Here is a 57671-nt window from a genome sequence, read left to right as displayed (position 1 = left end):
CAGTATTTTTATTTACAGTTGCAGCCTGAGCCACTTTATAAAACCTAAACCTCCCCAGCTGATGACCATGCTGTTGAATAGGTTTTCTTTTTCTGCCGTCACCACCATCCATTGCTCACTGAATAGCTCGATAGCGTTGTCAGGTAAATCTTTTTGGGTCTATGCGATCGTACTGTGATTGCCATGCAGAGCCATGCGTAATGGTTTGCGTCTTCTTGACCTGCGGCTTTGGATCTTTACCGCAACCTGACAATACCAAAATTAATGGTAAAAAGGTCGACAGCCATCTTATTTTTTTTGTTATCATATTGTTATGGGCTCAGCCCGTTTATTAGTAGATAGCATTACTTATTTTATTTATAAATGCTGTATGCCAAATCATCGGCTTATGTTATTTCTGTATATACCTTTAATACTTTTATGTGGAATTTGAGAATTTCATCCATAGTCTTTGAGCAAACAATGAACTTCCTATAAGAACAATAATTACAAATCAAGTCGCCATTGATTCCATGTAGTCTGTGAAAAAATGAATAGCAGAATGCCGGGATTGAGAAAATATATTAAACATTCCCTCCCACTGAAAACTCAATATATTATTGAAATTCTAAAAATTCACCAACTTTCAAAAGCAGCAATTCTTTTCCCCTATCTGCAAATTTTTTGACTGATTCTTGATGATCGATGGTAATGTAAGGGTTACTATCATAATGATATCCCAGAATTTTATTGCACTCCACAAAATCTGACGCAATTATTGCATCTTCTACATCCATCGTAAAGTTGCCCCCGATTGGAAAAATGGCTAGATCCAGTTTGGTACGGAGGGGGATCAATTTCATATCGTAACTTAATGCAGTATCTCCTGCAATGTAAATATTTATGGTATCTGTCTCTATCACGAAACCTCCAGGATTCCCCCCCATAGCTACCATCTGAAAAACTACTTGAATGACTGGCGTTAACGTATTTTACTTTTCCAAAATCAAATTTCCAGCTGCCCCCATGATTCATAAAGTGAGATTTAAAACCTTTCTTCTCATAATAAGTGGTGATTTCAGCGTTTGAAACGATAACCGAATCATTCTTTTCTGCAATGGTTTCAACATCTAAAACGTGATCGTAATGAGAATGGGTAATCAAGATATAATCTGCTTTTAGCGAATCAATATTGATTGATTATGTGATGGGTATATATAAAAACGTTTGTTGTAAGTTTTTTTTCTGAAGTTCAAGATTATGCAATAATACAATACATATTCAGAAATTTAAACTTCCATTTGTAGTTCTCTACCTTGGCTATTATAAGTCAACAATACTAATTAAATAAAGCTCGTGGTTCAATCATTGTCAAAGATTGCCTTCCTCAGGAAAAACTAAATTATAAAAATTCAGTACAAAAAATTCTTATCTATAACTAACTTCTTTGATGGAATAATGAAGTAACATTTCGATAGTATATCCAAGCTCATTAAACAATCAATAAATAACAGTTACGTTTGTTTTGACATTTCTTAATTATAAGATATTTATTGTGTTAAGGAACTGAACTCAGAATTATGATATCAAGAATTTCTTGATAAATTTTCTTTAAAACCTTAGATTTTCATATTTAATCTTTCTTCCTGAAGATCCAATAACCTAAGATGTTTTCTGATAATTTCTTCATCTAACAAAAGTTCTTCTCGGTTTTTATTTATAAGCCAGTATCTTTGGGCATCAAGAATATCAACATAAATCTTTTTATATTCTTCGTAATTAACAATTATCTCAGAACTCATTGCCTGAGTTTCATACCGCTGCAATTGATCATTCAACGTCGGAAAGCTTTTTATTTTATCACTATAATCATTACGAATTTTATCAATTGCCACTTTTGCCAAACTGTTCTTGATGTCCTGATCGATCTCCTTTTCAGTTCTTATAAAGTCCCGGTCGACCGGTGGAAATTTTCTAAGAAAAACAGGAAGTGTCAAACCCTGTATCAATAGGGTTGAAAGAATTACAATAAATGTGATGAAAAGTATCATATCTCTTTGCGGAAAAGGAGTTCCGTCATCCAGAGTCATGGGAATCGAAAGTGCCGCAGCTAATGAAACGACCCCTCTCATCCCTGTCCAGCCAATAATTAAAGGGGTTTTCCAACCGGGAGGTTCCGGATCGGCAACACTGATGAAATTCTTCATAATTAATGTTGTTATCACCGCTCCATAACTTGCGAAGATTCTTACAATAACAAGTACAGCTGAGACAGCGATACCATAGCCAATTGAAGTGTAAATATCTGCTTTGCCTAAGCCTGAAACAATTTCAGGTAAATCCAAACCTATTAACATGAAAACAATCCCATTCAATAGAAAACAAAAACTTTCCCCAACTGTTAAGGTCCTTATTCGCGATGCACCACTTAAGAAATCATGGCTGTGGTATGAAAGAAATAAACCTCCTGCAACTACTGCCAGTACTCCTGAAGCATTCAATTGTTCTGTCGCCAAATACATTGAGAATGGCGCAATGAAAGTCATTAGAATATCGATGTTCGAATCAGTCGGTAAGATTTTGTGCATATTCATAAAGATGTACGCTATTGCCAGTCCGATTCCGACACCGCCTATACACATCCAGACAAGACTGACTGCAGCTTCATGCCAAACAAACTGCCCTGTTGCAGCTGCAATCATTGCAAATCTTAAAATGATCAAAGACGATGCATCATTCAATAAACTCTCTCCCTCAAGAATTGAAGACAGTCGTTTCGGGACTTTTACAAATTTCAAAATAGCACCGGCACTAACAGCATCAGGCGGAGATACAATTCCACCAAGCAAAAAACCCAGGGCTAAGGAAAAACCCGGTATAAAATAGTTGGCAAAAATTGCAACCGATAATGCTGTAAAAAACACAACCACAAAAGCAAAACTAAGGATAATCCGACGCCAGCGCCAAAGCTCTTTCCAGGAGGTTGACCACGCTGCCTCAAACAGCAAGGGAGGTAAAAAGATTATAAAAATTAATTCTGGCTCTACTTTAGTTTGTGGTATACCGTTTCCCCTACGAACCTACAGCGGACCAGTGGTTTCCTGATCGAAAAAATAGTTACCCCGCTGATTTCACAACCGGCCGATAAAGCCGCTTTACCTACACTTCTTGCGGCAACAGATCCAATCGTGAAGAATGGTTCCTACTGGGGACCTTCCGGATTTATGCATGTTAAGGGTTCACCGGGACCTGCATCCATTCCCAAACAGGCGAAAGATGTAACCACAGGAAACAGGCTATGGCAGGTAGGCGAACAGATGACAGGCGTGAAATTCAATTTACAGCCCTGATTAGTACTCACAACCGAAAACTTAGAATAAATTTTAATAATGATCCTGATAATTTCGTGAGAAAATACCAACTTATTTTAGGATACAGAGCCGGTGTACGATTGAACGTGGATCAAACATTTAATTTTAAAGAGCGAACAGATACAACCTGCGCAAGACAATCGGCAGAGCAATACATTCAATGGAAGGAGTTTAAAATTTATTTGCCAAAACATTAAATTTACAACTGAACCTGATTCAATCTTAAAGGGATGAATCAGGTTCAACTATTGATAGCTAAAATTATGATTACTGATTAAAAAAATAGCTCCTGCCCTTCGAGGCTTTTTAAAAAATCACCGGAATTTCACCATCAGCATATCGGGACAAAATTTTGCACGATTTATCCTAATATTTGCCATCTTTATACTACTCTGCGACTATTGTCTGTTCTAATTTTGCGCTATAATTTTCTCATGTTAAAACTGGCATATTAACACTAAACCTTGGGAAATAAATGTATAAGATTATGAAAGAGCAAAAATCAGTAAGAATTGGCGTAGCTTTATTTTTTATCAGTCTTACAACAGCCTTCCAGGCTCAGACAATTGCAGAAAAACAACCCGATCTCAAAAGCACACCTATCAACATGGAGATGATGCTGGGTAGCAGGGGTATCTATTATCAGGTTATGGTTAATAAAAAGTTTAAAAGTATACCAAAACTTGGCTTTTTCAGTATTACCAATGGAAATGCTCCTTGGGAAAAAGAGATGACACCTGACATCATGACACAATCGCATATTACTTATACATTGTTAAGGGGTTTAGAAGTCACAACAGGTTTGCAATATACTCCTGTTTATGGATTCAGACCGGTAGCAAGTCTGATATATTCATATTCTACACCTGAATTTACTATCGTAGCGAACCCAAAAATCGATCTAGCAAGTGATTGGGCATCAGAAAACATGCTACTCATAGAATATCGTCCAAAAATTAATGATAACTGGTCATGGTACGGTCGTGCACAAGGTTTGTATGGATTTGTTCCAAGCTCAGGTGATCATAACAGAAGCTACATTTATCTGCGTGCAGGACTCAGCTACAAAGAGTTTAGCTTTGGTCTAGGTAGTAATTTTGAATGGTATGGCCCTATTAAACATAATGAGAACAGTATTGGTTTGTTCGCCAGTGTACTTGTCTTCTAATAATAATTGTCTGAAACCGTTGATTTACAATTTTTTTATTGATAAGTTTTATTTTGAAATAATCAATGTTAAAATTTCATCCTAATCAAATAGTGAATATAATCAAATCTCTTGTAACAAAATATATTTATGGGAACAGATGAAAGTTGAAAAGACGGTCAATTGAGCAACTAATTTCGAAGTGAATGGAACGTCTTTTTAAGGTTTGAGATCATATCACAGCGATATTTAATTTTTTTTATAACGCTTTTAAATCGTCCGTCAAATGTTTCTATATTTCTTCGGTTATGGCATAAAACCAAAATAGCCAATTAAAGACTTAAAAGTCCAATAATAAATTCTAAAAGCTTTGTAAATTAAATTGCATTAAACTTCTGTTAAATTTAAAAACGAGACTTTAGTTTTAACTTAAAAGCTTAAAGCAATTCTTCTATCTTAATCAAATTTTCCTAGAAAATGTATTTATTAAAAGTCAGACGTACCATTATAATTAAAAATGCAGAACAAAAAGATCTGCACTAAAATTTTAAAATTATCAAAAGAAAAATTTATAATTGAAAGTTTAGCTTTTAAATGTTTCCAGTGCCCAATCCTCAAAAAGTTTCTGACCAGCGGAGTAATGACCAGCGGGAACTAGAAGTGAATTAGTAACAACAAAATGCATATACTTACTTTCATTTTCTGTAATCACTTTTTTGTCCTGACCTGTAATTTGAATATACTCAGAGACAAAAGTCCCCATTTTGCCACGTCTTGGTCCTGCAATTTCAATGGTGTTATTTTTAGGTTCTTCCAAAGAGAATTGTACTATGAATTCGGCAACATCATCAAGTGCAATTGGTTGATAGTCTAAGTTCGAAACAAAAACTTTATCCCCTTCTCCCTGAACTTGGATGATGGCTTCCACATGTTCGTGAAATTGTGTTGACCTAATTATAGTGTAAGGTATACCCGAGTTTTTAATAGTATCCTCTTGAAGTTTTTTTGCTCTGAGATAACCGATTTCCAATGCATCATCTGTTCCTACAATTGATAGAACGATATGATGCTTAATACTAGCATTCAATTCTGCTTTGACAAGATTCTTTCCCGCAGTCTCAAAAAATCGAAGTGCATTTTCTCCTTCGGGAGAAGATGAATTTGATAGATCGATTACTATTTCAGTTCCGGTCAATGCTTCCTGAAGCCCTTCACCAGTAATGACATCGACACCTTGTGATGGCGAACCGATTACTACTTTATGACCAAGTTTTTCCAATTTGTTAGTTACAAGCCTCCCTGTTAGACCTGTACCTCCTACTACTAAAATTTTCATATCTGATTTATTTAATATTGTAAAGTTTTTTAAAATAAGCTGCGCACTTGAACACCAAAGGGATTTTCAAACCAATATCTCCAATATCCATCGGTTCCTCTTTTATCATAATCATTAGATGTTCCTCGAATACATATTTTTTCACCATTATTCGCAATACGTGCTATACTCCAGTCCAAGATTAGTGATGCTAGATTACCATATACATAAACATTCCTTGTTGTAATTTTGATTGGCAAACCGAATTTAAAGAAGCAGTCCAATTCTCGCGCAATCTCCAATCTTCCTCTACGAGGCTGACCACTATCACGAATAAAGATTGCATCTTCCTCATAGAAACGAAGCATAGTCTCCGTATGGAAAGAATTCATATGAGCAAGAAAAGAGTCGATTATTCCCTCGGGAGTTCTCGACAATGAGAGTACTGAGCTTTCAACAAAATTCTGTCCAATCATAAAATCTAAATTTTCTTTAGAAGTAATTTTTTTGTCTTACAAAATTGAGCAATTGGCATATGCAACGCCACTCACAAATTAAGGTAAAAGGTGGACAAAAGAAGGAACAATCTTAATGATCTAAGGTTTGGTCTGAGCATTTAGCGTATTGCTTCCGATATTCACTAGGTGAAAAACCTGCATTTTTACTAAACAGCCTGATGAAATATTTGGTGTCTTGATATCCCAGCTGATAGGAAATTTCCTTGATGCTTATTTCCGTATAGTAGAGCAATCTTTGCGCTTCACTCATCACTTCCTTCTGTATATGTTCGGAAGCAGATAAACCAGTAACTTTTTTTACTGTATCGCTTAGATGTCCAACAGTTATATTAAGCATTGCTGCAAATTCAGATGGACGCTTTATACTCCGGAAATGTGATTTTACAAGATTCCTGAATTCCTTCGTGAGATTTATAGAACGTAGGCTAACACTTTCGGAATTAATGAATGATTGGCGTTTGTAGCATAAAACTGCCTGTTCAATAAAAGCTGAAAGCAATGGTTTTTCAACTTGCCTATAAGGGGTATCGTTCAGATCTTGTAATTTCATGATTGACTCAAAGATTGTTCTAAACCAATGCCGCTCATTATTAGAGAGAGCGATAATCAAGGTTTCCTCTAATAAATTATCCAAACTGGTTTGTGCCATTCTACCGATATGACGGCTTTCAAAAGACAAATAATAACCTGTTGCACTAAGAGTCTCTAGAATCTGATGAACTTGTCCAGGAGGAGAGATAAAAAGTGTCCCCACCGGCATTGTTAAATGCTTAAAATCAAATACAACTTCAAGCTTATCAGCCTCAATTAGCATGCAAGTATAATGGTCGTGCCTATGAGGTGAAAGTGCTTTTATAATACCTGGTGTAGATACGTTCCAAATACCAACAGCAATCCCACTGCTGTAATCCATTCTATTTACTATAATTGAATCGTTTTTAGGCATAACAATTTCTTTGCACAACTAATTTAGTTTTTCTTTATTTAATAGTGTGTATTATTCAAGACTAAAAGTAAAGAAGCTAACTAAATGTGCAATTTTTTCAAAAACATCCATTTTTAACAGTTATCTAAAATTCCAACGTTGCAAACAACAGTATTGATAAATAAAAAAGAAATTAAGTATATCCTTGTCTTGATCGGTGGACCTTCAGTTTATGAATCAATGAATTATTTAAATTTCATTTGAATTGTTTAAATAAAAACAGGTAGTATGTAGTAACAAGCAACTTTTACTATTTCAAAAAATAACTGTTACCTTTACATCTTCTTTAAAACTAAAATAGTTATGCAAGGCAATACAGCGTACCGAAAGAAAATAATAAGATCCAGCTATGTCAAATTAATCGGGATATCTATTATCGTTAGTATTATGTCTTGTCTTATATCTTATACTTTAAAACATTTGACAGGACAGGTACAGGAATACCTCTTTGAAGAAATTATAGCCACGGAAAACAAATTGCTAATCTTTCTACCAAGTGTAGGCATTACAGCAATCTATTTCCTACGTAAATATCTCTTTCAGAACAGAAAAAATAAAGGAATTAAGGAAATATATACAACCCTGGAAACAAGAAAGGATCATCTTCCTTTTTTTAAAATACCTTCGCACTGCACTAATGGCTTTTTAACGGTAATTTTCGGAGGATCTACAGGAGTCGAAGTATCAACAGTAGTTGCCACCGCAACAGTTGGTAATCAGGCATACAAACATTTGCATAGTGCTTGGGCCTACAAGACGGAACTGATATGTGCAGGTATTATAGCGGGTGTAACCGTACTCTTTGGAAGTGCGCTGGGCGGTTTTCTATTTGCATTCGAAGTTATTGCACGTAAATACAATAAAACCTTACTGATCAGTGGAATAAGTTCGATGATTATAGCTCATCTATTTGTGCATTTTTATGACTCAAACCCATTATTTACATTTAAGGTACAGGACTGGCGGTGGCAATCCATACCTTTTGCTGTGATACTAAGTTTAATCGGAGGTATATTTGCCCTTTATTTTACAAAAATTGTCATCTACGCAAAAACATTTTTTGGTGGGATTAACAACAATTTCATACGTGTAAATTTAGGTGCCATAACTGTTGGGGTATTTATCTTTTTTCTTCCGGCATTATATGGTGATAGTTATCACGGGCTTGGTAAAATCCTTGAATCAAGTTCGTCCGATATTGTTAATCTCACATATTTAATTCCTTTGGTTTTGCTCATCTTTATAAAGCCATTGGCAGCTTCCCTCACTCTCGGTGCAGGCGGTGACGGCGGTGTATTTGCCCCGAGTATTGTTACAGGTGCGTTTTTAGGGGTATTTTTTGCCCAATTCTGCAACCATTATTTAGGTACTCATCTTGTGGTTATTAACTTTGCGTTATTTGGAGCCGCTGCCATGCTTTCCGCAGCTATTCACGCCCCTCTTACTGCCATGTTTATTATTTCCAGTATAGTACCGTCTGGATATCTATTGCTGTTTCCTTTGTTCATCAGTAGTGTTATTGCTAAAGTCCTTGCAAAGAAAATCTATCCTTACAATGTGTATACTTACAAAGAATTTTCAAGAATCCCAAACTCAACAAATTGATTTAAATCAACTTACAATATTTAGATATGACAAATCACAAGAATAAAATCTTCTTTGTTTGATAATTGATCTAATATTTTTTTAGATAGCAGAACTGACATTTATACAAATATGATCTGATACATTTAAGTGCATCGTCACGTATTTATTTTACTACTTAATAAAAAAGGTGCTATCTTTCGATAACTCATTTCTTTATTTAAAATAGTTATAAAATATTTGTAGAAATAACACCTAAATAAAATTTAGATTACAACGCATCACATTGTTTCAATAGTAACAAGTATGGGCATATTTAAACAGATCATTGAAAATATCGATGGATCTTGTCAAAGCAATACCTCTTTTGTTTTAATTTACAAACTGTTTTCAAGATTCCTGATTTTAATCAACCAAGATCATTATTATCCTCCTGCAGTAATAATACGCAAAAACAACACCTACGGTATCTCAGAGCTTTCCATCACATCAGAAACTCCACCGACTGTAGTCAATAACGTCAGCTTAAAATTGATGACTGCTTTTTTCTGCTCAATAACCGCAGAATCGTAGCCTGTTCTAAGTTGTCTTTTATTCAAAAGTGACATTGCCAAATTGGCAGCCAACGTTTTTTAATAGAACCGGGACGATCAAACCAAGTATTGTTCTTATTTGAATTAACACCTATTGATGGTGACAAACTTATGCTCGGATACATTGCAGCTTTTGCCAAATCAGTTTTCGCATTTAGACTTACAACATTTAGTTCGGCTGCTTTTAAGTCTGGCCTTTTGCTTAATAGATGTGAAGGACTCAGGAAGAAATTTGATTGTCAATGATCAATGCTTCAAAATTCTTAGTTCTTTCCAAAGAAGCTGGATATTCGCGCGACAGTCATTCTACTGACGCTGAATATTCGGAAGATGAAAAAACCAAACTGATCATTGATGGACTGGTAGGAATTGCAGAAAAATATGAAGCTACGCCTGGCCAGATTGCATTTGCATGGACTTTATCCAAGAATGCATTTCCTTTGCTTGGAGCACGAAATATCAATCAATTTGAGCAAAGCATTAAAGCTGCTGAAATCAATTTGACAGCTGAAGAATTAGCACATTTAGATGCCTTAAGCTCCATTAGTTTGGGGTATCCGCACGATCTGTTGAATACTGTACGGGGTTGATTAGAATGATCAACCGACTGTAAATATGAAAGAAGTAATGTGAAAGGCTACTTCTTTCAGATTTGCACTTTTAAAATCATTATTTAAATCTAATTTTTATCGGTTATCAGTCTTTTATGCTTCTTTCCCCACTCGATCATATCGGTAATTAAAGCTCCATATTCCTTTGCATACTCTGTAAACTCATATTCTATAATTGATGGGAAATCTATGTCAACTTTACGTGTGATCAGTTTATTGGCTTCCAGCTCCTTTAAATTTAGTGATAACATTCGTTTGGTAATTGTGGGAATACTCTTTTCGATATCACTGAAACGCTTATTCCCATTACATATTGAGTAAATTATAGGCAGTTTCCACTTACCTCCGATGACATAAATTGTATCCTGCAATGCTTTAATATCCTGAGCATCGATTGTAGTTTTTACACATTCTTTCATATCCTTATTCTTTACTATTCGGTTATCAGCGCAAATTTTGCCTTAATTCAAGACTTCCATTTTTTGCTCCCGAGTATCAGCCTATTGATCTGTTCATTAAGTGGCAGATCGACGAATTTCCCATAAAGACCAGATCCAGCGTTGTTGATAAGAATATCGTATTTTTTATCCTGCATATGCGATGCAAGTTTATTGACATCTTCGGCAACGGAAAGATCCGCTACAAATACGGAATGATCATTATCTTGTAAACTCTGTCTGATAGCTTCCAACTTATCTCCACTTCTTGCCACCAAGGTTAAGGAGTATCCTTTTTGGGCTAAAAGTTTAGCAGTTTCCAGCCCGATACCTCCACTGGCTCCAGTGATCAATATATTTTTCTTATTCATTTTAATAGTTTATGTTATTAGAAATCGTTAGTTGAGGTCTGTTTTACTAAGCCTTACTGGCGAGCTTTTTCTTGATTTTCATCATCATTGAATCCGTTGTCACACGTGGAAGGTTTGAGAGAAACCAGTTCATTGAACCAACGATTTTTTTGCCTTTGCCATTCAATAAAAGTTTGACGCCTTCTTCTGCAACCACCTCCGGATGAACCGGTTTATTGCTTTTCATCATATTGGCTTTGAGCATTTCTTCGTTGTAAAATCCAGTATCAATCGGTCCTGGGCACAATGTAGTGACCACAACGCCGGTTCCTTCCAGTTCCGAAGCGAGTGTCTCTGTAAAAGCCAGTACAAAACTTTTCGTCGCTGAATAGACCGAATAATAAGGAAATGGCAAAAATGCCATCAAAGAAGAAATATTCATAATTCTTCCTGATTTTCTTGCAACCATATCTTTTACGAAAAGTTTATTGAGAGCTACAAGACTTGAGATATTCAGGTCGATCATTTTCAATTCGTCATCCAAAGAGGTCTCGGTAAATTCACCGTAGGTCGCAAATCCTGCGTTGTTGACCAATCCGGAAACTAACAGATTTCTTTCCAGAACTTCGCCATAAAGTGCAATGGCATTATCCACAACCGAGAGATCTTTGACGATGTAGTGAGCAGAAATATTGTATAACTCGATTAGTTCTTTCTGTAATTTTTTCAGTTTATCTTCGCTTCTTGCTACTAAAATCAGATTTTTGTTTTTCTCGGCAAGCTGAATCGCCATATGGTAGCCTATTCCGGATGAGGCTCCGGTGATTAATATGTATTCTTCCATTTTTTATTTAGTTTTTAAGATTATTTTTCTTCACCACTTTCCATTTCCAGACTTGGCGGAATCAGTTTGTACATCACAGGTGTCACAATTCTTGATAAAATCGTAGAACTGATGAGTCCACCAATCAACACGATTGCCAATGGAGCAATTTGGGGATTGGGATTCACTGCCAAAGGAATCAGACCACAGATCGCTGTCACTGATGTCAGAACCACCGGAAGAAATCGGGTTTCTCCTGCAATTGCAATGGCTTCATCGATAGACTTTCCTTCCAGTCTTAACTGATTGGTAAAGTCTACCAGCAATAATGAATTTTTCACCTGTATTCCCGATAACCCGATGAATCCAATAATGGAAACCAATGACATCGGGTTTCCTGTCGCTATTAAAAGCAGTACACCACCCAAAATTCCTAGTGGAATGATCGACAATACAATGATGATCCCTTTGAATGTTTTAAACTGTAACAACAGAACAGCAATGAACAAGAATGTACTCAATACGATAACCGACAGGAAATTACCTCCCAATGCATCACCTTCCGATTCTTTCTCTCCGGCAAGTTTGTAATAATAGCCTTCAGGTAATTTTAATTTATCTAATTTCGGAATGATATCCACCAACAGATCATTTGCGTAATAACCTTTTGCGGACATCGCAGAAACTTTCACAAAGCGTGATTTGTTGAAGTGGTTGATCGTCGTAGGTGCAGTTTCAAAAGTAATGGTGGCGATCTGATTCAGCGCAACAGGTGATCCCTGAACGTTATTCACGTACAGATTTTTCAGGGCATTAAGATTGGTAAATTTGTCTCTAGGCAGTGTAATGGTCACATTTCTGGAATCACCACGGTCATCGATATAATCTCCGACTGTCAGACCGGCAACGGCAAGCCTGATCACTCTGTCGATATTACTGGTCATCACGCCCAAAGTTCTGGCTTTTTCTTTGTTGATCTTTATTTTAACATCGGTCTTATTGGTATTCAGTTCATTGTTGATGTAAACCGTACCTTTGTGTTTTCTCAGAATGTCTTCAACCTGGAAAGACAGTTTTCTCAAGACAGCCTGGTCTTCCCCAAATAGTCTGACCACAATATTGGCTTCCAGAGGCGTACCCTGCTCAAAGTCTTTCACTTCCACTTTGGCATAAGGCATCGTTCTGAATTTATCACGCAGTACTTCGATTAAAGCAGTTTTTTCTACAGGCGAAGCTTCACTTTCCAACTGTACGAAAATCTGTGCGAAATCTGATTTTCTGTCCTGTGGATGCACGTTATAATAAATCTGAGGGTTTCCGTGTCCGACATTTGAAGTGTAATATATAATTTCTTTGTGTTTTTTCAATTCTGCTTCGACAATCTTAGTGACCCTGTTGCTTTCCACGATATTATCCTGGAGTGGCATTTTGATGTTGATGAGGAACATCGGTTTTTCTGAATTAGGAAATAGTTTAAATCCCGCTACGGAAAACAATCCAAACGCAAGAACACTTAAAAGAAGTGAGATGACAATGGTAATTTTAGGAAATTTCAATGCTTTCGGCATAATACCGCTGTACGATTTGGTCAATATCTTTTGCAAGTACTGAAGAACAATATTTCCACCTTCGTGTTCGTGGGTCTTTAAAAATCTGCTTCCTAAAAATGGAACCAATGTTAAAGCAACAAGCATTGAAGCCAATACACTTGTAATAACCGCCATCGGAAGACTTCGGATGAAATCACCTGCCATATCGGGAAGGAAGACCAGCGGAAGAAATGCAATGACTAATGTGGCGGTACATCCTACAACAGCAACGCCGATCTGTTTGGTTCCCATCAGAACAGCTTCCATTTTCGAATGCCCTTCACGCAACCAACGCTCGATATTTTCGACAACTACGATACTGTCATCCACCAACAGTCCCAATGCAACCACCAATCCGACAATACTCAGCTGGTTCAAGGAATACCCTAAAGCATTCATCGCAATTAATCCTAAGGCCAATGAAAGGGGGATGGAGATCATCACAATTACCGATGCTCTTCCCCCCAAAGGAATCAGGGTAATGACCACTAAAAATATAGCCAGTCCAAAGTCAAACCCTAAATGACCTAGACGGCTGGCCACCATATCGGCCTGGTCAAAATTCTTAACCAGCTTGATATTTGAAGGCAGGGTTTTCGTAAATTCATCTATTATCGGTAGATACTGTTTTTGGACATCAGCAATGTTCACATTGTCTTTCATCCCTGCAGTTACCAGGATACAACGCAATCCGTTGATTCTTGTGATATGATCGACAACCTGCGATTTGTATCCCACTTCCGCCACGTCTTTCATATAGACGATTTTCCCATTGGCATTGTAGATCACGGTGTTGGCAACATCGTCCGCATCTTTAAATTTCCCACTCGTCTTTACGTTGAACGCCTTGGTATCCATATCGATACTACCGCCGGGAATATCGGCTGCTTCGCTTTGTAAACTTCCTGTTACGACATCCAACGGGATCTTCAGCTGTGCCAGTTTTTCAAGATTGAGGTCCACACGTATTTCCTGCTCGGGAATCCCGTCATATTTTACATCTTTGAGGTTCGTGATTTTTTCAACCCTGGTTTTCAGTTTATCTGCTTCATCGCGTAATAATTTGTCCGATGCATTTTCGGAGACTAAAGCTACCTGAAAGATCTTCACATCGGATGATTTTATCTTCTCTGTTTTGATCTGATAAATATCCTTTGGAAGCTCACTGTTTTTAAGGGCATTCATTTCGGTGGAGATCTCCTGATATTTGTTATCGACATCAACGCCATATTTGAATTTGACCTGAAAAGCAGCCACACCATCTTCTACAGTAGTCAGGATTTTTTCTATATTTTCCAATCCGTAGATCTTGTTTTCAATCGGTTTTACAACCTGCTCCTCAATATCTTTCGGGCTTGTCCCCGGATAGATGACGGTAATCAGATATTGAGGCGGTTTTGTTGCGGGATCTTCCGCACGTGGCATTGTGAAGAGCGTCAGAACCCCCACGACTGCAACAAGAAGAAATATAATCAGCGTGAACTGATAATTTTTTACGGCAAAATTTGTAATTTTCATCAGTTCTTATTTAATGATTTTAATGGTGGATTGCTCGTTCAGATAGGCACTGTTTGAGATGACGATCTTGTCGCTTTTCTGTAGACCGTCCTGAATGAAAACTTTGTCATTTTCAAATTTGGCAATCGTGATCGGTCTTTTCTTTACTTTGTTGTTTTCAACTACAAAAACGAACGCTTTGTTACCATCAGCTTCCAAAAGCGAATTGTAAGGAATTACGATAAAATCTTCGGAATTGTGGGTTTTGATTTCCGCCTTTCCGAACATTCCGACGGCTGGCTTGCTGTCATTCATCGTCAGTTTCAGTTCTACCTGAAAAGAACCGATCGCCAAATCTGCTGATTGAGATTTTCTGAAGATGAAGGCATCAAATTTCTTATCAGGATAACCGTCCAGCGTCACTACCGCCTTCTGTCCGATCTTTGTAGATGCCCATTCGGTATCGGTCAAACCGACTTTAAGTAAATAATTGTTGTTGTGTGACGTTTCATTAATGACCAAAACAGGCGAACCCGAAGCTACGATCTCTCCTTTGTTAACAACCTTTTGAGCAACAAAACCGTCTGCTGTGGCGTAGATCTTTGCATACTTTACATTAAAAGCCACCGCATCTTTTTGTTTTCGGGCAATATCAAGACCTGTTCGGGTATTCTGAACCTGTTCCAAGGTGTACACACTGTCTTTGTACAGATTGTTGGCACGTTTATAATCCCTTTCATTTTTCTGAACGTTCAGGTCAGACTGATTCAGCCCTGCACGAATCTCTGTTTCATCCAATGTTGCCAATAGCTGACCTTTTCGGAAAAACTGTCCTTCTTCTACAAAAACCCCGCTCACTACGCCACCGATCTTGAAGGAATAGGTTGTTTCATTCTCTGTGGTAACCAGACCGGAGGCGTTGATATTTCCGGCCATTGACAGAGATGCTACAGAAGCGGTTTTCAAAGCGATAACATCGGTATTTTCAAATGGTTTGGCTTCTTTCTTTTCTTCTTTGCAGGAAGTTATCAGGAAAAGGGAAAACAGTGATATTGTGATTGTTTTATTCATAATAGTGGGTATTTTATTTTTTAATATTGAATGAAGCGTTGGCTCTTTCCAGCTCTGCGAAGGCAATCCAGGAATTGTACAATGAAATATTGGCATTCAGCTGAGTATTGACCACCTGATTTTGAGCATCCAGCAATTCAATATAGATTGCCAGTCCTTCTTTGTAAAGTTTGGTCACGTCGCCATTGTATTTTTTGGCGGTTTCTTTCTGTTTATTGTCAGATTCATATTGCTCCAATGCGGACCTCAGATTGTTTTGGGAAACTTCGAACTGCAACAGCAATTGCTGTTTTACATTGTCGATCTGTGAACTGATCTTTTTGCTGTCTTCATCAACCTGTTTGAGTTTATATTTGTTCTTGTTGCCTGAGAAAATATTCCATTCCAGACTTAGTCCTGCGAAATAATAGCGTGAAGATTTATCCACTTTAAAATCAAAATCCTGCAATCCCAGATCTGCAAATCCGCTCAGTTTTGGAAACCAGTTGGATCTTGTTAATTGATGCACATTTTCGTTGATCTCTTTTGCCTGACCTAATTGTTTTAATTCTTCTCTGTTTTCCGTATTTTCTGCGATGATCTCAGCAGGCAATTCCAAATTTTCATCGATCAGAACTTCTGAATCCAGTTTTTGATTCAACAGGAAATTGAAATACGATCTGGCATTTTTGCTCGTGTTCTTTGCGGTTTCAAGATTAGCTTCGATTCTTATAAGTTCATTGTCACTTCTTAATACAGCTGTTCTGTTGATCTTGTCATTTTTAAAAAGCGATCTGTTTACTCTTTGATTTTCTTTCACGATTGACAGTGCATTTTCATAAATTCTGATGCCCTCCACCGACTGAAGATATTTGTAGTAGGCAATTTTTATTTCCTTGACCAGTTCACGCTGGTAGATTTCAAGTTCGATCTTTTGCATAGTGGTCTGCTGAGCTTTGATCCTTTTGTTGTAAATAATTTCATAATTCAGAAGTGGCATCGTTGTATGAAGCTTGACATCATATAAATTATTGGGATTGATCAACACCGACTGATTCTGCAACTGCGGAAAAGCGTTGAAATTCGTGATTTGATTCAATGTGTTGTACACAGGATTCAGCATATCCCCGATCGGAATGTCGATGGTTCTTCCGCCGTCTGCAATCGTGTATGTGCTGTTGAATGCCACTGTCGGGTAAAAAAGGGAATTCGCCTCTTTCAAAGCATAGAGACTTTTGTTGATGTCGAAGTTTTTCTGTTTGATGACTTCGTTATTTTCCAGACCGATTTCGATATACCGGTCGAGATGACTTTGAGAATACCCGATAAAACCGAGGAAAAACAAAGCCAGAAATGATAATTTTTTCATTAATATATACATTGTTTATAATGTGAACGTTGTTCAAAATTTAGTTCAAAAAAAACTTTTACAGTTTTTCTAAAATTTTTAAATATTCTTCGTAACCTTCTGAGAGAATGGTTTCAGGATTGGTGAATTTTACACCTTTCGTTCTATCACGGATTTCAAGACTGCACATTCCGTGCGTCACACTCCAGACTATGAAAGATAGCGGTTCTTCTTTGTGACCTTTGAAATGTCCTTTTTCCATACATTCACGGACTGTTTTTTTTACGTAAGCAAAAGTATCGGCACCTTCCGACCAAAGCTCGTTTTTCTGATCTTCCAGATAGTCCATCGGTGCACGAAGGTTAAACATCAAATCGTACATCTCCGAATTTTCTAACGCAAACTTCATATAGATCATACCCATTTTACGAAGTCTCTGCATTGGATCTTTAATACTGTCCAACTCCTGGAAGTAGCCTCTCAATTCTTGAAACCCAATTGAATGCAATGCGTGGAAAATAGCATTCTTATCCTTATAGTACACATATACAGTCCCTACGCTATAATCGATTGCATCTGCAATATTTCGAATGGTGGTCTGCTCGATTCCTTTTTCGACAAATAATTTTTTAGCTCCATTCAGGATAAGCAGCCGCAAAGCCTCTTTTTCCTTCTGTTTTCTTTCACTTATACTCATAACTGAATTTACAATGCAAATGTAGACATTATTTTTGAACAACGTTCATTTTTTTATGCAATTTACTTAAAACGGCTTTTCACTATATTTATTAAGACCGATATTTCCAAAAATAAATTTTAAAGAAAATCAAATTTTGACTTTATAGATTTGTGAAATTCTTTCCAAATCTTGCACTAAATGTTTCGATATTTCTCGGTATGGGTACAAGACCAACACAGCCAAATTAAGGTTAATTATTCCATTGCTGATTGTTATTAATTCTTAGAATTAAATTGCTTTAGACAAAAACTAAAAGAAATTATTTAATAAAAATGGACTCTGCAATTCTTGTTTAATTTGGCTCAAACGAATCAAATCATCTATAAAAGTGTTTGAAGATAATCCCGTCAAGGTCACAAGACCGACATTTGAAGTTTTTTCACTTCTTTGTCGGTTTTTTTTATTTCCTAACTCTTTGTTAATCAAAGCAATATTACCAGCCAAACTGTTGATTTTTGTGGTTTGAAAATACTCGCCGTCGAATGTTAACTTTTCAGGATATATCAAACCAACAATTGCGCGTTTGTCAATTGTACTTGCGTTATTATATCTTTCAGAGATGTTTACAATGGCATTTAATGCTTTACTCAGCTTCTTTTCAATATCATCTGTATGACCAGAATTTTTTAATGAATTTAATTTAAAGTTGATATCTTCAATTTCCACTTTATACTTCATTTTAATCCTTTTAAAATCTTCTTCATCCAATTTATCTTCAAGATACATATCTCTCGCTTTGTCAATTCTTCCTTCGATAGCATTAAGTTTATTCTGCAAAACCTTTCTTTCATCATTTAGACCATTTGAAACTATTAAAAAGTTCTGTTCTAAAATTGTTTTCAATATTTTCTCAGCACCGATGCTGAATCTAAATTTTGATAGTTCTTCGACAAAAAGATCATTAACGATTTCAGAATTATGCCTGAAACCACATGAGGTTGTGCAATGGTAATAGTAGTAATGCTTGCTTCGGCCCTTAGCACTGCTGGCTGTAAGAGTACTATTGCATTTTGGACAAAGTAGTAATCCTCTTAAAGGATAACGTTCTTCATTTATTATTCTTCCTGCCGGTAAGAAATCATCCTTATTGCTTTTACGATGGAGAACCCTTTGAACCTTCATGAAAAGTTCTTCAGAGATCAGTGCCTCATGTTTTCCTTCAACTATTTTTTCCTCCTCGTCGTTATAAGCCTTTAAAAATAATTTTCCGCAATAGGCTATATTGGGTTAGGAACTCACTTTTTTACATGGCGAAATATTCCAAATAATTGTCCGTTAGTATATTGGTGGCAAGTTCCAGGTCACGATTGGATACCTTTATTTCCTGTGGCTAATAGAGGATAATGAAAAAATGTTTAAATTAGCACTATGAATCCGAGCATTAGAGAATATAATACAAGAGAAATTATAACTTTTGCTAAAACTGAAAATAAATTTGGAGGCCTTTCTAATATGGCTCCCGGTTATTCTCTGTTCATAAACGAAGTTAATATCCAAAGTTCAGAAATTCTTTATCAGGCATGTAGATTTCCATTATTTCCAATGATTCAGAAGGAAATTATTGAAACAAAAAATCCAATGGATGCAAAATCTGTAAGCAGGAAATACCAGCAGTTTAGCAGACAAGATTGGGATAGCGTTAAGTTTAAGGTGATGAAGTGGTGTCTTGAAGTTAAGTTGATCCAAAACTTTGATACTTTTTCGGAATTGCTGCTGAGTACAGGTGAAAAAACAATAGTAGAATTTTCTAAAAAAGATACAATATGGGGAGCTTCACCAGTAAACCCGTCTATCTTGAAAGGAAAAAATGCATTGGGAAGACTTTTGATGGAATTAAGAGAAAAAGTCAAATCAAATATCATTACTAAAGAAACTGTAATTCTTGATCCTCAAATCAAAGCATTTCTATTGTATGATAATCCAATAAAAGAAATCCATAACGATAATTATTTTATTGATGACCTTGATGATATTTACGCATATTAAGAATTTTTGCAAGTTTGATTTATACATCTGAAGTTTCTAAAAACATTGTCAAACCATATCATTCAAGCCGATCTACTAAAATTCATCAGGATCAATCGTGATGCAATTGCAACAAATCGTGGTTTTTACTATCAGTATTTGCATGTTGTCTTGAAATGGCTGGATCATTATGTAAATGGTATTGAAGACGACATTAAAACCGAGGTTGATGAGGATATCACAGAGATAGGTGACCAATTAGTGTTTACGCAGATCAAATGCTATTCTTCAGTTTTCAGTTTTAAATCACCCGAGATAAAGAAGTCACTATTTAATTTCTTCAGCTTATATCTCGAGCATTCGAACAGTTCAACACCTGTTTTTTTTCACTTTATAACAAACACCAAAATTTCTGAAAGTGAGCAACTGTTACAAAGATGGGTCGCAGAGCAACACAATATTGGAGAAGAAACCCTTCAGCAATGCGGAAACATTGTGTCTGATATTTTATTTTCACAGATCAATTCAAAGATTCAGAAATCTTTAGCAAAAAAAGCAATTTCAAATGATCAGAAAAAGGCCTTAGAAAACAAGTTATCCTTATTTCAGAAATTACTCAATGATCAGAATTTGATTGATGATTTTGTGAGTAAAATAAAATGGAATTTCAAAGAAGTACCTACCGAAGAAGCAGTTGATAAAATAATTGTTGATATCAATATTTATTTAGATCATCCTGTTTTTGAAAAAAGACCTAAAAAATTACTCTTCGATGTTCTTCTAAGCGAAATATATCGCATATCTCAGCTACCAGATCCTGATAAAAGAAAAGTTAACAAAGGTATTTTAGATGGCTTAATGAAATCGAATGATGATGAAATGGTACATTACATTGATTTACGCTTTGCTCAATTGTTTCATTTTCGTGTTGAAGTTCTCGAAAAAGATGTCGCTGTCATAAAGAAAACGGTCGATGGTTTAATAGATATACAAAAACTATATGGAGAAAAAATTGAAGGGCTAACTGGCAAGAAGCTGATTCCACAACTGATAACAACTATCCCCTTCATTAATTCATCAATGATCATTGGACGAGAAAACGTGATATCTGATCTTCATGATCTTCTTAAAGACAACAAACATGTGAGTGTAAATGGCAATGGGGGAATGGGAAAATCTTCTCTATTAAAACTGTATGTCTCAAAATATGTTCAGGATTATGATCATCTTATCTGGATCAATGTTGAAACGGGCTTGGTAAGCACTTTGAATTTCCACGAACAGTTAGCCCTAAATCTGGATTTGCCTGCTTTAAATCCCGAGGAATTTTCAGGCAGGTTTGGTGTAATAATAAACATACTGAATCAGATTACAGGTAATAATTTGCTTATCGTTGATAGCTACGATAGCATCGAAGCAGAAATGTCAGAAATACAGTGTTTAGCGCACTGGAAAATGATTGTTGGTACAAGATTACGACTGGAGAACATAAAAACTTTAACCGTAAAAAAGTTAAGTTTTGAAGAATCTAAGGCGATTTACCGCAATTTCGAAGATGGTGCTGATATTACTGACGAGCAATTTAAATCTCTATTTAAATATGTAGAATATAATACTTTGGTCATTGGCTTAGTCGCCAAGACAATTAAATATAGTTTTGATCTTACTTTGGATATTATGCTGGATCATTTTGAAAAGCTAAGCTTGGATGATCACAACCTCAATATAGACATTCCCAATGATGGTGGACAATCACTCAATATTTTAAAGATTTTAAATCAAACATTTAGCCTAAGTAGAATTGAACCTGCTGAAGCATATTATCTGAGCTTTTTCGCAATGCTGCCCTTGGAGGATGTGCAGTTTAATGATCTTGTTGATTGGTTCGGAGAAGAACACAAGTCTGAAAGCAGAACAAATTTAACGAATGCGATTAATAGATTGCATGCTAAAGGCTTAATTGAACGGGAAGGCTCCAAAATTACAATGCATAAAGTTTTGAGGGATTCTATCATCTATCAGGAGCGTGTAATGGAACTGCCTTTTTTAAGCCAGCTTTTCAATATAGGGAGCCTTTTACAGGTGCTTAAAAAAGGTTCAGATCAGGATCTCAAACTTGCATTAAGGTTTTTAAAATTTGGAGAAGCAATCCTTAATGTGATCAATGAACCACATCGTGGGGCGATTTATCAACCTTTGCTACAATTGGAAAATGAGATTTTACATATTTATAACTGGCTGGGAAAAGATCACATAACTGAAAAGTGGACGAGCTTATTTGAACGGGCAGAGAACCATCTTGACCCCACTGACCCGCTGCTTGGATTAATAGCCAATAATTACGGAATCGCTCTTGCAGCTGACGACGATATGGATCATGCTTTTAAATATTTTGAGCAGTCAGTGTCAATCTTAAGTCTTCATGAAGAGCACCTGCCAAAACTGTTCATATCCATTTGTAACCTCTGCCATTTGTTTATCCAACAAAGAAAGATGGATCGTTTCACAGAATGTTTTGAGAATCTACAGTATCTAAGGCAGAAACACAATATTTATGATGATTTTTCCATGTCCGTTCAATGTCAGGTTTTGGCATTAGCGAATTATGAGGTATTAAATTTCCCTGAAGCCATTAAACTTTTTAAACTTGCAATTAATCTCCATAAGGAACTTCCAAATGAAAATAGGAATGATGCCTTTCTTATGCACTACTACATCAAACTTGGTGAATCATTTTATTTCAATGGGGAGTTGGAAAATGCATACAAAGCTTGCCTGATGGCCCTTACTATTTTTAAAAACCTAAATGTGAAAGTATTAGGTTATCCCCATCCTATATTTAATTTAATGTACTCTGTAGCACACACTAAAGACGATCATGAGCTCATGGAAAAAATTAAAATAATGAAAGAAGAGTATAACGACTGAAATATTTTTTTTCATTATTTAAAATCACACACTGTTCAATTGTTTAGCTACTTACTTGACATTAAATCTTGATCTGCTATTTCCCACCAATGATCTAAAGTTTAAAACTTCAGATTTCCAAAAAAAGCAGTCGCAACATCTATTTTATTTTTATTAAAAAATTACAGTTGGAAATAATTGCAATGTGTAACAATAAATTGCAGCGAGCTTTAATGTCTTTGTGGAAATTTCTCACAACATCTTATTATTAGAATTAAAATTAACAACTATAGGTATATTGTTAAAGAAATGATAATTAGTCTTGTTCCCGACCGCTACGAATCAAAGAGAATATGCGGAAAACGTCCTTCATTAATATCAATATCAGGTACCTAAATAAAATATTATAATTCTAAATCTCCGCAACCTTCTTTCAAAAACATAGAAAAGCCCTACCAGGCAATGTTTTAGCAATATGGTTGCTCCAAATCCTGCAAAAATGCGTTTTCGACCACAGGAAGGAATTGCATTTTTGCCGCCCGATTTTCATCATCCCTATTCATTTCAAAACTCAAACAAAGCAACCTGCAAAGTCAATCGACCTTGCAGGTTACTAAAAAATTATATCAATTTACTTACTCCCTTCTTCCAGAGTCCAAAAACATCTTCACGAGTCTCCTATTTCTTCTTCAGATTCTTAAAAGAAAACACAATCCTCCCTAATGCCTTATCAAAACTAATATAACCCTGATAGGTCTTCCCTTTTCTGCTCTCCAGCCCCTTAATATAAGCTATCTCTCCTGCCTTCAACTTATCCATCTGCCATTGGCGAAGCTTAACACCTCTGAAATATGAAGGAATTCCCCTTTCAGAGTACTGTACTCCCCTAAAACCAGAACTTATAAACTTATTCTCAAACATAAACTCCACCCATTGCCTGTCCGCATTGAACTGTACAACAGCAGAAAAAAGCTTTCCTTTCTTCGATACCATATTTTCAATAAACAAAGCTTTCCCCTCACGAAGCACCTGCTTCTGTTCCAAATCCAATCTCACACCGCAAAGCACATCAGGAATCCGTACAAATTCCACCCTCAAAGAAATCAGCTCATTGGTCAGCCTGTCCAAACTTATCAGTGAAGAAATGACCTCGCCTGTAACCGTATCAATAAGATCTACCACCCTGCCCATATTCCCCGAAGTCAAAAGATTGACCCTATCCTCTTTCGTGAACTTATGCCCCTTAAACTTCTTTCTGAAATCCACTTTCTTACAAACCCGATGCACCTGAATAATCAATTCTCCATCATCATCGATCCGCAATTGCAACCGTGCTTCAATCTTACTTACTGCTTCACCATCATGAAAAAGTATCGGGATCAACATCGGTGTTTTATAGCCTTTCAACAGAGCATCCAATGCCCCTATCTCTTCCAACTTTTCCCTGTCAAGACCTAATTCCACCATCTTGTCCCAAGGCACATCCTCAATCTGATAGCGATATTGAGAACTATGACGGATTATAGATGACCCGTTACTCGAACCATTCTTCAAAACAGAAGAATCTCTTTCATCAGACTTCTGATTTCTGGCAGTTTCTACCGCTTCAATAGAAACTTCGTACGCTTTCAGATCCTGTCTTTCAGCATCCGATGTACAATCAATATACGCCTGTAAACCTCTCGCTGTTTCCTGCGCCTCGAATTCCCTCACTTTAAAAAATGAGTATTCGGAGGGATCTTTGAGCTGATGATAAAAATCTGAATAGAAGTCCGTAAAAGAATTCTCCGACGAATCGATCCGCATGACCGTATCCACTTTGTTGCAGTCAGGCTGAATGTCTATAAGATTTCCGGATGGGTTGACCGCCTGAACAATTCCGACAGAATTGTTACTGTGATGAAGTACCAATAAAGTACTGACTTCTGAAACTGCCGTATGATTTCCGATGTTGTTCATGATGATGATTTTATTAGTTATTTTAATGGTTGTTGTTTTTTAACACACTCAGTATTATTTAGATTATTCCTTCATCCGCAAATGAAAAATGTGAATCAGAAGTCAAAATCACATGATCAAGCAAAGACATATCTAGTATTTTTGCAGCCTCTTTGATCTTTGCGGTCATTTTAATATCACATCCAGAAGGCTTTAAATTCCCTGAAGGATGATTATGGGAAACAATGATCCCTGAGGCATTGCAAAGAAGAGCATCCTGCATAATAATGCGAACATCCACCAAAGTCGAAGAAATTCCACATTCGGATATTTTCTTAATTCCAAGTACCTTATTTGCCTGATCCAGATACAGTGCAAAGAAAGATTCCCTATAATCCATTTCCTCCGCATCGAAGTGCGCTCTGAAAACATCCACCGCATCTCTTGATGACGATATAGACCTTTCACAATTTCCCTTCCTTGAGTAGCTCAATTTAATTTCGTTGACGATGTTGAATTTCATATTTCCTGCTCCGAGTACGGCGGAGACCTTTTTTTCCCGCACTTGCCATCAAAAACCCATGATTGCAGATTGAAGGAAACTTTGACCTTTTTCTATACTTTACTTTATTATTCCATCGGAAGAACTGGTCTTTAAATAATTTTATCAATTGAATGATCATAAGATCAAATAAGCATATTTATATCTAAAGAATAATAAGGATCAAAATTTCAATGAACTGCAATTGCATCTTGTGAGGTTTCTGACTTTTTCTATGCAGATCACCATTCAGGCAGGCACAAGGAAAACTGCAATCAATACCTTGAAAACAATAAGAAAGAACATTGATGAAAGCCTGAAATCTTTTTGCGGAGGTTCTGGGATCCCTGATCCCGGATACCCAAAAAGATTTTTTTCCGCAGGGACAACGGAATATATTTGCTATAGAAAATCAGGTAGCCTCATAGGACATTGAAAATCGTTGAAATCTGATTTGCTTATGATAGCTTCAATAAAAAATGATGCGCTATATCTGCAGAAATGGTAAACTGTCTAAAATGGAATTGTAAATCATCTATAAAATGGTTCTGAATCATCAAAATAGTTACTAAAAAAGGCTAACAATTGAAACATTTAATTGTAGACAAATGTCTTTTCATTCTTATATTTGACGCTTTAAAATCCAGTAATAACCGTATCTATAAATTAAACTATATATGATTCTCATTTTCAAAAAGTCATTGGCCGCAATTATATTATCTTTCTGTACTGTCTCAGTTTTCTCTCAGACAGACAGCATTGATGTATTTATCCAAAAGCAAATGCAAAAGCGTAAAATTCCGGGGTTAGAATTAGCCATTGTCAGACACGGTAAGATAATCAAAACAGGTTATTACGGATTGGCCAACATTCAGGACTCGATTGCTGTAAGTCAAAAATCTGTTTTCACGATCAATTCCATAACAAAGGCTTTTGTCGGAGTTGCAGTCCTTCAATTGGTAGAAGAAGGAAAATTAAAACTGAATTCTCCCATCTCAGATTACCTTACTGATATTCCTGAGACATGGAAGTCGGTGAAAGTTCAGCAGTTGTTATCGCACACTTCCGGAATTCCTGATCTTGTAGACGAAGAGGAAGCCGTATTGATCGCTGATAATTTTGATACGGCCTGGAAAAAAGTGATCGCTATGCCTAACGATTTCAAGGCTGGTGAAGAATTCAGGTATAATCAAACCAATTATTATTTGCTTGGTCTGATCATCAATAAGCTGAGCGGAATGACGTTCCAGGAATTCATCACCGAAGGGCAACTGCAAAAAGTGGGTATGCCAATGACCATCCGATCAGGTTTTGGAGCGACAAAAGAATTGGTTCCGAATGCTGCCAACAGTTATCAGTTCTCTAAAGGCAAACTCAATAATATGTTTTTCTCATTTCCGCCGCCCCTGCAAACAGCTGCCGGGATGAGTTCTACCGCAAACGAACTCGCAAAATGGATCATCGCATTACAGAATATGGAATTATTAAAACAGCAATCCAGCTTAGAAGCACTTTGGAAACCTGATGTATTGAATAATGGGAAAACCGCCGGCTTTAGCAGGCTTCTCAACGGCTATGCTGCAGGCTGGCCAACAATCGGCAGAGCAGAACATCCTGCATTGGCTCCTGTTGGTGGAGGAAGAGCAGCTGTATTTGTTTATCCGAAAGATGACCTTTCCATCATCGTACTAACCAATTTGTCAGGAGGATCTCCTGATGTTTTCATAGATGAATTGGCAGGATTGTTTATTCCCGATATGAGAGAAGCCAATGGTTTTGGAATGTCACCTTCAGCAAAATCTTTGAAAATGATTGTAGATAAAAATGGCTATAAGAATACCATCGAAACAGCCAAGAAATTGAAATCTAAAAATAAGGATTTCATATTGACAGAAAATGAAATAAATATTTGGGGTTACAAATTGATCTCGCAGAAAAGGCTAAAAGATGCTTTAGAATTATTTAAATTGAATGTATCATTATTTCCTTCAAGTGCTAATGCTTATGACAGTTTAGGAGAAACATATCTGGAACTTGAAAATTATAATCTTGCACTTAAAAATTACGAACACACCTTAAAACTAGATCCCCAAAATAAAATTGCGCAAGAAATAATCATAAAACTGAAATCAAAGCATTAACTATTTTTATAATGGATAACTATCAAAGCTACATCTTCAGCTAATTATAACCAAAAATAATCGCCGATCCCGGATACCCAAAAAGATTTTTTCCCGCAGAGACAACGGAATATATTTGCTATAGAAAATCAGGTAGCCGCACAGGCATTGTCTAACATTTAAATTTGCCCATATTAAATTCAAGTATATAAAATATTATGTAGGCTCTATAAATAAATTAAGAATTTAACCCTCAGAATTGAAAACAAACGCAGACAGATGAAAAGAAATGTAAAGGTTTAAAAGACTGTTTTTCTATACAACTAATCTCATACTATTAGCCGCGGATAATTCGATTACAATATTTGCTTTCTAAGAATGCAACGAATTACCTAGATTTACAGAAAAAACAATGACAAAGATTAGGAGTTACAACAGATGGAGATCAGTATGTTTAACCATGATTTTCTGCCTACTAACCTCTCAGGCAACCTGGGGACAGAAAAGCAGTCCAAAAAAATATCTGGAAGATGCAATCATGTTAATGAAGCAGAACTCTGTCAATAAGGGAACAGTGAATTGGGAAAAGTTATCGCAGGAGGCTTTTGCTTCCGCTGCGGATAAAAATACAGTACAAGAAGTGTATCCCATTATCATCAAAAGTCTGGAACATTTGAATGACCATCACTCTGGCTTCTATCCTCCTGAAATGGTCAGCGCTTATATGAGAACCTACCAGGAATCAGGTTTGGAGTTTCCATACCCTAAAGATAGTGTGATCAACGGAAACCTTGCCTATATTTCAGTGCCAGCTATAGGTAATCTCAATCAGGAGGATTGGAAAATGTACGTAAGTGATTTTTACAAGAAGATCAAAGTGCTGGATGCTAAAAACCCCAAAGCCTGGATCATTGATCTGCGGGAAAACGACGGCGGTATGTTTTCTCCGATGTTCAAAGCAATCCAACCATTTTTAGACCGTGAAAATGTAATCGGCTCTAAAGATAGCAGTGGCAAAACTAGTTATTATAAGAACAAAAAGAATAATGTGCTTTTTGAGACCACTACGGTCGCAACAATTGACGTTCCAGCAATTAGCCTTAAAAATAAGAATATTCCTTCTTATATATTGGTGAGCAAGAAAACGGCAAGTTCGGGAGAATTTGTCACTGCAGCTTTCGTGGGTCAGAAGAATTCGACCATAATTGGTGCGAATACGCAGGGGTTGACCTCAGACAATTCAGAGTTCAGATTGTCAGACGGTGCTATTTTAAAACTGACGACAGGCATTGTTGTTGACAGAAACGGAAAGGAATATAAAGAGATCGGAAAGGGCATTGCACCCGATATTGTAGTAAAAACAGGTAAGTTAGAAGATTATATCTCAGAAATCAAAATACGTTAAAATTACTTCACTCTACTTCATATTAAAAAACTATGATTAGAGATTGCAGAAAATTTTGACCTTGAAGTATGATTTACATACTATAGATCGATAAGAAAAATGATTTACAGCGGAATAATTATTTTAATTAATTAATGTTTTACGATAATTAATTATATATTTGCATTAACAAATTAATTGATTATCCTATGAATCAGAGTAAGAACATTTCAAAGATCCTGTATTACCTGTGCATTTTGTTATCGGCAGGCTATCTCCTTACATTCATCTATTCGGTATTCTGCCTGTTAACAGGTTTTGCTGTTACACCCTACAAGGAACATTTATATCTGCATATTAATTATCCTTTTACAGAGCAGCCATTTCTGAACATCGAAAATAATTATCCCTATATCATCTTTTCTTTTTTACTGGTTTTAGTAACATACGGTATCTTTTTCTGGTTGTCAGCAAAAGTGTTCAGGGTTTTCTTTCAGTCAAAATTATTTACCGAGGAAAATATCGTACACCTTGAGAGATTTTACAGATATAATATATTCGTTCCGCTTCCCATCGTCATTATGGCAAGTTTTTTCGTGGAGGTAGAAAGCATCATCTGGGGACTGGTCTTCATCCACTTTATGTTAGGAATTTTCTGTTTTTTCCTTGCCAATATTTTTAAACAGGGATTACATTTGCAAAACGAACAAGATCTATTTATATAAAAATGCCAATTATCATCAACTTAGACGTTATGCTTGCCAAACGAAAAATGCAGAGCAAAGAATTGGCAGAAAAACTGGGAATCAGCACTGTAAACCTCTCTGTTCTTAAAACAGGAAAAGCAAAAGGGGTGCGTTTTGATACGCTGGAAGCCATCTGTAAAGCTTTGGAATGTCAGCCGGGAGACATCCTGGAGTATAAAGAGGAATAATCCAATATCTCAAAAAAGCGATTTCGACTTTCGGTCGAAAAGCTTTATCGTAAACATTTTCAAACAAAATTTCGAAAGCAATGGAAACGTTGCCAGGATTTCTATACCCTAAAATCAATCCTATGAATACCTTACACATCAACAATCTAAACCTCACTTACAAAAATGGTTTTCAGGCCATTAAAAATATTTCTCTTGAAATAGAAAACGGAATGTTTGGTCTATTGGGACCCAACGGAGCCGGAAAATCATCTTTAATGAAAACCATTGTAGGTTTACAGAAACCGACCTCTGGAACTATTATCTTCAACGGTACCGATGTTTCTGAAAACACTGATCATATCAAACAAAATCTTGGATTTCTTCCTCAAGACTTTGGTGTCTATCCCAAGGTATCAGCTTACGATCTCTTGAAGCATATTGCCATATTGAAAGGAATTACAAACAGTTCCGAAAGAAAAAACCAGATTTTAAACCTGCTGGAAAAAGTCAATCTTTCTGATTTTAAAAATAAGGAAGTCCATACCTTTTCCGGAGGAATGAAACAGCGTTTCGGCGTTGCACAGGCTTTGCTGGGAAACCCAAAAATCATAATCGTGGATGAACCGACTGCCGGTTTGGATCCTGAAGAACGAAACCGCTTTAATTCTTTGCTTAATGAGATCAGCAGTGATGTGATCGTTATTCTTTCGACCCATCTGGTGGAAGATGTGCGAAATCTCTGTTCAGAAGTCGCCATTGTCAATCAGGGAAAGCTTCTCAGACAGGGAAATCCAAACGAACTGATTGCCGAACTGGAAAACAAGATCTGGTCAAAACCTATCGGAAAAGATGAGTTGGAAAATTATCAATCCAATTATAGAATCATCAGTCAGCAATTGATCGAAAGAGAATTGTACATCACTGCATTCTCGGAACAGCAGCTTCAAGATTTTTCTTCTGTAAAACCTTCATTGGAGCACGTTTATTTCCATACGCTCACTCAAAAACCATAGTTATGAATGTCTTATTTTTATTCGAGGTCAAACGTCTTGTAAAACGTTGGCCAGCATATCTTGTTGCCTTAATTTTATTATTGATCGGCATTTTCTGCGGCAATCAGTTCAATCTTACGGTTGGAGAAGGAATTTATCTCAATTCGCCTTACACCATTGGTTTTATGACCGGATTGTTGAGTTTGGTTATTATCTTTTTTGCGATCATTTTTGCCACTCAGATTCTTTTTAAAGATCAGGATTCAAAATTTGATATTCTTATTTTCTCTTATCCTTTTTCAAAGCGAACTTACCTACAAGGGAAATTTCTCACCTTTTTTCTGCAGACCTTTCTATGTTTTACATTTCTGATGATCGGTTTTGTGATCGGGCAAAATTTACGGACAGGAAGCGAGATCCAACCTTATTTTCATTTTTGGTATTACTTCTACCCTCTTTTGATTTTCGGAGGAATCAACTGTTTTGTAGTGTGCAGTTTTTTGTTTTTCATCTCGTTTAGTACGAAGAAAAAGCTTTTGGTCGTTGTCGGCGGACTGTTTCTTTACGTTCTTTATATGATTATTCTCGTATTTTCCAATTCACCGTTTATGGCAGGAAGCTTACCACAATCATTGGAAACCCAGCAATTATCTGCATTAATTGATCCTTTTGGAATGTCATCTTATTTTTTTGAAGCAAGAACCTTATCCGCTCAGCAAAAGAATGAATTGATTGTTCCGTTCTCGGGATATTTATTGATCAACAGAATCGTTTTTTTGATTATTTCAATCCTTCTTTTATTATTGACTTACAGAATATTTTCTTTCTCAACATTATCTCAAAACAAAAGTAAAAACAGGAACAAAAACCAGATAACAAATGTTTCTTTCGCTCTTAATTTGGAACAATTTACAACCACAAAATCAGTATTCGGAATTTCTGCCACAATAAAATCTATTGTTTCATTTGCGAAAATCGACCTCATTTACCTTTTTAAAAGTATCACTATTGTCGCCGTTTCTATATTGCTTTTATTCTTTGTTGGGATGGAAATGTACGCCGAAATCGAAAAAGGAATCCGTCTTCCTCAGAAATATGCAAGCTCAGGACTGATGTCTACCACGATTTCAGAAAATTTTCATTTGTTTGGAATGCTGATCGTCATTTATTTCATCAACGACCTTTACTGGAGAAGCCATTCATCGGGATTTTCACTTATTGAAAAAAGTACCTATTTTTCTAAAAGCAAACTGAGCGGACATTTTCTTTCTGTCACTATTTTATTATTCTTTCTTACAGCGATTCTGATTTTGGAAGGATTAGCATTTCAGCTGATTTACAACTACTTTCACATCGATTGGAATGCGTATCTGGGAACAGTTCTTTTTAATACCTTTCCATTGATCCTTTTTTCTGCTTTTATGTTATTGATCAATGACAATATTAAAAACCGATTTGTCGCTTTGGCCGTTTCCGTTCTTGCAGGTTTTACGTTCGCCGGACCGGTTTCAAAAAAGATCGTTTCTTATCCGTTATTAAGAATTTTCTCAGATTACAAAGGTGCTTACAGTGATTTCAATGGGTACGGAATCTATGCATCGGCTTTTGCAGAAAGACTGTTATTCGGGTTCGGAATGATTGCTTTTTTATGGTTAATCAATGAATTCATAAAAACTAAAAAATGGAATGTCAGACAAATCATTTTTACCGTCATTTTATTATCAATTGGAATTTTTACAGGAAGCCATTTTATGAAAGGTTATATTCCACAAAATGAAGATGAAAAATTAGGACGGTCAGCCCAATATGAAAAAAATTTCAAACATTATGAAAATCTTGCACAGCCAACAATTACAGACATAATTACAGAAATTCAGCTTTATCCATCTGAAAATTCTTATATGATTAATGGGAAATATCAACTGATCAATCTAACCGACAGACCAATTCATAAGATTTTAATCAATTTTCATCCGAACCTGAAAATAGAATCTGCAGTTTTCAATACCAATTATGACTCAAAAAAGATCGATCAGGAAGTCACCGAAATTTATTTGAAACAGCCCTTACAGCCTGGAGAAACAGCTGGTCTTGATTTTAAAATTTCCTATCATTGGTCGGCAGTGAATGGTCACGATTCATTTAATTCAATCATCGAAAACGGTTCTTTTATGAGAATCAGCAGGTACTTCCCAACGTTCGGTTATCAAGCAACTAATGAAATTGAAGATGAAGGAAAACGGACTGAATTTAAATTGGAAAAACAATCAGAATTAAAAAAGTTAGAAGCTCCGGAAGTGTTCAAGAAGGATTTCGTCAATCTGGATATGCTCGTTTCCACAGAAAAAGACCAGACTGCTGTAGGAACCGGAGATTTAATTCAACATTTTGTTAAAAATAACAGAACCTATTTCCAATATAAAGCTGAAAATATTCCGTTTCGCTTCGCCATTTCTTCCGCAAAATATCAGATAAAAACCACAGTTTATAAAGGAATAGCAATCAACATTTTTTATAACGAAAAACACCCTGAAAATGTGAATCATCTGATCGAAAATGCAAAACTGACTTTAGATTACTGCACCCAAAATTTTGGAAAATATCCTTTCAAGACCATCAATTTTGCAGAAGTTTCTTCCTTCACGAAAGGTTTTGCAGCCACCGCTTATCCTTCATCGATTTTTATGACGGAAGATATGCTGTTTCACGCCAATATTAATTCGGATCAGAATCAGGATGTCATCAATGAACTTGCCGGGCACGAGCTTTCACATCTCTGGTGGGGAAACAGCCAGATCGATCCCGACGATAGAGAGGGCGCAGTAATGCTGACCGAAACCTTGGCGATGTACACCGAAATGATGCTCTACAAAAAGATGCACGGAAAAGAGAAAATGTTGGAAAAAATAAAAGTTCATCAACAGATATTTGACAATGAAAAAGGTCTGTCTGAGATTCAGCCACTCTACAAGGTCACGGGAGAAAACACCCACATTTCATATTCTAAAGGCGCAGTGGCGATGGTAAAATTGAGTGAGATAATCGGTGAAGATCAAGTAAACACAGCCCTTAAAAACTTTCTTTTACACAATCAATATCCTAAGAAACCCACCACTCTGGATTTACTAAAAGAGTTTTATAAAGTGAGTCCTAACGAAAAGGTTAAAAAGAAAATCGACGTTTTATTCAGATCAAAATAACGTTGAACCATCCAAAAAGTTTCAATAATTAAAATTGCACTTACTTACAATGCTACAAATCATCGAAGTACACAACAGCCCCGACAAATGTCAGGGCTGTTTTAGTAATTTCAAAATTTTTAAAAGTTAAAGATAAGTTTCGGTGGTTAGCTCATTAACTTATTCTGAAAGAAAATTCATTAATAGGTAATCGGGCTTTCGGCATGGAAGCCAGAAAATCATTCGCTTCATCCCTGTAGCCTAATGATAAGATAACTGAAGCGTGAAGTCCCTTTTCGGATAGACCTAAAACTTCATTAAATAGTTTGGGATCAAAGCCTTCCATAGGCGTTGCATCCACTTTGAGCTCTGCCGCAGCGATCAAAGCCGTTCCCAGACCGATATACGCTTGTTTATCCGACCAGATTACATTTTGTCCGGGTGTCTGGACAGAGAAATATTCGATTAGCATATCCTTCAACTCGTTTAAAGCTCCTTTTTCCAAATTTCGTTGGTCTTCCATCATCTCGACATAGTCGAAGATATATTCACTTGTTATTTCATTGAATCCGGCAAAGACCAGTAAATGAGAAGAAGCATGGAGCTGTGCATTGAATGAACCTTCTCCCAATCTTTTCCTCACCTCGGGATTGGTGATGACAAACAGGCGGTACGGCTGTATTCCGCAGGATGAAGCGGTAAGATTGATGGCTTCAACAATTTGGTCGACCTTATCTTCGCTGACCTTCTTCTCTGAGTATTTCTTGACGGCATAACGCCATTTCAGGTTTTTGATTAATTCCATTTTGTTATTTATAAATTGAAAGGGCAAAGTTATCTCTTCAATGTGTATATTTGTAACCAAGTGACAAAAAGTTATAGTGACAAACGGGTAACCAAGTGAATGATATGGAACAAGAATTTGATCTGGTAAAAGATTGCAGTCAAAAAATATTGGCGATCAGTGATACAATGGAAATTTTAAACGGAAAATGGAAGATGTCCATTATCGCATGTCTTTGCTATAAGCCGATGCGATATTCCGAATTGCTCAAAGAGGTCAAAGGCATTTCCGGCAAGATGCTCAGCCGTGAGTTGAAAGATCTCGAAATTAATGAATTGATCGACCGCCATGTCCTGAACACGGCACCTGTTGCTGTGGAATATCAGATCACAGACTATGGCAAATCTCTTCAACAGCTCACGAACACCATCGCAGACTGGGGCTTTATGCATCGAAAACGTATTATTTCGGGAATGAAGAGAAAAATGGAGAGCAAATTGTAAAATGATATACATCCTATCAAAAGTCAAATAATCTTTCTACCTAATACTTTAGTTCCATAAATGGCCAACAATCGAAAATCAATTTACAGTGCACTTGCCGCCAACCTGCTGATCGCATTAACCAAGTTTATTGCAGGAGCATTCACCAACAGTTCTTCTATGATCTCTGAAGGGATCCACTCTACTGTCGACACCACCAATCAGCTGTTATTATTGTATGGATTAAAAAGGAGCAAAAAGCCGGCAGATGAATATCATCCTTTCGGTTACGGCAAGGAATTGTATTTCTGGTCTTTTGTCGTTTCCATATTGATATTTGGTCTTGGTGGTGCATTATCCATTTATCAGGGTATCTTACATATTTTGGAACCAGAAGTGATGAAAGACCCTTTCTGGAACTATATCGTATTGGTGCTCTCACTAATTTTCGAAGGAACTTCTCTACATATTGCCGTCAAAGAATTTAACAAAACCCGTAACGGTCTTAAATGGTGGGATGCGATCATCAAAAGCAAAGACCCCGCAAGCTTTCTCGTGGTCTTTGAAGATGGTGCAGCAGTGGCAGGTCTGATTGTAGTGATGGTATTGATGGGAATCAGCCATACCTTCCAGATCCCTGAATTGGACGGCCTTGCCTCGATCATTGTCGGATTGATACTGGTATTTGTTTCTTTTATCCTTGCCAGAGAGAGTCGAAGCTTATTGATGGGTGAAGGAATAGCGCCGGAAACAAGGGAAAAGATTGCAAAACTGGCTGAAAAAGATGTTGCGGTGGTTAGAACAAAAAATATATTATCTACTTACCAGTCACCCGAGGAAGTTGTACTGATGCTCATCATCGATTTTGAAGACCATCTGGATACTGAAGATATCACTGAGGCGATTAAACGAATTCGTGAAAATATAAAAAGGGAATTTCCATTGGTTCATTTTGTTATTATTCAGCCGGAATAATTGATACAACAGAATTTTTTTTATTCTACGGAAAACCGTAAAAATTGATAGAAGGGCTTTATTACTTTTACCGCTATATATTTTTTACGATGAAAAATTTAACTTTGTTTTCAATCTTGCTATTGATTTTATCATGCAGTGCTCCTTCCAAAAAGAATACACTTACATTCACCAAACAGGACTATAATGGGGAATGGCCGTTCTCTGTCAATGAGATTGAGGTTTATTGTTCCGGATATAAAGAAATTTACGGAAGAACAAACAATGGTAAAATCTATGCTCTTAACGGATCAGCGAAAGGAGCTTCACATAACGACCCCTCTATCAGCAAGGTTGAGGAGATATGGTTGGATGACCCCAAATGGATCGGTCTGAAGATCTCGTACGGGGATTTTATAACGCAGGGGCTGACCATCTGTGAGAATAAATAAATTAATCGGTGGTCAACGGGAAAGATATTTTCAATGTATAATTTTGAATAGTTATTCAAGATAACTCTATCCCACATTTACCTTCAAATAATGTAGATTTGACTGAAAAAGACTGTATGTTTTATATCCACCTTTACTGTAATTCAATTTGAATCAATCAAATTATACAGGAAAATGGACAACAAATAGCACTAATTGCATATGCCAATACAATTGTAGGTTTTCAAATCGCTGAAACCCTTTCAGATAAAGACTATAGCTTTTATGCAGGTTTTAAAACATTATTTTGAAAGATCAACTGTTACCCTGTTCAATAATAAACCTTTCATTACTGAAGGGTTTATTATTTGAAAATGTTATTTTTTTGATTCTTCAACTGAAACTTTTCTAAAGTCTTTAAACAGTTTGCTTAGTTCAAGGGCTGATTTTCTTGCTCTTGTTCCTGCTGCCTTGTTTCCTTTTTCCGATTGTTGATTCGCTTCAGTTGAAAATGCTTCAAATTCTGCATTGATCTTTTCGATAAGTTCTTTCATAATATTATAAAATTAAATTGGAGGGCAAATATAATGGTATTGCAAAGAATTATCAATGTTCTCAGATCAAGTTTAGCCTATTTTTTTTATTTTTATGGAAAATTAAACCCGATGAATTACCAGACATTTGACCCGCACCAAGAATTGAAGATGCTTGTCAAATGCTATTGGACAATGGAAGATTCGGGATGTGATCGACTTGAAAAGCAATCGATCATTCCAGATGGATGTATGGAAATGATCTTCCATCATGGAGATCTTTATAAGCAGTACACCGGTGATGGAAATATTGTGATCCAGCCAAGGTGTTTTGTTATTGGCCAGTTGACACGTCCACTTGAAATAGAACCTACAGGTAAGACGGATATCTTCTCTGTCCGTTTCCATCCCTATGGTTTTTTGCCATTAACTTCGATTCCGATAAAGGAAATGGAAAATACTGCTGTTCCATTAGAAAGACTTTTCGATCGGGATGGGAAAGATATTGAGGAAAAAATATTAAATGCGCATTCGGTACAGGAAAGGATCAATCTGATCGAAATATTCTTACTGAACAGGCTGGAACGTGCGGATGCAATCAATAATATTGTGAGAACAACCGTAGATAAAGTCTTAACGGGTAATGGACAGCTTTCCATCAATGAACTTTCCGGCCAAATCAATGTCAACCAAAGGCAGCTGGAACGTAAGTTTCATTTGGCAATTGGATTGAGCCCCAAAAAATTATCAAAGATCATCCGTCTTCAGGCAGCGCTCAATAATCTGTTGACAAAGGGATCAACTACCTTTACTTCTCTGGCCTACGAGAATGACTATTATGATCAGGCCCACTTCATAAAAGATTTCAAAGAATTCGTTGGGGTCACACCCAAAGAATATTACGGAAAGCATTTGAAAATGAGTTCTTTTTTTATCGGGGAATGATCGTGTCGCATTTTTACAATTTTGTCTGCAGAAGATACCGCAACTTCGCATTGTGATCTGATGATTCAGTAACAATGAATTGCCTGAGCGTCTTTGATAAAATAAAAAAATGATGACAAGAAAAAGAAATTGTTCTATTGTTGCTGCCCTGCTAATGCTTTGCAGCTGTACCATAAAAAATACATACAGCATCAAAAATGCGGAATGGCTTGTTGGAACCTGGGAACATAAAACCTCGAAAGGAAGCATCTACGAGACTTGGAAAAAAATAAATCGTAATGAATTAAGCGGTTATAGTTATATGATCAAGAATAAGGATACCATAATTTTTGAGACCATACGACTCGTTAACGAACACGGAAAAATCTTTTATATTCCTGCTGTCAACGATCAGAACAGCGGCGCTCCGGTCAGGTTTTCGGAAAAGAAAATTTCTGGACCTGCATTGACCTTCGAGAATAAAATGCACGATTTCCCACAGGTTATTTCTTATATAAGAATTGGTAATGACTCTCTGAAAGCTGAGATCTCAGGATTAAGAAATGGAAAAGATGAACATCGGTACTTTCCAATGAGCCGTCTTAAATAATACCGCACAAGATCTTCCATTCTACATCAATTTTGCCAAAACAAATCCGATGACCAATGCCAGAACAAACGCGATAATGATCTTGAAATAATCAGTTTTATTATGTTGAACTTCCTGATTCAACCTGACATTTTCCTGTTTCAATGTTTCCAGATTGACCAGCAAAGACGAAGTCTTTTCATTGATGGCAGATTGTACATTCTTCTCGTGCAGAACAGCGATCTCTTTTTTGTAGCTCTCCATTTCTGCGAGACGTTGCTTCTGCTGCTCCTGAAAATTCTTTTGTAGTTCTTCGAGTTGTTTCGATGAAGAGGACTGAAGTTTTTGAAATTCTTCATTTCTGACCTTCAACTGATCTGAAAAGGTCTTATTATGTGCCTCGTTCTGTTCCTTATATGTTTTCTGGGCTTCAGTAAACTCCTCATTTTTCTTTTTCAATTGCTTTTCCAAGGTCTCCACCTGCTCTGAAAACTGCTTGGTCACATCTTTTTTCACCTCATTGATGAGCAGAGCCCTCGAATTCGATCTTTCGTGAGAAAGCTTTTCAGCAATGGCGTGCAATCCCGCACCATAATCGTGCGGTAAATGAAAGCGCTTGTCAGCCAGCTTATCCAATAATGTTTCATCGACCGTATGGCCGATTGCAGTGACCATAATCGGTTTCATTGAAATAAATAATTCAGACAAACTCAGGTCATTAAAGGTTTCCATACTCCGACGGTCGCCTCCTCCCCTTACCAAAGCAACAATGTCGTAATCCAAAGCTGTAATTTCTTTCAGTATCGCAATGATCGCTGTTGATGAAGTAATATTGCAGTTGTAATTATCAACTTTAAAATACTGTGACGAAACATCCAGCCCCTCTGAAAAGTCCCTTTGCACGATGGCATTATTACCATAGATATTGGCAACCTTGATCTTTTCATCTTTAAGCATTTGATCCCTGATGAGCGTCTCAAGGTCCTTCGATCCCAGTTCAAGTTTTTTCTGGATTAGCCCATATTTCTGCAGCTCTTCCTCAGATATTGATCTTTCTTCCTGATGAACGATCTCATCTACCACAAAGCGTAGTTCAATCGAAGAATTTTTAATGCTTTTCTCAATAAACCCTCTGAGGGTATAGATCTCATTGTTGGTGATTTTGCTCCTGAGCAGTGACGAAATGCGAATCCCAATCGAAGTATGATCACCTTCTGAAAACAAAAGATCATAATAATAGTTCCCGTAGGACTTGCCGCCTCCATAAGCATACCTGCCTTTCAGATAGATCAAATTGACCGTTGCATTCAGCTTCAGTGCATTACTGAAGATCCCCATTACAGATGCCGGCGAATAGACCGGATAAGATACTTCGTTGTCCTCCATTAAATAAAATGATCATTGAGATCGAGATCAGATACAAAGATATTGCTTATTGTGATTACATCATAAAAGTTCTTTTATCCTACTGATTTTTTTAAAATTTCAATGAGGATCCTCTATTTCATTTCCATCCCACCCTTTGTCGCCATAAAATATAGTCCTGATTTTGATTCTCGATAGATTCTATATCTTCTACAGATGGAATTTTATCAATTTCATTTTGAGCAATTTCCGGTAAATTGTATTTTTTTCGCAATTCATTAAGTTCATCTTTATTGACAACCGGATAGATGCTTCCATCCGAGTTGTATTGAGTTCCGAATCTCTGCGGTTTGCCTTCAAAAAACTGGATTCTGTCAAAAAGATAGGCCAAGTTTTTCAAATTGATGTCAGCCCGATCTTCAAGCATCAACTGGTAAGCACTTTTCATCAGTTCCGGATCTGATATGGAATGCTGGATGACCAGCCAGGCTGCATCACTTGCTTCTTTTCCAACTTTTGAGATCGTAGGAAACCCTATCTGCTCAATGATATTCTTCAGGTTTTGAGCGTTTTCTTTGTGTATTTTTTCCATTTCCGGATGGTAACCACTTGAAAGCTTTCCTTCTTTCATTAATCTTTCCCTTGTGGTCAGGTCTTTATTTTGCATCTGCACCAGATCTTTTGCAACACTTTTCATTGGTTTTGTTTGTTCAGGTTTTGCGAATAGAATCCAGATATTTCATTGGCTCATCTCTTTACCTTTTTTTGGAAGATGAGCTATCAGTTCGACTTCTAATTTCGCTGTAGGCATATACAATCTTTGTACTTGAATCCATGTGGCCGCCGGAAAATCATTTTGATAAAACTTTTTTCTGAAGTGATTAAGCTTTTTCATCTCTTCTATATCTGTGGTATACAGGTTTTCTTTCACCACATTTTCGAATGTTGCCCCAAAACTGGCCAAAGAAGTTTTAAGGTTGTCATATAATGATGTGATTCCTTCAGGTGTAATTTCCGTTGCCACGGCGCCTGAGATATAAAGTACATTGTCAACCTTTAATACCTGGCAGTATCCTGCAACGGTATCTTGTTTTACTTTGCTATTATTCCAATGCCACTTTTTTTTCTTGATGTTTGCCTGTTGAGAAAAAAAATTGTTAAACGGCAGTAAAAATAGAAGAATGATTATGTATCTCATATGATGTGATTTGTATATGCGAAAATAATGAAATCATTCAATAGAAATGATAGGTTTTTAGACCAATATGGTTGTCAGAGAATTAATTTCCTTTAGGATTCAATCAGGAATTTTCTAGAACTGTTTAGCAGTAATACTATTTTGGTTTTGATATCTTATCCACCATTTCATTGATGGCTTTCTCAACAACTTCTGGCTGTTCCTGATTGATATAGTGACCACTTTTAGGCACCAGAATCTGTTTGCTGTTAGTGGAAAGATGCAAAAGGTCTTTTTGCATTTTAGACCAGGCATTGAGCATCTCTGTTTTTAATTTTTTGTCCTTTATTGCTGCGTCATAACGTTTTTTATCTGCTGCGGTCAAAACCAAAAGAGGAATAGTACCGAAGGATCTTATTTTCGATGCCTCTTTTTTGATGGAGTTCATCTCGTCCTGCTCCTCCAATACTGCGTCTGCACTTTTGAAAAGTAATGCCGGCATGATGGAGTTCTGATAGGTGTATTGTTTTTCATTCGGGAACATCCCTTTGAACATCAGTCTCGCAATTCCAAAAGCATTGGCAAATTTCAGAAAACCGCCGGGCAGTCCTTGATTGACCATTTTGTATAATTCGGGAGACAAAAATCTCTGATCGTCGGGATATTGGCTGTCCACAAGGATCACGCCTCCGACATCCTTGGGATAACGGTTGACAAAAAAGCGCACCAGTGTCCCTCCAAACGAATGTCCTACCAGGATGTAAGGTTTGGGTGCGTCAACTTTCTCCAGTAAAAGATGCAGTTCTCTCGCCACATCTTCACCTGATTTTGGATTTTCACCTCTCTCGCTCCACAAAATTCCGGACCTGTCATATGAAATGCTGGTGAAGGAAATTGGCAATTGTTGTTGGATGTTGTACCACTGCAGATGACCTGCGGGATCAAATGCCGTTTCAAAGACCACAGTTAGGCCTCTGTTTCCTTTCTGATAGAAATGCATGAGATGATTTTCTACCTCCACAAAATTGCCATCAGGCTTGATCTTTTCAGCATTGTTTCTGGATATTCTTTCAAATATAAATCCCGTTAGAAGTAACATTATGACCAGTAAGATCAATACCAGTCCAATCATTTTCACCCATTTAAAAAACCGTTTCATCATTTTTTTATCTAAATACATTTGAGCCATCGTTTTTTTATTTATTTATTTTATTTTACTTTTTTAATTTGTAATTTTTACCTGCCGATATTTTTTAAAAGGCATACCATACTGCTTATTGCAACCTTGAACATTCATCCGTTACCAAATAATTTTATTTCTATCCGTTTTCATATTTTCAAAAGCATTATATTGATTTGACAATTGGTCAGGTCATTTGAACACGACCTGTGCTGATCTTCTGTTTAAAAAATAAGCAATGAGCAGATTGGGAACCCAGCATAACCAGGCCACAACAATGTAAGAATCGGCAGGGTCTCCTGTGATGGTTTTCAAAAAGGGATACCAAAGTCTAAGAGTAACGGCCGCAAATGTACAGGCATAGCTGTAGGTCATCAATTGTTTATGTAATATGACGTTGGAATTTCTTGCCTGTACTACTCCACTTATCGTCGTCACCAGCCAAATCAATCCCAGAGAGATAAACCCAATTGCTGATATAATTCCTCCATTGGCATAAAACCCCAGATATATTGCGGAAACCGAGCTAATAACCACAGCAATTGCATAGATCCTTCCCAGGAACCGGTGTATCCGGAGATACTTGCTTCGAAATGAACTTCCAAACTGACGCCAGCCAATGAATAATGCCAGTCCTCCAAAAATAATATGGACCCAAAATGCTGTTCTCCATAACATATTATGGAATACTTCAGGTAACTTAGAGTTGAGAAAAGTATGCTTATGTTCTACAAAGGCATACAATAATGGATAGACCCCTATAAGCAATGCCAAGACTGCCATCAATACAAATAATAATTTTCTCATTTCGAGGGATTAATTTTTTGTAAAAATGACAATTAAAAAGGTCTCAATCGTCCCACAATGAAAGGTGGCACCAACTTATTAAAACCTGTAATTCAATCAATTAAGTACTTTTATCGAAATTGGTTCTTCTTATTCCATATCGACCTTGTGACTTTTCAGAAATTCTCTGGGTGAAGAGTGCATGAACTTTTTAAAATTCCTGTTAAACGAAGTTTTTGAATTAAATCCACTTTCCAACGCAAGTGATAAGATCGTATACTTCGCATTCCCGGACAATAGTGCGATCCTTTTGAATTCTTCAATTCGCCGGCTATTGATAAAGTCATAAAAGTTTTTATTTTCAATAGAATTGATGGTCTGGGAAAGTGTATTGGGATGTACATCTAAAAGCTTTGCGACAGAATTCAGATTTAACTCCGGATTTTTATAGATCTTATCTACATCCATCAGAGCAACCAGTCTTGTATGGATATTCTGAATTGTCTCTTCGCCTGCAAAGTTTTTTTCATATTTTGAATTTGGCAAAGGAGATGTACCTATTGGATCTTCCGTAACTTCCGCTGATTCCTGAATCTGATGATCAAGAATTCCGACCCTGCTGATCCCAAAATACGCAGCCACTATGATGAAAACAGTAACCAAAGAAAAGATCAGAAGATCATTCTTTAAAATGACAGCAAACCATATCAATGCAATCCCTGCAATTAGATAATAGACCCAGTTCAGATTGATCTTCTCGGTATTGGAATATAATCCTGAGATCTTATTTCTATACTTTCTAATCGCGCTGATACTCATACCTACGTAAACAATTCCTGATATTACGATCAAGACCTTTATATAGATCCTCAACATTTTGTAGGCACCTCCTCCCTGTTGATAGATATTGATCTTGTCTTGTGAGGGCAGCAAAAAAAAATTGATCAGGATCAAATAGATACTGAAAACAGGAGCAATATGAAAAAGCCAAATATGCCTTTTGGGGGCACTACCGGTAAGGCATAGAACATACAGATAAAGCATAGGGCCGTGGATCAATGGAAATGGTATTTCAATTCCAAGTAAGTAAGGGAATTTCAGATATGTTTCTGACCAAAGCAACATAAAGAAGATGAGATGTATACCTATGATCATAAACCAAATTGCCAAAACATAGTCTGCCATGATCTTCTTTGCTTTTCCCAAAATAAGAAAAGATGAAAAACAAGCTATAAAGATCCCTGCCAGATAAAATACCGGAGGTAATGATTGTAAAACAAGATGATGCATCAACTTACGACATTATAATATAAATTCTAAAGATGCAATATTATTGATTTCATTCTTTTAAATTTATAATAAATTTACTTGTTTCTGATTTTTTAATACGAAAAACACGAATCAAAGATATCTTTCTTATCCAAGCTTGAGCGTTAAAGATTGCAGGAAGGTTCTCACATCTGACAGCATTTTCATTTCTTATAAAATTCTGCCAGTTCATAGGAAAATACAACGCTGGTTATTTTCCATTGACCATCAGTTTTGATAAGCTGCCAGAGTTCTTTTCCGTAATTCTTCATTTTTTTATGAGACCAAAAGGTGTAATCAAATATGACACTTGCAACGGCATCGTCATTGATGATCTGAACATTCTCAAACAATTCCTTCTTTTCCTCCTTTGTCATAATATACCTGAAAAAACTTCTGTAGGTATCGTGAAAATAGTTTTTTGTGTTTTTGGGATCAATTTCCTGAAGCTTATTCTGGCTTCATGGTCTGATAACACCTATCCAGTTGACAGGATCTTTATGGAACAGACTATGGAAAGTTGCTGAATCCTTTTTGATGATACTTTGGCTAAATTGTGCAACAACATTCTTGATCGCCTCTTTTTCCTGTTTGATGCTTTGAGCAACCGTAAGATTGAAAATTGCTACAAATACGAGTACATTAATTCTTTTCATGGGACCGGGTTTTTATAATTTTATTTTTAATGTAAGAAGAAGGTTTTTCAATGCTGTACAGATAAACTACACCCACGAGAATACACACTGAAAAGCAAATAACGAAAGCTAGAGTACCTGATACTGAAATAATGGTTCTGTCCAAAAACATCTGTACAATATGAATGACACCTTTGTGTGACAGATAAATTGAATAGGATAACAACGCCAGCTTTGATGTGAAAAAATTGTTTTTACTCCCCAAAAACGTAGAAGAAGAAATGGCTCCAAGCAATAAAATCCCATAACTAACGGCCACAAAAGTAAATCCGAAAATTGAAGCGCCCTGTGAATACTGATCTCTGCAAAAACAAAGAGAAATAGATACTGAAAGCAGGCCCGCAATCAGAAAAAAAACACCTCTTTTATCAATCAGATTTTTAAATTTTACAGAAAACTGAAAAAACCAGGCTATCAAAACACCAATTGCAAGCCCGTCAAATCTTGTGTAGGTCGGATAATAGATCTTCATATACCACACCTTCCAGAAGTTGGGACTGTTAAGGTTGGGAATGATGAATTCATTCCACGAAAAATGCCGGAATAAAATGGATGCTATAATGACAATTAGGACTCCATATTTTAGATAATGTATAGACTTTGCTTTGATAAAAAATAAGATGATTAATGGGAGAAGCAGGTAAAATTGCTCTTCTATACATAATGACCAGGCGTGAGAAAAAGTTCCTTTATTGATAACATCCAGCCCGTAATTCTGAGTAAAAGAAATGAATTTCCAAAATGAAGGCAGAGCTTCCCTTTCCCGGAATGCCGGAATGCAGAAATACAGGAACAATGTAAAAATGTAAGGTGGCATAATACGGAAAAACCTCTTGGTAAAGAAAGTCTTCAGCCGAATTGTATGATGTTCCCTTATTTCTATGAATAATTGATTGGCAATCAAAAAGCCGCTTATTACAAAAAACAGATCTACACCGCTCCACCCTATCCATCCAATATCATCAATCCAGGACGGATGTTGAAACATTCTGTAATGGTACAGGAATACCAATAAAATAGCGAGTGCACGGAGATGGTCCAGTCCGATAAATTTAATATTGTGCATATATTTTTTTTGCGAAATTCATTCAATTCAATTAAATTTTAATCAATGATATGCAGACCGCACTCATGTGAATTTATATACAATAATTTTACTTTCAAACGCAAAAAATTGCCGTCTGCATCATCATCTCTTTCTTTCACAAATACTTGTATCGGGAAACATTTTTAATTTCTATTTTTGATGATTATGAACAAAACCCGGAACTTGAAACCTAAAAAAGAACTCGGCTATCAAATCATATTTTGGGTCGCATTATTTCTTTTTGGAGTTGCGAAAAATTATGGAGAGCACGATCATCTTAATTTTAAAGCGTTATTTTACTATGATCTCTGCCACTGGATATTTCAGATCATTGGGGCAAATTTTATCTATTTTGTACTGATCAGAAAGTATTTCGATTCCAAGAGATACACTTTGTTTTTTATTTACCTTTTTGTGAGTCTGTATATTTTAGGCGTCCTGAATCGAATCTTCATTGTTTACGCTGCAGAACCGTTCTTTGCAGATTATCCGAAAGACAGCATTGCTGACATTTTCTCTGATATAAAATATCTTTTGTTTCATTATATCTTCACGATCATTTCCGGTTCTTTTATTTTTGTATCCATCATGTTTATCCTGCGCTATAAAAATGAGAAACACAGTCGGCTGCAAATTCAAAAAGAAAAAACTGAACTGGAACTTAAGGTTTTAAAATCGCAGCTTAATCCACATTTTTTATTTAATACACTCAACAATATTTATTCTTTGGCCATTTCTAATTCTGCTGCCACGGCCCAATCGATCAGCCGGCTGTCAGATATACTGGACTATGTTCTTGCCAGAGGACAGGAAAAGATGGTCAGTGCTGCTGAAGAATTAAAAATCATTAAAGATTATGTTGAGCTTGAAAAATTGAGATATGATGAACGGCTGACCGTAAACCAGTCTGAAAACATTGAGTTTCCGGCATTTATTCCCCCATTGTTGTACCTCTCCTTAGTTGAGAATGCTTTTAAACACGGTGCAGAAAAAACAAGTGGTGATATTGAAATTAATATCTCTCTGTTTACTGACCGTAATTTTGCTACATTTAAAGTGGAAAACCATTTTTATGAAAAAGCAGCTGATGAAAGGATCGGAATCGGACTGAATAACATCAAAAAACAACTGGAATTATATTATACCGATAGACACTCTTTGGAAATCGAAAAATTTGGAAATCGATTTTCGGTAAAACTAACTACTCCTTTACATTATGATCAATTGTATAATCATCGACGATGAGCCATTAGCGATCAAGCTATTGGAAAACCACATTTCTAAAATTGGGGAGATGAAAGTTGTGGGAATAGGAAAAAATGCACTGGAAGCTTACAGGATCTTACAGCAGGAATCCGTCGATCTGATGTATTTGGATATTCAGATGCCGGACCTGAACGGAATTGAATTTCTCAGGTCATTAAATAAAAAACCGAAAACAATTTTCACAACCGCTTACCGTGAATATGCCGTTGAAGGATTTGAGTTGGAAGCCGTCGATTACTTATTGAAACCTATTACATTTGAACGGTTTTTTAAATCGGCAGAACGAATATTAAGAACTATTAAAAAAGACAATGATGAAGATTTTGTGATTTTAAAATCGGGAGGATTCAATATGAAGATCTTGTTGAAAGATATCATCTACTTTGAAAGCGATGGAAACGACATAAAAATTCATCTTATTAATGAATGTATCATCGTTCCCAAAATGACCATCTCTGAGCTTGCAGCAAATCTGCTGAACAAAGGCTTCATAAGAATTCACCGTTCGTTTATGGTCAATACCGCCCATATCACGGCAATCAGCAATCAGGAAATTTTGGCGGGAAAAATATCGATTCCTTTGGGACGTAGTTATAAAAAGGAATTCGAAGACTTTGCAAAGATATTTTTGGCAAAACGTTCTTTTTAGACAATCACTTACGATTTAATTAATATTAAATTTACTACTTTGTATTGCATAGTATTAATAAATAAATATATCTTTGCATAAAATCACACCACTATGCAAAAATTATTGTTATTATGCCTGACTGTTTTGCTTTCCGTTACTGTAAATGCACAGAATTTCGATCGAAAAATTGACAGTTTAATTCAATCTGAATTTAAGGAAACCAATGGGCCGGGTGGCGTTTTCCTTATTGCAAAAAAAGGGAAACCCGTCTATGAAAAAGCCTTCGGAATGGCCAATCTGGAATTGGAGTCAAAACTGAACACGAACAGTGTTTTCCAGATCGGTTCTATGACCAAACAGTTTACAGCAATTGCTATTCTGATGTTGGAAGAGCAAGGGAAATTAAAAGTAAGTGATCCTGTTTCCAAATATATTCCTTCATACCCTAATGGAGATAAGATCACCATTCATCATCTTTTGGCTCACACTTCCGGTATCAAGGATTTTACGAAAATGAAGACCTTACAGGACATTGCTCAAAAGGAAATGACACCGGAACAGATGGTTGACTTCTTTAAGAATGATCCTGTGGATTTCGCTCCCGGAGAAAAATTCGAATATAATAATTCAGGATACGTGGTTTTGGGTTATATCATTGAGTTGGCATCTGGAGAAACATACGAAGATTTTATCAAAAAGAATATATTTGATAAGGCTGGAATGACTAATTCTTATTACGCCAGTGACAGAAAAATCATCAAAAACAGAGCATTTGGCTATCACAAGAAAAGTACCGGTTACGTCAATAAAACAGTCATTAATTTCAGCGTTCCTTTTTCTTCAGGTTCATTGATGTCAACTTTGGATGATATGCTGAAATGGCAGAATGCTTTAAATAAAAACCTTCTATTAAATTCTAAAGAAGAAACAAAAGCTTTTACCAAGTACAAACTCAATAACGGTCAGGAAATAGAATACGGCTATGGTTGGCATTTGAAGAATATCAGCGGAATTCCTACTCGTGAACACGGCGGAAGTATATTCGGATTCAAATCGATGGCTGTTTATATTCCAAGTGAAGATATTTATGTGCTTGGATTCAGCAATTGTGACTGCAACTCTCCCACTCAGCTGGTAAAAGATATGGCTAAACTGGCTCTTGAAAATCTAAAAAAATAATTCATGCCGATTTTTCAGCAATTACCAATCAAAAGACATTGATATGATGAAAAAACTTAATAAAAAACTTTTACTGATCAGTTGCCTGACTGCCCTATTTTGCATCCAAAATCTGTCGGCACAAATTAGTACCCATATTAAAAATGATAAAAAGAACTCCATTGACAGCCTTATCGAAAAGAAAATGAATCAGGCGGGAATCATCGGCATCGGAGCCGCTATTATCATCGACAAAAAACTGGTCTGGACAAACGGTTATGGTTTTGCAGACAAAGAAAATAAAATTCCTTTTTCTCCCACGACCATTATGAACATTGCTTCCATAAGCAAAACTTTTACAGGATTCTGCATCATGAAAGCGATCGAGGAAGGAAAGGTCGACCTTGATGAAGATATCAACCATTATCTGCCTTTCAAAGTCACCAATCCCAATTTTCCCGATGAGAAAATTACCTTGAGACATCTGGCGACCCATACTTCGGGTTTGGCAGACCGATATCCTTTTTATACCGACAGTACTTATGTTTCTAACGGTCAAAAACCAGAACCTTTAGGTGATTTTTTGAAAAACTATTTTGTAAAAGGTGGTAAACATTACAATAAAGAGAATTTTCTAAAGTCAAAACCCGGTACAAATCGTGACTATTCCAATATAGGCGCAGGGCTTGCCGGCTATATCATTGAGTTGAAAACGGGACAAAAACTCAATGAATACAGTAAAAAATATATTTTCAAACCTTTAAAGATGAAAAATTCGGGTTGGAATCTGTCCGAAATCAATTTAAAAAACCACTCCAAACTTTATCAAAAGGAAGACGGTAAAATAAAGTCAATACCGCTGTATGAAGGTATAACCTATCCAGATGGCGGTGTACGGACTTCTGTAGATGAGCTTTCAAGATTTTTTATCACCCTGCTGAATGATGGAAAATACAATAACAAGAGATTACTAAAGAAAGAATTGGCAGAAGAAATGCTCCGTTTTCAGTTCACAGAATCTAATAAACCTGACAATGTCAAACCTGATAAGCTTAATTCAGGAATTTTCTGGGCAACAAAAATGGGAGGCAAAAGAATTGGACACAATGGTTCTGATCCGGGCGTAAGAACATTTATGCTTTCTGACCTAAACAAAGAAATAGCTGTGATTGTATTTTTCAACACTTCATTAAGTGAAGCCGATGAAAATAAATTTTTCGATATCTATGAAGACTTGTATAAATATGGTTTTGAATTGAAATCAAAGTTATTGAAGAACTAGTCCTAAAAATAACAATCTTTTGTAAGACAAGCTTATTTTCAAGCTATATTTGATCTTTCAAAAACGCCCTTGAAATTACTAAAAAACTGAGATTAAACCTTAATTAGCCGACAAAAATCATCCCTAACATTATATTCTAATTTCACCTCTATAAAAAATAACTATGAAAAGATTAATATTCACCTACAGCATTTGTCTAGTATTCATCTTATTATCTTCTAAAACGAACGCGCAAATTCCTTTTGAGGTCAACAGTAACGGACACATTATCATCAAAGCAAAAATCAATAATGTGGAAGGAAAATTCATTCTTGATACCGGAGCAGGTCTCAATGCTATTTTCACAAAATTTTCCAATAAGATCAAAAATGAAAAGACCCCTAATTTTTTTGTCGGACACAGAGCAACTGGTGAAGAACTGAACGTAGACTTATATAACGCCAAAAGTATGGAGATCAACAATAAAGAATTCAGTGATCAGCAATACACGATTGTTGATCTGGAATTTGGAGATATTGATGGGATGATCTCATTGCAACCTTTCAGAAATACACCCATTACAATTGACTATAACAACAAAAAAATACTTTTCAACAAATCTACAAAAGGGGAAAAGAGCATTGATATCCAAATAGCAGATTATGCAGGGAAAGCGATTGATATTTTCACCTACGTAGAGTTGAATGACACTCTGAAGATCCAAACATTATTGGACAGCGGTGCCGGAAAAAATTCCTTTTGGTTCAGTTCCAAATTAATGGAAGTTTTAAAACTAAACAAAGCAGATTTTAAAGCAGTTCCTATTAAAAGCGACTTCAAGAAAGAAAATAATTATTATGTAGGAAAACTGTCAAAAATAAATACAACAAATAAACTACGCAAAGTAGAGAACTTAGATACTGCATTTATTGATGGATTGATCTATGAAGGGAAAACCAGCATTGACTGGCTGGGTCATGTTCTGACCATTGATATTGCCAAGAAAAAAATATTTATTGCTGATTAAAAGTATCTAAGGTCATTAGCTATTGGAAGATTTGAAATCTTTTATATATTTGGTGATATTAAATCCATCGACCATGCTGGCAGAATTTGCAGATTTTTCTGATGCTGAAATACAGTTATTCAATAAAAATATCTGTAAAATGAAGCTGGACAAAAATGCGGTTCTAAGCAAAGAAGGTACTGTTTCGAAATCCATATTTTTTATTGTTAAAGGCTCTTTTTACAAACATTATCACGATGAAAAGCGTGATGAACAGATTATCATTGATCTGTTTATGGAAAACGAATGGGTATTCGACCATGAAAGCCTTATCAGTCAATTGCCTGCAACATCGACTATTAAAGCCTTTGAGCATTCCGAAGTTTTAGAATTGACATTAAATAGTCTCCATCATCTCATTAAGGAATCACAGAAATTTCTTCAATTTAATAAGCTTTTGAGTACAAAAACAAAAATGTCTTTTTTTGACAGAAATATAAATCCTGCTGAAAAATACAATCATTTGCTTAAGACCAAACCGAGGCTGATTCAGACATTCCCTTTAACAATGATCGCTTCCTATCTTAAGATCAGACCTGAAACTTTAAGCAGGGTAAGAGCCAATGTTTCTTTTTGATTTCGATCAAGTGTTGCTTTAAAAGATTATCGTCAATTTTGAATAAAAAAAAATATGATGACAAACATAATTCCCAAACTGCCGATGCGCAGCAAAGAAACTACCAGAAACTATTACGTTCAATTAGGATTTGAAGCTTCTGCAAATGATTTTGAAGGCTATCTTATGATGAAGAATGGCACTCTGGAAATTCACTTTTTTGAATTCAAAGATTTGATACCAACAGAAAATTATGGTCAGATCTATATCCGGACTTCTGATGTTGATGCTTTATACAACTATTTTTTAGGCAAGAATATTAATATCCATCCGGCAGGAAGTATAAGCGAAAAATCTTGGGGTCAGAAAGAATTTTCACTTCTTGACCCTGACAACAATTTAATCACATTCGGACAAGGCGCAGGATGAATTCATCACTGAAGTTATTTTATAATTTTCCCGCAAGATCATTAAGATCTTAAATACTATATTTACCCTTTACCATAATGAGTTTAAATATAAGAAGACAATTGACCCTGTTCATTGATGATCAGCAATCACAGGACATCGCAGACATTAGGAAAAGATATAATCCTGTTCAGTCTCGTTTGATCGGATCCCACGTCACACTTTGCCGTGAACATGAATTGGAAAATTTGGATCAGATCAAGGAGAACCTAAAATCTATTCATCTGGGTTCAATCTTTATTCATTTAGACAGGGTCGTTCGATTTTCAGATGGTAAAGGCGTGATGATCGCTGCAGATGAAATCAATCCTGGGTACCATCATTTACGACAGTTGGTTTTAAAAAATCTCGGTTTTGAAATTAAATTTCCACAACCTCACATTACCTTAATGCATCCTAGAAATTCTACGTGTACAGATGAAATTTTTAGTAAGATTAATAAAATAAATATTCCTGAAATGCTTTTCTTCACAGAAATTTCATTGATTGAGCAAGAAGGAGACAACGAATGGAAAATCATACAAACTTTTAAAATATAAGATTACTTCATAAATAAATCTTTGTATTTAGAGAGAACACAAAGACAGAAAAACCGTAAAGAGTATTTAGAAAATGACAGAATTTTTTGTAGGAAGCAGACAATTGACGATTAAAGATGAAATTAAAAATATTTCATTCCCCGTTTTAGTCCACTACCCGACCAATGAAATATCAAGACCTGTTTCATTTGGACCCTATCAGTTTTTTTAATTTTGCCTATATAACTTTTTAACCATGAAAAACCTATTTTCAGTCTTACTATTAATTTTATCCTGCAACGCACCGTCTCAAAGAAATACCCTCAAGTTCAATAAACAAGATTATATTGGGGAGTGGCCTTTTTCTGTCAATGAAATTGAAGTCTACTGTTCCGGTCTATAAATCTGGATTGACTTGATGACACTTATTCCTTAAGGATGTCGAATCGTTCCATGATCCTTTCCATCCAAACAATAAATTCTGTTCTTTCGATTTTCATAACGGTGATTTTTGATGTTAGTAATGATTTGAACAGTTGATCAACTTTTTATTGGGGTAAAGTTGGAAATTGAACATCATATAAAATCACTACCTTTCCGTAGTACCGAAAAGATTTTTTATAATTTCGGAACATCTATTTGGCAGTCAATCTTTGAAACAATGACACAGGTCCATAAAAAAAGCATTGATTTGACTGAATAGTCAGATCAATGCTTTCATCGTTCAAAATGATAAAGACTATGCTTTATCACTAATAATCAATAACTGGATCAAACAGTAGGTGATGATCCGCCATCTACTGAAATATTAGCTCCTGTGATATATTGGGATTCAGATGATGCCAGAAAAGCGACTATGTTGGCGACTTCACCGGGCTCCCCCATTCTTCCTATCGGCACGCCGACCTTATCAATAATATCTTGAAAGGTCTCTTCAAAACTAACTCCTGACTGCTGGGCTATATTTTTAACAAACTCATTCATTAGTGGTGTTTGAATGACTCCAGGAGACACCACATTTACTCTTACCCCTTTTGATCCGACTTCGCTCGCCAGCGCTTTGCTGTAGGCATTCAATGCTGCCTTGGCCGATGAGTAAGACATCGTCATATTCCAGATCGGCTGCCTTGCAGCTCCTGTGGATATATTGATAATCGAACCCTCTTTCTGCTTAAGCATAGCAGGTAAAAAAGCTTTATTGATTCGAACGGCTGACATAAAATTTAGTTCCCACTCTTTAAACCAATTTTCATCTTCCAACGTGCTGTAACCTCCTCCCGGTCCTAAATTGGCTCCGGCATTATTAACAATGATGTCGATTTTTTGATACTTTTCCAGTATTTCTTTTGCAATTTCTCCTGCGCTGTCTGCCTGGGTAAGATCAGCGGCAATAAAATGATGGCTTTCAGAAATGTCTTTAGCCTCTGTACGGGCAGTTATTATTACTGTCGCCCCGCTTGTACTCAATTTGTCGGCAATTGATCTGCCTATGCCTTTTGTACCGCCTGTTACCAGCGCGATTTTTCCCTTTAATGAATCATATATCATCGATTATATTTTAATATTGAGTTGCAAATCTATTTCCAATACTTTACTTTTGCAAGTAGTTACACGAATGTGCACTAATAACCTGTGTGTAACTTTTATTGTAAGTCAGATCATTATGGAAAAAGAAAAAATTGAAAAACCTCAAAATAAATGTGAACTCCAGAAAATATTGGATATTATCGGAGGAAAATGGTCGATGTCTATTATTTACGCACTGATTATGGGCAAAAAACGCTTTAAAGAATTAGAGAGGATGATCCCTGGGATCAGTACAAGAATGCTTGTCAAGGAACTGAAGAATATGGAACAAAATGATATTGTCAACCGGAATGCCTTTGCAACGGTACCGCCAACTGTTGAATATGCATTAACTGAGAAAGGCAGAAAACTGGAACCGATCATTCAAGAGTTACAGAAATGGGGAATTGAGTATGGAATCGCTGAAGATTAACCATAGCTCATTTTATTTTATCCTTAAATCTCTCTCTACGTCGTGATTTTAAATTGGTCTCTCTTTTCGGCTGGGAGACGCTTCAAAATATGATTCAGAATTGCAATCCAGACTGTAGACAACAATAAAGAGAGGCACGTTATTCCCAATCCTTCTTTGTACAGGCCGTATTCAATAATTCCTGCTTTATAGGCAACGGACAATGCCAAAATTCCGAATTCTCCTGTTTGCGATAGAAGTGCCCCTCCATACCAGCTTTCCTTCCAGTTATGTTTCAGGAAACGGAAGATAAGGGCAGACATAACGCTGTTGCTTACCAAAACGAATAATGTCCCCAAGAGGATAACAGGATAATTGGAAAAGAGATACTGAATGTCAAGACGAAGTCCTATAGAAACAAAAAAAAGCGTAACAAAAAAGATCTTGAAGGGCAGTAATGAATGCTCCAACCAGTTGAATACTTTAACTCTTCCTACAACAACACCGGCAATAAAGCTTCCCAAAGCCGCGCTTAACCCGATTTCCTCTGCAAGCAGGCCAAAGCCAAGGCAGATGAGCAAGCCGAAGAAGACCTGCAGGTCGTGATCATTTTCAATGGCTTTAAATGCTTTTGGAAGTGTAATTTCCTGTACAGTACGCACTTTCTTCAGGACATAAAAAACAGCAATACACAACAAAATCGGAAATAAGGTGCTGGTCACATTGAAGTCTTCATTATTCCAGGCTTTAAGCATTGTGAGAACGGGAGCTAAAAGCAGATCCTGGAAGATCAGCATATTGAGGATCACAATTCCGAACGTCGTTTGTAAAGTATGATGCTTTTTTAAAAACTCACTGACGACCGCCGTGCTGTTGAACATAAAAAGAATCGTGATCAGAAGGATGCTGTTTGATGAAAGTCCTGTGATGTAACCTACCAGCAAAGCACAGAGCATACTTAAAATTATTTTCAGGCTCTGTGCTATGATGGGCTTTATCAGCAGACTCCTGTTATCAGGTACGTTGATCTCCATTCCTAAGAAGAACATCAGGAAGAGAATTCCGATTTCCCCGACAACTTCGATCTCGTCAGGTTTTGTAAAGACACCTAAAACGTAAGGACCCAGAACTATTCCTGCAATGATGTAAGCAATCAGATAAGGCTGGTTGAATTTCTTGAGCAGGAATATGATCCCTAAAGTGATAAGGCTTAATAAACATACAGACCAGAGTAGTTCATTCATATACCGTATTTTTTAAAACATTAATAATGAATTGATTATCGTGACATATAAAATTGGTTTTCCTCACGGAAAACCAATTTGTAAAAGATCATATAATATTACTGAATCTCGATCAGCCTTCGGACTGGCTTTTTAGCCTCCTCAGTTTTTGGGATTGTGAGCTTTAAAACGCCGTTTTCGTACTTAGCTTCGATATGCTCTTCATCAACAACATCTTGTGCCAGTTCGAAAGTTCTCTGGAAAGACTGGTAGCTGAATTCTCTGCGGGTGTAATGTTCATTTTTTTCTTCTGTCTGATTTTTTTTAGCTGAAGAAATTGTGAGCAGATTAGCTTCCAGAGTTATTTGAAAATCTTGCTTTTCCATACCCGGCGCAGCGACTTCAACTTCAAAATTATGCTCATCCTCCTTGATATTAACAGAAGGAATTGTACTGAGCGTTGACGAATAATTGTTGTTGCCCCAGTTAAAAAGTTCGCGGCTAAAAAAGTCATCGAACAGTGTACGTGGATTTGCAGGGAGCAAACTGCCATTGTTTCTTACGATTGACATAATAAACGATTTTTTAAAAGTTAAACAATAATTAATGTGATCACATTTTGAAATTTTCAAACAATATACCAGCTAAAAAATTGGAAAAATTGTCAACTTCTGTATGAAAATTTGTCACCATCCCGATTTGATCAAGGAATGAGAATCATAATTTAACGTGTAGCTTTGATATCAGTATCTTTTCTGTTTTAGCACTTTTTTAAAGCTTTTTCTATTCAGTGATCATCAACATCCTCAGTCATAAGGTCACCTATTTCTTTGACACCATCTCCTGTATTCCTCTTGGCAACTCCTAGTGAGAAATATGCCAAGTGATAAATAGATGAAAATGATCGGTAAGTAAGATTTCTATGATCAATGCATTTAGGAACAACCAAGTGTAATAAGTTGGCCGCAGCAGTTGTCATGAGATTAGTTTATATTTATAAAATCTTATGAAAAAATTATTTACAACAAATAAAACCATTATGTTGTTATTCATAACAACATTTTCACAACTGCTGTCTGCTCAAAATAATTCGGACAGCATCGATATTTTCATCCGGGAGAAAATGACCCAAATGAAGATCCCCGGACTTCAGTTGGCAATAATTAAAAATGGAAAATTAGAAAAGCTTGACAGTTATGGTTTTGCGAATCTGGAACATCAGGTTCCCACCAATTCAAAAACAACTTTCTCTATCAACTCTATGACAAAAGCTTTTGTGGGAGTGGCAATCATGCAGTTACAGGAGCAAGGAAAATTAAAAGTCGCTGATCCAATTTCTTTATATGTTTCTGATATTCCAAACGAATGGAAAC

The 57671-nt window shown here is 36.3% G+C and carries 58 protein-coding genes and 1 pseudogene (1 of these 59 running past the window's edge); 27 read left to right on the top strand and 32 right to left on the bottom strand.

The features are described from left to right. The 3 genes and pseudogenes from LUD75_RS12445 to LUD75_RS12435 all read right to left on the bottom strand — a co-directional run. A protein-coding gene (locus LUD75_RS12445; protein ID WP_232706024.1) for a hypothetical protein crosses the window boundary here: on the bottom strand, window positions 1–112 show its 5' portion. Its footprint begins 263 nt before the window's first position; the window shows 112 of its 375 coding nt (coding positions 1–112); its start codon is at window positions 110–112; the stop codon falls past the left edge of the window. A 484-nt stretch (window positions 113–596) separates the two neighbouring features. After that, window positions 597–1176 (bottom strand): annotated as a pseudogene (locus LUD75_RS12440) (metal-dependent hydrolase). Window positions 1177–1598: 422 nt separating this feature from the next. Next, window positions 1599–3041, bottom strand: a complete 1443-nt coding sequence (locus tag LUD75_RS12435; RefSeq protein WP_317207324.1) for a Na+/H+ antiporter — start codon at window positions 3039–3041, stop codon at window positions 1599–1601. A 126-nt stretch (window positions 3042–3167) separates the two neighbouring features. On the opposite strand from LUD75_RS12435, the gene LUD75_RS12430 reads away from it, so the two are divergent. Together LUD75_RS12430 and LUD75_RS12425 are read left to right on the top strand one after the other, a co-directional pair. Further along, the gene (locus LUD75_RS12430) at window positions 3168–3329 is read left to right on the top strand and encodes a hypothetical protein (RefSeq protein ID WP_232706022.1); all 162 of its coding nucleotides are present in this window, start codon (window positions 3168–3170) and stop codon (window positions 3327–3329) included. A gap of 508 nt (window positions 3330–3837) precedes the next feature. After that, complete coding sequence (locus tag LUD75_RS12425; RefSeq protein WP_232706021.1) at window positions 3838–4518, top strand: hypothetical protein; 681 nt, start codon at window positions 3838–3840, stop codon at window positions 4516–4518. A 562-nt stretch (window positions 4519–5080) separates the two neighbouring features. On the opposite strand, the gene LUD75_RS12420 is transcribed toward LUD75_RS12425, so the two are convergent. The 3 genes from LUD75_RS12420 to LUD75_RS12410 form a co-directional block, all read right to left on the bottom strand. Beyond that, the gene (locus LUD75_RS12420) at window positions 5081–5833 is read right to left on the bottom strand and encodes an NAD(P)H-binding protein (protein ID WP_232706020.1); all 753 of its coding nucleotides are present in this window, start codon (window positions 5831–5833) and stop codon (window positions 5081–5083) included. A 29-nt stretch (window positions 5834–5862) separates the two neighbouring features. Then, on the bottom strand, window positions 5863–6180 hold the full coding sequence (locus tag LUD75_RS12415) for a nuclear transport factor 2 family protein (protein WP_232706019.1): 318 nt from the start codon (window positions 6178–6180) through the stop codon (window positions 5863–5865). Window positions 6181–6400: 220 nt separating this feature from the next. Continuing rightward, window positions 6401–7276 (bottom strand): AraC family transcriptional regulator, encoded by an 876-nt coding sequence (locus LUD75_RS12410; protein WP_232706017.1) that lies wholly within the window; start codon window positions 7274–7276, stop codon window positions 6401–6403. A gap of 342 nt (window positions 7277–7618) precedes the next feature. On the opposite strand from LUD75_RS12410, the gene LUD75_RS12405 reads away from it, so the two are divergent. Next, complete coding sequence (locus tag LUD75_RS12405; RefSeq protein WP_232706015.1) at window positions 7619–8920, top strand: chloride channel protein; 1302 nt, start codon at window positions 7619–7621, stop codon at window positions 8918–8920. Window positions 8921–9360: 440 nt separating this feature from the next. Here LUD75_RS12405 and LUD75_RS12400 read toward each other — a convergent pair whose 3' ends face one another. Both LUD75_RS12400 and LUD75_RS12395 read right to left on the bottom strand, forming a co-directional pair. Beyond that, window positions 9361–9507 (bottom strand): hypothetical protein, encoded by a 147-nt coding sequence (locus tag LUD75_RS12400; protein WP_232706013.1) that lies wholly within the window; start codon window positions 9505–9507, stop codon window positions 9361–9363. Beyond that, complete coding sequence (locus tag LUD75_RS12395; RefSeq protein WP_232706325.1) at window positions 9495–9716, bottom strand: TolC family protein; 222 nt, start codon at window positions 9714–9716, stop codon at window positions 9495–9497. The genes LUD75_RS12400 and LUD75_RS12395 overlap by 13 nt, the downstream gene beginning before the upstream one ends. Window positions 9717–9734: 18 nt before the next feature. Between LUD75_RS12395 and LUD75_RS12390 the strand changes: the two genes are divergently transcribed. Next, window positions 9735–10082 carry an aldo/keto reductase gene (locus LUD75_RS12390; protein WP_232706012.1) on the top strand — a complete coding sequence of 116 codons (348 nt, stop codon included), beginning with the start codon at window positions 9735–9737 and terminating at the stop codon, window positions 10080–10082. Window positions 10083–10171: 89 nt separating this feature from the next. Here the strand turns inward: LUD75_RS12390 and LUD75_RS12385 are convergent, their stop codons facing one another. From LUD75_RS12385 to LUD75_RS12350, 8 genes are all read right to left on the bottom strand, one after another. Then, on the bottom strand, window positions 10172–10522 hold the full coding sequence (locus LUD75_RS12385) for a helix-turn-helix domain-containing protein (protein WP_232706011.1): 351 nt from the start codon (window positions 10520–10522) through the stop codon (window positions 10172–10174). 47 nt (window positions 10523–10569) lie between these two features. Continuing rightward, window positions 10570–10911: an SDR family NAD(P)-dependent oxidoreductase gene (locus tag LUD75_RS12380; RefSeq protein WP_232706010.1), complete on the bottom strand. Its 342-nt coding sequence runs from the start codon at window positions 10909–10911 to the stop codon at window positions 10570–10572. A gap of 46 nt (window positions 10912–10957) precedes the next feature. Further along, the gene (locus LUD75_RS12375; protein ID WP_232706008.1) at window positions 10958–11734 is read right to left on the bottom strand and encodes an SDR family oxidoreductase; all 777 of its coding nucleotides are present in this window, start codon (window positions 11732–11734) and stop codon (window positions 10958–10960) included. A gap of 20 nt (window positions 11735–11754) precedes the next feature. After that, entirely contained in the window at window positions 11755–14820 is a 3066-nt protein-coding gene (locus LUD75_RS12370; RefSeq protein WP_232706007.1) for an efflux RND transporter permease subunit, read from the bottom strand. Window positions 14821–14826: 6 nt separating this feature from the next. Further along, window positions 14827–15870 carry an efflux RND transporter periplasmic adaptor subunit gene (locus LUD75_RS12365; protein ID WP_232706006.1) on the bottom strand — a complete coding sequence of 348 codons (1044 nt, stop codon included), beginning with the start codon at window positions 15868–15870 and terminating at the stop codon, window positions 14827–14829. Window positions 15871–15883: 13 nt separating this feature from the next. Continuing rightward, window positions 15884–17218, bottom strand: coding sequence for a TolC family protein (locus tag LUD75_RS12360; protein ID WP_232706005.1), 1335 nt, complete (start codon window positions 17216–17218; stop codon window positions 15884–15886). 58 nt (window positions 17219–17276) lie between these two features. Further along, on the bottom strand, window positions 17277–17894 hold the full coding sequence (locus LUD75_RS12355) for a TetR/AcrR family transcriptional regulator (RefSeq protein ID WP_232706004.1): 618 nt from the start codon (window positions 17892–17894) through the stop codon (window positions 17277–17279). A 291-nt stretch (window positions 17895–18185) separates the two neighbouring features. Beyond that, window positions 18186–19157, bottom strand: coding sequence for a recombinase zinc beta ribbon domain-containing protein (locus LUD75_RS12350; protein ID WP_317207323.1), 972 nt, complete (start codon window positions 19155–19157; stop codon window positions 18186–18188). Between the two features lie 147 nt (window positions 19158–19304). Here LUD75_RS12350 and LUD75_RS12345 point away from each other — a divergent pair, with 147 nt between their 5' ends. Together LUD75_RS12345 and LUD75_RS12340 are read left to right on the top strand one after the other, a co-directional pair. Next, window positions 19305–19922 carry an NADAR family protein gene (locus tag LUD75_RS12345; RefSeq protein ID WP_232706002.1) on the top strand — a complete coding sequence of 206 codons (618 nt, stop codon included), beginning with the start codon at window positions 19305–19307 and terminating at the stop codon, window positions 19920–19922. Window positions 19923–19967: 45 nt separating this feature from the next. Beyond that, window positions 19968–22829 (top strand): hypothetical protein, encoded by a 2862-nt coding sequence (locus tag LUD75_RS12340; protein WP_232706001.1) that lies wholly within the window; start codon window positions 19968–19970, stop codon window positions 22827–22829. Window positions 22830–23486: 657 nt separating this feature from the next. Here the strand turns inward: LUD75_RS12340 and LUD75_RS12335 are convergent. Together LUD75_RS12335 and LUD75_RS12330 are read right to left on the bottom strand one after the other, a co-directional pair. Then, window positions 23487–24767: a DUF3945 domain-containing protein gene (locus LUD75_RS12335; RefSeq protein WP_232705999.1), complete on the bottom strand. Its 1281-nt coding sequence runs from the start codon at window positions 24765–24767 to the stop codon at window positions 23487–23489. A gap of 58 nt (window positions 24768–24825) precedes the next feature. After that, a complete protein-coding gene (locus tag LUD75_RS12330; RefSeq protein WP_232705997.1) occupies window positions 24826–25269 on the bottom strand; it encodes a JAB domain-containing protein in 444 nt (147 codons plus the stop codon). A gap of 695 nt (window positions 25270–25964) precedes the next feature. On the opposite strand from LUD75_RS12330, the gene LUD75_RS12325 reads away from it, so the two are divergent. From LUD75_RS12325 to LUD75_RS12300, 6 genes are all read left to right on the top strand, one after another. Continuing rightward, entirely contained in the window at window positions 25965–27428 is a 1464-nt protein-coding gene (locus LUD75_RS12325; protein WP_262908205.1) for a serine hydrolase, read from the top strand. 439 nt (window positions 27429–27867) lie between these two features. Next, the gene (locus LUD75_RS12320; RefSeq protein ID WP_232705994.1) at window positions 27868–28812 is read left to right on the top strand and encodes a S41 family peptidase; all 945 of its coding nucleotides are present in this window, start codon (window positions 27868–27870) and stop codon (window positions 28810–28812) included. Window positions 28813–29000: 188 nt separating this feature from the next. Beyond that, complete coding sequence (locus tag LUD75_RS12315) at window positions 29001–29516, top strand: DUF2975 domain-containing protein (RefSeq protein ID WP_232705993.1); 516 nt, start codon at window positions 29001–29003, stop codon at window positions 29514–29516. 2 nt (window positions 29517–29518) lie between these two features. Next, window positions 29519–29725, top strand: a complete 207-nt coding sequence (locus tag LUD75_RS12310; protein WP_034966009.1) for a helix-turn-helix transcriptional regulator — start codon at window positions 29519–29521, stop codon at window positions 29723–29725. A gap of 122 nt (window positions 29726–29847) precedes the next feature. Next, window positions 29848–30720, top strand: a complete 873-nt coding sequence (locus LUD75_RS12305; RefSeq protein ID WP_232705992.1) for an ABC transporter ATP-binding protein — start codon at window positions 29848–29850, stop codon at window positions 30718–30720. Window positions 30721–30722: 2 nt separating this feature from the next. Further along, entirely contained in the window at window positions 30723–33899 is a 3177-nt protein-coding gene (locus LUD75_RS12300) for a M1 family aminopeptidase (protein WP_232705990.1), read from the top strand. Between the two features lie 154 nt (window positions 33900–34053). Here the strand turns inward: LUD75_RS12300 and LUD75_RS12295 are convergent, their stop codons facing one another. After that, window positions 34054–34710 carry a nitroreductase family protein gene (locus tag LUD75_RS12295; protein ID WP_232705988.1) on the bottom strand — a complete coding sequence of 219 codons (657 nt, stop codon included), beginning with the start codon at window positions 34708–34710 and terminating at the stop codon, window positions 34054–34056. A gap of 77 nt (window positions 34711–34787) precedes the next feature. On the opposite strand from LUD75_RS12295, the gene LUD75_RS12290 reads away from it, so the two are divergent. From LUD75_RS12290 to LUD75_RS12280, 3 genes are read left to right on the top strand one after another with little or no spacing between them, the layout of a single operon-like run. Further along, window positions 34788–35165 (top strand): helix-turn-helix domain-containing protein, encoded by a 378-nt coding sequence (locus tag LUD75_RS12290; RefSeq protein WP_232705987.1) that lies wholly within the window; start codon window positions 34788–34790, stop codon window positions 35163–35165. A 60-nt stretch (window positions 35166–35225) separates the two neighbouring features. Continuing rightward, complete coding sequence (locus LUD75_RS12285) at window positions 35226–36119, top strand: cation diffusion facilitator family transporter (protein WP_232705986.1); 894 nt, start codon at window positions 35226–35228, stop codon at window positions 36117–36119. Between the two features lie 44 nt (window positions 36120–36163). Beyond that, entirely contained in the window at window positions 36164–36550 is a 387-nt protein-coding gene (locus LUD75_RS12280; protein ID WP_232705985.1) for a DUF2511 domain-containing protein, read from the top strand. 356 nt (window positions 36551–36906) lie between these two features. Here the strand turns inward: LUD75_RS12280 and LUD75_RS12275 are convergent, their stop codons facing one another. Then, on the bottom strand, window positions 36907–37083 hold the full coding sequence (locus tag LUD75_RS12275; protein ID WP_220180099.1) for a histone H1: 177 nt from the start codon (window positions 37081–37083) through the stop codon (window positions 36907–36909). Window positions 37084–37194: 111 nt separating this feature from the next. Here LUD75_RS12275 and LUD75_RS12270 point away from each other — a divergent pair, with 111 nt between their 5' ends. Together LUD75_RS12270 and LUD75_RS12265 are read left to right on the top strand one after the other, a co-directional pair. Then, the gene (locus LUD75_RS12270; protein WP_232705984.1) at window positions 37195–38007 is read left to right on the top strand and encodes a response regulator transcription factor; all 813 of its coding nucleotides are present in this window, start codon (window positions 37195–37197) and stop codon (window positions 38005–38007) included. A 109-nt stretch (window positions 38008–38116) separates the two neighbouring features. Next, a complete protein-coding gene (locus LUD75_RS12265) occupies window positions 38117–38596 on the top strand; it encodes a DUF6265 family protein (RefSeq protein WP_232705983.1) in 480 nt (159 codons plus the stop codon). A 21-nt stretch (window positions 38597–38617) separates the two neighbouring features. Here LUD75_RS12265 and LUD75_RS12260 read toward each other — a convergent pair whose 3' ends face one another. The 9 genes from LUD75_RS12260 to LUD75_RS12220 form a co-directional block, all read right to left on the bottom strand. Continuing rightward, window positions 38618–39961 carry an exodeoxyribonuclease VII large subunit gene (locus tag LUD75_RS12260; protein WP_232705982.1) on the bottom strand — a complete coding sequence of 448 codons (1344 nt, stop codon included), beginning with the start codon at window positions 39959–39961 and terminating at the stop codon, window positions 38618–38620. A 118-nt stretch (window positions 39962–40079) separates the two neighbouring features. Then, complete coding sequence (locus tag LUD75_RS12255) at window positions 40080–40637, bottom strand: DUF6624 domain-containing protein (protein WP_232705981.1); 558 nt, start codon at window positions 40635–40637, stop codon at window positions 40080–40082. A gap of 42 nt (window positions 40638–40679) precedes the next feature. Then, window positions 40680–41138: a RidA family protein gene (locus LUD75_RS12250; RefSeq protein WP_232705980.1), complete on the bottom strand. Its 459-nt coding sequence runs from the start codon at window positions 41136–41138 to the stop codon at window positions 40680–40682. Window positions 41139–41274: 136 nt separating this feature from the next. Further along, window positions 41275–42249 (bottom strand): alpha/beta hydrolase, encoded by a 975-nt coding sequence (locus LUD75_RS12245; RefSeq protein WP_232705979.1) that lies wholly within the window; start codon window positions 42247–42249, stop codon window positions 41275–41277. A gap of 240 nt (window positions 42250–42489) precedes the next feature. Then, window positions 42490–42975 (bottom strand): DUF2306 domain-containing protein, encoded by a 486-nt coding sequence (locus tag LUD75_RS12240; protein ID WP_232705978.1) that lies wholly within the window; start codon window positions 42973–42975, stop codon window positions 42490–42492. A gap of 258 nt (window positions 42976–43233) precedes the next feature. Beyond that, window positions 43234–44268, bottom strand: a complete 1035-nt coding sequence (locus LUD75_RS12235) for a helix-turn-helix domain-containing protein (protein ID WP_232705976.1) — start codon at window positions 44266–44268, stop codon at window positions 43234–43236. 287 nt (window positions 44269–44555) lie between these two features. After that, complete coding sequence (locus tag LUD75_RS12230) at window positions 44556–44768, bottom strand: hypothetical protein (protein WP_232705974.1); 213 nt, start codon at window positions 44766–44768, stop codon at window positions 44556–44558. A gap of 84 nt (window positions 44769–44852) precedes the next feature. Then, window positions 44853–45047 carry a hypothetical protein gene (locus tag LUD75_RS12225; protein ID WP_232705973.1) on the bottom strand — a complete coding sequence of 65 codons (195 nt, stop codon included), beginning with the start codon at window positions 45045–45047 and terminating at the stop codon, window positions 44853–44855. Continuing rightward, window positions 45034–46152 (bottom strand): acyltransferase, encoded by a 1119-nt coding sequence (locus LUD75_RS12220; protein ID WP_232705972.1) that lies wholly within the window; start codon window positions 46150–46152, stop codon window positions 45034–45036. The genes LUD75_RS12225 and LUD75_RS12220 overlap by 14 nt, the downstream gene beginning before the upstream one ends. A 186-nt stretch (window positions 46153–46338) precedes the next feature. Here LUD75_RS12220 and LUD75_RS12215 point away from each other — a divergent pair, with 186 nt between their 5' ends. The 8 genes from LUD75_RS12215 to LUD75_RS12180 all read left to right on the top strand — a co-directional run bounded on the left by LUD75_RS12215 (window position 46339) and on the right by LUD75_RS12180 (window position 53118). Next, window positions 46339–47418 carry a histidine kinase gene (locus LUD75_RS12215; protein ID WP_232705971.1) on the top strand — a complete coding sequence of 360 codons (1080 nt, stop codon included), beginning with the start codon at window positions 46339–46341 and terminating at the stop codon, window positions 47416–47418. After that, window positions 47390–48088, top strand: a complete 699-nt coding sequence (locus LUD75_RS12210; RefSeq protein WP_232705970.1) for a LytTR family DNA-binding domain-containing protein — start codon at window positions 47390–47392, stop codon at window positions 48086–48088. The genes LUD75_RS12215 and LUD75_RS12210 overlap by 29 nt, the downstream gene beginning before the upstream one ends. 93 nt (window positions 48089–48181) lie before the next feature. Further along, window positions 48182–49249 (top strand): serine hydrolase domain-containing protein, encoded by a 1068-nt coding sequence (locus tag LUD75_RS12205; protein ID WP_232705969.1) that lies wholly within the window; start codon window positions 48182–48184, stop codon window positions 49247–49249. A 43-nt stretch (window positions 49250–49292) separates the two neighbouring features. Continuing rightward, entirely contained in the window at window positions 49293–50510 is a 1218-nt protein-coding gene (locus LUD75_RS12200; RefSeq protein ID WP_232705967.1) for a serine hydrolase domain-containing protein, read from the top strand. 163 nt (window positions 50511–50673) lie between these two features. Continuing rightward, entirely contained in the window at window positions 50674–51516 is an 843-nt protein-coding gene (locus tag LUD75_RS12195; RefSeq protein WP_232705965.1) for an aspartyl protease family protein, read from the top strand. A gap of 73 nt (window positions 51517–51589) precedes the next feature. Next, window positions 51590–52132, top strand: a complete 543-nt coding sequence (locus tag LUD75_RS12190) for a Crp/Fnr family transcriptional regulator (protein WP_232705963.1) — start codon at window positions 51590–51592, stop codon at window positions 52130–52132. A gap of 54 nt (window positions 52133–52186) precedes the next feature. Further along, window positions 52187–52540 (top strand): VOC family protein, encoded by a 354-nt coding sequence (locus LUD75_RS12185; protein ID WP_232705961.1) that lies wholly within the window; start codon window positions 52187–52189, stop codon window positions 52538–52540. Window positions 52541–52617: 77 nt separating this feature from the next. Beyond that, window positions 52618–53118, top strand: coding sequence for a 2'-5' RNA ligase family protein (locus tag LUD75_RS12180; protein WP_232705960.1), 501 nt, complete (start codon window positions 52618–52620; stop codon window positions 53116–53118). Between the two features lie 750 nt (window positions 53119–53868). Here the strand turns inward: LUD75_RS12180 and LUD75_RS12175 are convergent. After that, window positions 53869–54645 carry an SDR family oxidoreductase gene (locus LUD75_RS12175; protein WP_232705959.1) on the bottom strand — a complete coding sequence of 259 codons (777 nt, stop codon included), beginning with the start codon at window positions 54643–54645 and terminating at the stop codon, window positions 53869–53871. Between the two features lie 115 nt (window positions 54646–54760). Here LUD75_RS12175 and LUD75_RS12170 point away from each other — a divergent pair, with 115 nt between their 5' ends. Then, entirely contained in the window at window positions 54761–55096 is a 336-nt protein-coding gene (locus LUD75_RS12170) for a winged helix-turn-helix transcriptional regulator (RefSeq protein ID WP_232705958.1), read from the top strand. Between the two features lie 35 nt (window positions 55097–55131). Here LUD75_RS12170 and LUD75_RS12165 read toward each other — a convergent pair whose 3' ends face one another. Together LUD75_RS12165 and LUD75_RS12160 are read right to left on the bottom strand one after the other, a co-directional pair. Further along, window positions 55132–56319: a cation:proton antiporter gene (locus tag LUD75_RS12165; protein WP_232705957.1), complete on the bottom strand. Its 1188-nt coding sequence runs from the start codon at window positions 56317–56319 to the stop codon at window positions 55132–55134. Window positions 56320–56417: 98 nt separating this feature from the next. After that, entirely contained in the window at window positions 56418–56870 is a 453-nt protein-coding gene (locus tag LUD75_RS12160) for an Hsp20/alpha crystallin family protein (protein ID WP_232705956.1), read from the bottom strand. Window positions 56871–57304: 434 nt separating this feature from the next. Between LUD75_RS12160 and LUD75_RS12155 the strand changes: the two genes are divergently transcribed. Then, the coding region (locus tag LUD75_RS12155) for a serine hydrolase domain-containing protein (RefSeq protein WP_232705955.1) at window positions 57305–57671 on the top strand (367 nt) is incomplete at its 3' end.

The organism is Epilithonimonas sp. JDS, from assembly GCF_021261315.1.
In the GTDB taxonomy this organism is placed as follows: domain Bacteria; phylum Bacteroidota; class Bacteroidia; order Flavobacteriales; family Weeksellaceae; genus Epilithonimonas.
Note: the sequence above shows the minus strand (reverse complement) of the source record. Positions and strands in the feature narration are given on the sequence as shown.

What these genes read in the sequence shown, in the direction of transcription:
- LUD75_RS12425 (WP_232706021.1), top strand. Translation starts at nt 3,838, where the DNA reads ATGAAAGAGCAAAAATCAGTAAGAATTGGCGTAGCTTTATTTTTTATC.
- LUD75_RS12420 (WP_232706020.1), bottom strand. Translation starts at nt 5,833, where the DNA reads ATGAAAATTTTAGTAGTAGGAGGTACAGGTCTAACAGGGAGGCTTGTA.
- LUD75_RS12415 (WP_232706019.1), bottom strand. Translation starts at nt 6,180, where the DNA reads ATGCTTCGTTTCTATGAGGAAGATGCAATCTTTATTCGTGATAGTGGT.
- LUD75_RS12410 (WP_232706017.1), bottom strand. Translation starts at nt 7,276, where the DNA reads ATGCCTAAAAACGATTCAATTATAGTAAATAGAATGGATTACAGCAGT.
- LUD75_RS12405 (WP_232706015.1), top strand. Translation starts at nt 7,619, where the DNA reads ATGCAAGGCAATACAGCGTACCGAAAGAAAATAATAAGATCCAGCTAT.
- LUD75_RS12400 (WP_232706013.1), bottom strand. Translation starts at nt 9,507, where the DNA reads ATGTCACTTTTGAATAAAAGACAACTTAGAACAGGCTACGATTCTGCG.
- LUD75_RS12390 (WP_232706012.1), top strand. Translation starts at nt 9,735, where the DNA reads ATGATCAATGCTTCAAAATTCTTAGTTCTTTCCAAAGAAGCTGGATAT.
- LUD75_RS12385 (WP_232706011.1), bottom strand. Translation starts at nt 10,522, where the DNA reads ATGAAAGAATGTGTAAAAACTACAATCGATGCTCAGGATATTAAAGCA.
- LUD75_RS12380 (WP_232706010.1), bottom strand. Translation starts at nt 10,911, where the DNA reads ATGAATAAGAAAAATATATTGATCACTGGAGCCAGTGGAGGTATCGGG.
- LUD75_RS12375 (WP_232706008.1), bottom strand. Translation starts at nt 11,734, where the DNA reads ATGGAAGAATACATATTAATCACCGGAGCCTCATCCGGAATAGGCTAC.
- LUD75_RS12370 (WP_232706007.1), bottom strand. Translation starts at nt 14,820, where the DNA reads ATGAAAATTACAAATTTTGCCGTAAAAAATTATCAGTTCACGCTGATT.
- LUD75_RS12365 (WP_232706006.1), bottom strand. Translation starts at nt 15,870, where the DNA reads ATGAATAAAACAATCACAATATCACTGTTTTCCCTTTTCCTGATAACT.
- LUD75_RS12360 (WP_232706005.1), bottom strand. Translation starts at nt 17,218, where the DNA reads ATGAAAAAATTATCATTTCTGGCTTTGTTTTTCCTCGGTTTTATCGGG.
- LUD75_RS12355 (WP_232706004.1), bottom strand. Translation starts at nt 17,894, where the DNA reads ATGAGTATAAGTGAAAGAAAACAGAAGGAAAAAGAGGCTTTGCGGCTG.
- LUD75_RS12345 (WP_232706002.1), top strand. Translation starts at nt 19,305, where the DNA reads ATGAATCCGAGCATTAGAGAATATAATACAAGAGAAATTATAACTTTT.
- LUD75_RS12335 (WP_232705999.1), bottom strand. Translation starts at nt 24,767, where the DNA reads ATGAACAACATCGGAAATCATACGGCAGTTTCAGAAGTCAGTACTTTA.
- LUD75_RS12330 (WP_232705997.1), bottom strand. Translation starts at nt 25,269, where the DNA reads ATGAAATTCAACATCGTCAACGAAATTAAATTGAGCTACTCAAGGAAG.
- LUD75_RS12325 (WP_262908205.1), top strand. Translation starts at nt 25,965, where the DNA reads ATGATTCTCATTTTCAAAAAGTCATTGGCCGCAATTATATTATCTTTC.
- LUD75_RS12320 (WP_232705994.1), top strand. Translation starts at nt 27,868, where the DNA reads ATGATTTTCTGCCTACTAACCTCTCAGGCAACCTGGGGACAGAAAAGC.
- LUD75_RS12315 (WP_232705993.1), top strand. Translation starts at nt 29,001, where the DNA reads ATGAATCAGAGTAAGAACATTTCAAAGATCCTGTATTACCTGTGCATT.
- LUD75_RS12310 (WP_034966009.1), top strand. Translation starts at nt 29,519, where the DNA reads ATGCCAATTATCATCAACTTAGACGTTATGCTTGCCAAACGAAAAATG.
- LUD75_RS12305 (WP_232705992.1), top strand. Translation starts at nt 29,848, where the DNA reads ATGAATACCTTACACATCAACAATCTAAACCTCACTTACAAAAATGGT.
- LUD75_RS12300 (WP_232705990.1), top strand. Translation starts at nt 30,723, where the DNA reads ATGAATGTCTTATTTTTATTCGAGGTCAAACGTCTTGTAAAACGTTGG.
- LUD75_RS12290 (WP_232705987.1), top strand. Translation starts at nt 34,788, where the DNA reads ATGGAACAAGAATTTGATCTGGTAAAAGATTGCAGTCAAAAAATATTG.
- LUD75_RS12285 (WP_232705986.1), top strand. Translation starts at nt 35,226, where the DNA reads ATGGCCAACAATCGAAAATCAATTTACAGTGCACTTGCCGCCAACCTG.
- LUD75_RS12275 (WP_220180099.1), bottom strand. Translation starts at nt 37,083, where the DNA reads ATGAAAGAACTTATCGAAAAGATCAATGCAGAATTTGAAGCATTTTCA.
- LUD75_RS12270 (WP_232705984.1), top strand. Translation starts at nt 37,195, where the DNA reads ATGAATTACCAGACATTTGACCCGCACCAAGAATTGAAGATGCTTGTC.
- LUD75_RS12265 (WP_232705983.1), top strand. Translation starts at nt 38,117, where the DNA reads ATGATGACAAGAAAAAGAAATTGTTCTATTGTTGCTGCCCTGCTAATG.
- LUD75_RS12260 (WP_232705982.1), bottom strand. Translation starts at nt 39,961, where the DNA reads ATGGAGGACAACGAAGTATCTTATCCGGTCTATTCGCCGGCATCTGTA.
- LUD75_RS12255 (WP_232705981.1), bottom strand. Translation starts at nt 40,637, where the DNA reads ATGAAAAGTGTTGCAAAAGATCTGGTGCAGATGCAAAATAAAGACCTG.
- LUD75_RS12250 (WP_232705980.1), bottom strand. Translation starts at nt 41,138, where the DNA reads ATGAGATACATAATCATTCTTCTATTTTTACTGCCGTTTAACAATTTT.
- LUD75_RS12245 (WP_232705979.1), bottom strand. Translation starts at nt 42,249, where the DNA reads ATGATTGGACTGGTATTGATCTTACTGGTCATAATGTTACTTCTAACG.
- LUD75_RS12240 (WP_232705978.1), bottom strand. Translation starts at nt 42,975, where the DNA reads ATGTTATGGAGAACAGCATTTTGGGTCCATATTATTTTTGGAGGACTG.
- LUD75_RS12235 (WP_232705976.1), bottom strand. Translation starts at nt 44,268, where the DNA reads ATGGCAGACTATGTTTTGGCAATTTGGTTTATGATCATAGGTATACAT.
- LUD75_RS12230 (WP_232705974.1), bottom strand. Translation starts at nt 44,768, where the DNA reads ATGACAAAGGAGGAAAAGAAGGAATTGTTTGAGAATGTTCAGATCATC.
- LUD75_RS12225 (WP_232705973.1), bottom strand. Translation starts at nt 45,047, where the DNA reads ATGAAAAGAATTAATGTACTCGTATTTGTAGCAATTTTCAATCTTACG.
- LUD75_RS12220 (WP_232705972.1), bottom strand. Translation starts at nt 46,152, where the DNA reads ATGCACAATATTAAATTTATCGGACTGGACCATCTCCGTGCACTCGCT.
- LUD75_RS12215 (WP_232705971.1), top strand. Translation starts at nt 46,339, where the DNA reads ATGAACAAAACCCGGAACTTGAAACCTAAAAAAGAACTCGGCTATCAA.
- LUD75_RS12210 (WP_232705970.1), top strand. Translation starts at nt 47,390, where the DNA reads ATGATCAATTGTATAATCATCGACGATGAGCCATTAGCGATCAAGCTA.
- LUD75_RS12205 (WP_232705969.1), top strand. Translation starts at nt 48,182, where the DNA reads ATGCAAAAATTATTGTTATTATGCCTGACTGTTTTGCTTTCCGTTACT.
- LUD75_RS12200 (WP_232705967.1), top strand. Translation starts at nt 49,293, where the DNA reads ATGATGAAAAAACTTAATAAAAAACTTTTACTGATCAGTTGCCTGACT.
- LUD75_RS12195 (WP_232705965.1), top strand. Translation starts at nt 50,674, where the DNA reads ATGAAAAGATTAATATTCACCTACAGCATTTGTCTAGTATTCATCTTA.
- LUD75_RS12190 (WP_232705963.1), top strand. Translation starts at nt 51,590, where the DNA reads ATGCTGGCAGAATTTGCAGATTTTTCTGATGCTGAAATACAGTTATTC.
- LUD75_RS12185 (WP_232705961.1), top strand. Translation starts at nt 52,187, where the DNA reads ATGATGACAAACATAATTCCCAAACTGCCGATGCGCAGCAAAGAAACT.
- LUD75_RS12180 (WP_232705960.1), top strand. Translation starts at nt 52,618, where the DNA reads ATGAGTTTAAATATAAGAAGACAATTGACCCTGTTCATTGATGATCAG.
- LUD75_RS12175 (WP_232705959.1), bottom strand. Translation starts at nt 54,645, where the DNA reads ATGATATATGATTCATTAAAGGGAAAAATCGCGCTGGTAACAGGCGGT.
- LUD75_RS12170 (WP_232705958.1), top strand. Translation starts at nt 54,761, where the DNA reads ATGGAAAAAGAAAAAATTGAAAAACCTCAAAATAAATGTGAACTCCAG.
- LUD75_RS12165 (WP_232705957.1), bottom strand. Translation starts at nt 56,319, where the DNA reads ATGAATGAACTACTCTGGTCTGTATGTTTATTAAGCCTTATCACTTTA.
- LUD75_RS12160 (WP_232705956.1), bottom strand. Translation starts at nt 56,870, where the DNA reads ATGTCAATCGTAAGAAACAATGGCAGTTTGCTCCCTGCAAATCCACGT.